The sequence below is a fragment of the Sphingomonas sp. genome, from assembly GCF_019746665.1.
Classification (GTDB): Bacteria; Pseudomonadota; Alphaproteobacteria; order Sphingomonadales; family Sphingomonadaceae; genus Sphingomonas.
In genome coordinates this window covers 52646-108711 of record NZ_JAIERS010000003.1, presented here as the reverse complement: position 1 = coordinate 108711, position 56066 = coordinate 52646, and the positions used below count along the sequence as shown (strand labels likewise).

53 protein-coding genes and 1 pseudogene (2 of these 54 running past the window's edge) are annotated in these 56066 nt (G+C 69.5%); 33 read left to right on the top strand and 21 right to left on the bottom strand.

What is annotated here, in order from left to right; translation table 11 throughout:
• Window positions 1-124 carry the beginning of a penicillin acylase family protein gene (locus tag K2X73_RS02040; protein ID WP_294108119.1) on the bottom strand. It extends 2033 nt beyond the left edge of the window, so 124 of the gene's 2157 nt are visible here — the first part of the coding sequence; the start codon lies at window positions 122-124; its stop codon lies beyond the left edge, outside the window.
• A 136-nt stretch (window positions 125-260) separates the two neighbouring features.
• Between K2X73_RS02040 and clpB the strand changes: the two genes are divergently transcribed.
• The gene (clpB, locus tag K2X73_RS02035; protein ID WP_294108116.1) at window positions 261-2840 is read left to right on the top strand and encodes an ATP-dependent chaperone ClpB; all 2580 of its coding nucleotides are present in this window, start codon (window positions 261-263) and stop codon (window positions 2838-2840) included.
• A gap of 81 nt (window positions 2841-2921) precedes the next feature.
• Here the strand turns inward: clpB and K2X73_RS02030 are convergent, their stop codons facing one another.
• Window positions 2922-5894 (bottom strand): TonB-dependent receptor, encoded by a 2973-nt coding sequence (locus K2X73_RS02030; RefSeq protein ID WP_294108114.1) that lies wholly within the window; start codon window positions 5892-5894, stop codon window positions 2922-2924.
• Between the two features lie 238 nt (window positions 5895-6132).
• Between K2X73_RS02030 and K2X73_RS02025 the strand changes: the two genes are divergently transcribed.
• On the top strand, window positions 6133-6615 hold the full coding sequence (locus tag K2X73_RS02025) for a hypothetical protein (RefSeq protein WP_294108109.1): 483 nt from the start codon (window positions 6133-6135) through the stop codon (window positions 6613-6615).
• A gap of 64 nt (window positions 6616-6679) precedes the next feature.
• On the opposite strand, the gene K2X73_RS02020 is transcribed toward K2X73_RS02025, so the two are convergent.
• The 4 genes from K2X73_RS02020 to xseA all read right to left on the bottom strand — a co-directional run bounded on the left by K2X73_RS02020 (window position 6680) and on the right by xseA (window position 12390).
• Window positions 6680-9736: a TonB-dependent receptor gene (locus K2X73_RS02020; RefSeq protein ID WP_294108106.1), complete on the bottom strand. Its 3057-nt coding sequence runs from the start codon at window positions 9734-9736 to the stop codon at window positions 6680-6682.
• A gap of 228 nt (window positions 9737-9964) precedes the next feature.
• Window positions 9965-10801, bottom strand: a complete 837-nt coding sequence (locus K2X73_RS02015; RefSeq protein ID WP_294108105.1) for a M23 family metallopeptidase — start codon at window positions 10799-10801, stop codon at window positions 9965-9967.
• 26 nt (window positions 10802-10827) lie between these two features.
• On the bottom strand, window positions 10828-11025 hold the full coding sequence (locus K2X73_RS02010; protein ID WP_294108102.1) for a DUF2093 domain-containing protein: 198 nt from the start codon (window positions 11023-11025) through the stop codon (window positions 10828-10830).
• A gap of 15 nt (window positions 11026-11040) precedes the next feature.
• Window positions 11041-12390 carry an exodeoxyribonuclease VII large subunit gene (gene xseA / locus K2X73_RS02005; RefSeq protein ID WP_294108100.1) on the bottom strand — a complete coding sequence of 450 codons (1350 nt, stop codon included), beginning with the start codon at window positions 12388-12390 and terminating at the stop codon, window positions 11041-11043.
• Between the two features lie 10 nt (window positions 12391-12400).
• Here xseA and purD point away from each other — a divergent pair, with 10 nt between their 5' ends.
• The 6 genes from purD (at window position 12401) to K2X73_RS01975 (ending at window position 19105) form a co-directional block, all read left to right on the top strand.
• Window positions 12401-13666: a phosphoribosylamine--glycine ligase gene (gene purD, locus K2X73_RS02000; RefSeq protein WP_294108214.1), complete on the top strand. Its 1266-nt coding sequence runs from the start codon at window positions 12401-12403 to the stop codon at window positions 13664-13666.
• Complete coding sequence (locus K2X73_RS01995; RefSeq protein WP_294108097.1) at window positions 13666-14205, top strand: hypothetical protein; 540 nt, start codon at window positions 13666-13668, stop codon at window positions 14203-14205. The genes purD and K2X73_RS01995 overlap by 1 nt, the downstream gene beginning before the upstream one ends.
• A gap of 91 nt (window positions 14206-14296) precedes the next feature.
• On the top strand, window positions 14297-16147 hold the full coding sequence (locus K2X73_RS01990) for an SPOR domain-containing protein (protein ID WP_294108096.1): 1851 nt from the start codon (window positions 14297-14299) through the stop codon (window positions 16145-16147).
• Window positions 16144-17304, top strand: a complete 1161-nt coding sequence (locus K2X73_RS01985) for a deoxyguanosinetriphosphate triphosphohydrolase (protein ID WP_294108094.1) — start codon at window positions 16144-16146, stop codon at window positions 17302-17304. The genes K2X73_RS01990 and K2X73_RS01985 overlap by 4 nt, the downstream gene beginning before the upstream one ends.
• A 365-nt stretch (window positions 17305-17669) precedes the next feature.
• Complete coding sequence (locus K2X73_RS01980) at window positions 17670-18032, top strand: CrcB family protein (protein ID WP_294108093.1); 363 nt, start codon at window positions 17670-17672, stop codon at window positions 18030-18032.
• Window positions 18029-19105: an RluA family pseudouridine synthase gene (locus tag K2X73_RS01975; RefSeq protein WP_294108091.1), complete on the top strand. Its 1077-nt coding sequence runs from the start codon at window positions 18029-18031 to the stop codon at window positions 19103-19105. The genes K2X73_RS01980 and K2X73_RS01975 overlap by 4 nt, the downstream gene beginning before the upstream one ends.
• A 118-nt stretch (window positions 19106-19223) precedes the next feature.
• Here the strand turns inward: K2X73_RS01975 and K2X73_RS01970 are convergent, their stop codons facing one another.
• Window positions 19224-20396, bottom strand: a complete 1173-nt coding sequence (locus K2X73_RS01970) for an MFS transporter (protein WP_294108089.1) — start codon at window positions 20394-20396, stop codon at window positions 19224-19226.
• A 9-nt stretch (window positions 20397-20405) separates the two neighbouring features.
• Window positions 20406-20831, bottom strand: a complete 426-nt coding sequence (locus tag K2X73_RS01965; RefSeq protein WP_294108087.1) for a cupin domain-containing protein — start codon at window positions 20829-20831, stop codon at window positions 20406-20408.
• Between the two features lie 233 nt (window positions 20832-21064).
• Between K2X73_RS01965 and K2X73_RS01960 the strand changes: the two genes are divergently transcribed.
• The gene (locus K2X73_RS01960) at window positions 21065-22189 is read left to right on the top strand and encodes a patatin-like phospholipase family protein (protein WP_294108085.1); all 1125 of its coding nucleotides are present in this window, start codon (window positions 21065-21067) and stop codon (window positions 22187-22189) included.
• A 74-nt stretch (window positions 22190-22263) separates the two neighbouring features.
• Here K2X73_RS01960 and K2X73_RS01955 read toward each other — a convergent pair whose 3' ends face one another.
• On the bottom strand, window positions 22264-22806 hold the full coding sequence (locus K2X73_RS01955) for a hypothetical protein (protein WP_294108083.1): 543 nt from the start codon (window positions 22804-22806) through the stop codon (window positions 22264-22266).
• A 120-nt stretch (window positions 22807-22926) separates the two neighbouring features.
• Between K2X73_RS01955 and K2X73_RS01950 the strand changes: the two genes are divergently transcribed.
• Complete coding sequence (locus K2X73_RS01950; protein WP_294108081.1) at window positions 22927-24501, top strand: DUF6311 domain-containing protein; 1575 nt, start codon at window positions 22927-22929, stop codon at window positions 24499-24501.
• A 49-nt stretch (window positions 24502-24550) separates the two neighbouring features.
• Here K2X73_RS01950 and K2X73_RS01945 read toward each other — a convergent pair whose 3' ends face one another.
• Window positions 24551-25600, bottom strand: a complete 1050-nt coding sequence (locus K2X73_RS01945; RefSeq protein WP_294108079.1) for a mannose-1-phosphate guanylyltransferase/mannose-6-phosphate isomerase — start codon at window positions 25598-25600, stop codon at window positions 24551-24553.
• Between the two features lie 127 nt (window positions 25601-25727).
• On the opposite strand from K2X73_RS01945, the gene K2X73_RS01940 reads away from it, so the two are divergent.
• From K2X73_RS01940 to K2X73_RS01920, 5 genes are all read left to right on the top strand, one after another.
• Entirely contained in the window at window positions 25728-27116 is a 1389-nt protein-coding gene (locus tag K2X73_RS01940) for a TIGR03013 family XrtA/PEP-CTERM system glycosyltransferase (RefSeq protein ID WP_294108077.1), read from the top strand.
• Complete coding sequence (prsK, locus tag K2X73_RS01935; protein ID WP_294108076.1) at window positions 27113-29131, top strand: XrtA/PEP-CTERM system histidine kinase PrsK; 2019 nt, start codon at window positions 27113-27115, stop codon at window positions 29129-29131. The genes K2X73_RS01940 and prsK overlap by 4 nt, the downstream gene beginning before the upstream one ends.
• A complete protein-coding gene (gene prsR / locus K2X73_RS01930) occupies window positions 29128-30462 on the top strand; it encodes a PEP-CTERM-box response regulator transcription factor (protein WP_294108074.1) in 1335 nt (444 codons plus the stop codon). The genes prsK and prsR overlap by 4 nt, the downstream gene beginning before the upstream one ends.
• Before the next feature lie 190 nt (window positions 30463-30652).
• Entirely contained in the window at window positions 30653-32668 is a 2016-nt protein-coding gene (locus K2X73_RS01925; RefSeq protein WP_294108073.1) for a tetratricopeptide repeat protein, read from the top strand.
• A gap of 97 nt (window positions 32669-32765) precedes the next feature.
• Complete coding sequence (locus K2X73_RS01920; protein ID WP_294108071.1) at window positions 32766-33776, top strand: sensor histidine kinase; 1011 nt, start codon at window positions 32766-32768, stop codon at window positions 33774-33776.
• A gap of 4 nt (window positions 33777-33780) precedes the next feature.
• Here K2X73_RS01920 and K2X73_RS01915 read toward each other — a convergent pair whose 3' ends face one another.
• The 3 genes from K2X73_RS01915 to K2X73_RS01905 are packed head-to-tail and all read right to left on the bottom strand — an operon-like array spanning window position 33781 to window position 36189.
• Complete coding sequence (locus K2X73_RS01915; RefSeq protein WP_294108069.1) at window positions 33781-34077, bottom strand: type II toxin-antitoxin system RelE/ParE family toxin; 297 nt, start codon at window positions 34075-34077, stop codon at window positions 33781-33783.
• Entirely contained in the window at window positions 34074-34361 is a 288-nt protein-coding gene (locus tag K2X73_RS01910) for a ribbon-helix-helix protein, CopG family (protein WP_294108068.1), read from the bottom strand. Before K2X73_RS01910 ends, K2X73_RS01915 begins: the two co-directional genes overlap by 4 nt.
• A gap of 46 nt (window positions 34362-34407) precedes the next feature.
• Window positions 34408-36189: an ABC-F family ATP-binding cassette domain-containing protein gene (locus K2X73_RS01905; protein WP_294108067.1), complete on the bottom strand. Its 1782-nt coding sequence runs from the start codon at window positions 36187-36189 to the stop codon at window positions 34408-34410.
• Window positions 36190-36273: 84 nt separating this feature from the next.
• Between K2X73_RS01905 and K2X73_RS01900 the strand changes: the two genes are divergently transcribed.
• The 4 genes from K2X73_RS01900 to K2X73_RS01885 all read left to right on the top strand — a co-directional run bounded on the left by K2X73_RS01900 (window position 36274) and on the right by K2X73_RS01885 (window position 39659).
• Window positions 36274-36576, top strand: a complete 303-nt coding sequence (locus K2X73_RS01900) for a hypothetical protein (protein ID WP_294108064.1) — start codon at window positions 36274-36276, stop codon at window positions 36574-36576.
• A gap of 19 nt (window positions 36577-36595) precedes the next feature.
• Window positions 36596-37261 carry a response regulator transcription factor gene (locus K2X73_RS01895; RefSeq protein ID WP_294108062.1) on the top strand — a complete coding sequence of 222 codons (666 nt, stop codon included), beginning with the start codon at window positions 36596-36598 and terminating at the stop codon, window positions 37259-37261.
• 88 nt (window positions 37262-37349) lie between these two features.
• Window positions 37350-38666 (top strand): ATP-binding protein, encoded by a 1317-nt coding sequence (locus K2X73_RS01890; RefSeq protein WP_294108213.1) that lies wholly within the window; start codon window positions 37350-37352, stop codon window positions 38664-38666.
• Between the two features lie 63 nt (window positions 38667-38729).
• A complete protein-coding gene (locus K2X73_RS01885) occupies window positions 38730-39659 on the top strand; it encodes a retroviral-like aspartic protease family protein (protein WP_294108061.1) in 930 nt (309 codons plus the stop codon).
• Window positions 39660-39673: 14 nt separating this feature from the next.
• On the opposite strand, the gene K2X73_RS01880 is transcribed toward K2X73_RS01885, so the two are convergent.
• Genes K2X73_RS01880 through dxs form a run of 3 tightly spaced genes read right to left on the bottom strand, consistent with a single transcriptional unit; the run spans window position 39674 to window position 44661 of the window.
• Entirely contained in the window at window positions 39674-42274 is a 2601-nt protein-coding gene (locus K2X73_RS01880) for an MMPL family transporter (protein WP_294108059.1), read from the bottom strand.
• 9 nt (window positions 42275-42283) lie between these two features.
• The gene (locus K2X73_RS01875; RefSeq protein ID WP_294108057.1) at window positions 42284-42739 is read right to left on the bottom strand and encodes a DUF2141 domain-containing protein; all 456 of its coding nucleotides are present in this window, start codon (window positions 42737-42739) and stop codon (window positions 42284-42286) included.
• Window positions 42736-44661 carry a 1-deoxy-D-xylulose-5-phosphate synthase gene (dxs, locus tag K2X73_RS01870; RefSeq protein WP_294108055.1) on the bottom strand — a complete coding sequence of 642 codons (1926 nt, stop codon included), beginning with the start codon at window positions 44659-44661 and terminating at the stop codon, window positions 42736-42738. The genes K2X73_RS01875 and dxs overlap by 4 nt, the downstream gene beginning before the upstream one ends.
• A 117-nt stretch (window positions 44662-44778) precedes the next feature.
• Between dxs and K2X73_RS01865 the strand changes: the two genes are divergently transcribed.
• Complete coding sequence (locus K2X73_RS01865) at window positions 44779-45558, top strand: 16S rRNA (uracil(1498)-N(3))-methyltransferase (protein WP_294108053.1); 780 nt, start codon at window positions 44779-44781, stop codon at window positions 45556-45558.
• 18 nt (window positions 45559-45576) lie between these two features.
• Window positions 45577-46953, top strand: a complete 1377-nt coding sequence (locus K2X73_RS01860; protein ID WP_294108051.1) for a glycosyltransferase family 39 protein — start codon at window positions 45577-45579, stop codon at window positions 46951-46953.
• On the opposite strand, the gene K2X73_RS01855 is transcribed toward K2X73_RS01860, so the two are convergent.
• The 3 genes from K2X73_RS01855 to K2X73_RS01845 are packed head-to-tail and all read right to left on the bottom strand — an operon-like array spanning window position 46948 to window position 49188.
• On the bottom strand, window positions 46948-47604 hold the full coding sequence (locus K2X73_RS01855) for a cyclase family protein (protein ID WP_294108049.1): 657 nt from the start codon (window positions 47602-47604) through the stop codon (window positions 46948-46950). The two genes, K2X73_RS01860 and K2X73_RS01855, sit on opposite strands and share 6 nt — an antisense overlap.
• 22 nt (window positions 47605-47626) lie before the next feature.
• Window positions 47627-48631, bottom strand: coding sequence for a cobaltochelatase subunit CobS (gene cobS, locus K2X73_RS01850; RefSeq protein WP_294108047.1), 1005 nt, complete (start codon window positions 48629-48631; stop codon window positions 47627-47629).
• A 56-nt stretch (window positions 48632-48687) separates the two neighbouring features.
• Complete coding sequence (locus K2X73_RS01845) at window positions 48688-49188, bottom strand: retropepsin-like aspartic protease (protein ID WP_294108046.1); 501 nt, start codon at window positions 49186-49188, stop codon at window positions 48688-48690.
• A 54-nt stretch (window positions 49189-49242) separates the two neighbouring features.
• Here K2X73_RS01845 and K2X73_RS01840 point away from each other — a divergent pair, with 54 nt between their 5' ends.
• From K2X73_RS01840 to K2X73_RS01810, 8 genes and pseudogenes are all read left to right on the top strand, one after another.
• Complete coding sequence (locus K2X73_RS01840; protein ID WP_294108045.1) at window positions 49243-49629, top strand: hypothetical protein; 387 nt, start codon at window positions 49243-49245, stop codon at window positions 49627-49629.
• A gap of 70 nt (window positions 49630-49699) precedes the next feature.
• Window positions 49700-50122, top strand: a complete 423-nt coding sequence (locus tag K2X73_RS01835; protein WP_294108043.1) for a VOC family protein — start codon at window positions 49700-49702, stop codon at window positions 50120-50122.
• A 22-nt stretch (window positions 50123-50144) separates the two neighbouring features.
• Window positions 50145-50498, top strand: coding sequence for a DUF1428 domain-containing protein (locus K2X73_RS01830; RefSeq protein ID WP_294108041.1), 354 nt, complete (start codon window positions 50145-50147; stop codon window positions 50496-50498).
• Between the two features lies 1 nt (window position 50499).
• Window positions 50500-51273 carry a VOC family protein gene (locus K2X73_RS01825; RefSeq protein WP_294108040.1) on the top strand — a complete coding sequence of 258 codons (774 nt, stop codon included), beginning with the start codon at window positions 50500-50502 and terminating at the stop codon, window positions 51271-51273.
• A pseudogene (locus K2X73_RS15490) lies at window positions 51270-51395 on the top strand (VOC family protein); the annotation flags it as partial. The gene K2X73_RS01825 and the pseudogene K2X73_RS15490, both read left to right, overlap by 4 nt.
• A gap of 103 nt (window positions 51396-51498) precedes the next feature.
• Window positions 51499-51753, top strand: coding sequence for a VOC family protein (locus K2X73_RS15485; protein ID WP_365980208.1), 255 nt, complete (start codon window positions 51499-51501; stop codon window positions 51751-51753).
• Between the two features lie 11 nt (window positions 51754-51764).
• On the top strand, window positions 51765-52454 hold the full coding sequence (locus tag K2X73_RS01815; protein WP_294108038.1) for a YafY family protein: 690 nt from the start codon (window positions 51765-51767) through the stop codon (window positions 52452-52454).
• Between the two features lie 86 nt (window positions 52455-52540).
• Window positions 52541-52912 carry a VOC family protein gene (locus tag K2X73_RS01810; RefSeq protein ID WP_294108036.1) on the top strand — a complete coding sequence of 124 codons (372 nt, stop codon included), beginning with the start codon at window positions 52541-52543 and terminating at the stop codon, window positions 52910-52912.
• A gap of 34 nt (window positions 52913-52946) precedes the next feature.
• Here the strand turns inward: K2X73_RS01810 and K2X73_RS01805 are convergent, their stop codons facing one another.
• Window positions 52947-53435, bottom strand: a complete 489-nt coding sequence (locus K2X73_RS01805; RefSeq protein WP_294108034.1) for a retropepsin-like aspartic protease — start codon at window positions 53433-53435, stop codon at window positions 52947-52949.
• A complete protein-coding gene (locus tag K2X73_RS01800; RefSeq protein WP_294108030.1) occupies window positions 53435-53965 on the bottom strand; it encodes a J domain-containing protein in 531 nt (176 codons plus the stop codon). The genes K2X73_RS01805 and K2X73_RS01800 overlap by 1 nt, the downstream gene beginning before the upstream one ends.
• Before the next feature lie 114 nt (window positions 53966-54079).
• Here K2X73_RS01800 and K2X73_RS01795 point away from each other — a divergent pair, with 114 nt between their 5' ends.
• The 4 genes from K2X73_RS01795 to K2X73_RS01780 form a co-directional block, all read left to right on the top strand.
• On the top strand, window positions 54080-54367 hold the full coding sequence (locus tag K2X73_RS01795) for a BolA family protein (protein ID WP_294108028.1): 288 nt from the start codon (window positions 54080-54082) through the stop codon (window positions 54365-54367).
• A complete protein-coding gene (locus K2X73_RS01790; RefSeq protein WP_294108026.1) occupies window positions 54367-54807 on the top strand; it encodes an NUDIX domain-containing protein in 441 nt (146 codons plus the stop codon). Before K2X73_RS01795 ends, K2X73_RS01790 begins: the two co-directional genes overlap by 1 nt.
• Window positions 54804-55700 (top strand): pirin family protein, encoded by an 897-nt coding sequence (locus K2X73_RS01785; RefSeq protein ID WP_294108024.1) that lies wholly within the window; start codon window positions 54804-54806, stop codon window positions 55698-55700. Before K2X73_RS01790 ends, K2X73_RS01785 begins: the two co-directional genes overlap by 4 nt.
• A 72-nt stretch (window positions 55701-55772) precedes the next feature.
• A protein-coding gene (locus K2X73_RS01780; RefSeq protein ID WP_294108022.1) for an MFS transporter crosses the window boundary here: on the top strand, window positions 55773-56066 show its start. Its footprint extends 960 nt past the window's final position; 294 of the gene's 1254 nt are visible here — the first part of the coding sequence; the start codon lies at window positions 55773-55775; the stop codon falls past the right edge of the window.

Genomic DNA, 56066 nt, shown 5'->3' with positions numbered 1-56066 from the left:
CATAGCGGTGCGGCGGCGGCGCGGCGGCCGGCGTCGCGGCGAGGGGTTCCCATACCGCCAGGCCCACGCCCGCCACCAGCACGATACCGCCCAGGCCGAGCCCGATCCGCCGCCAAACGCCCACGCTTCCCCCCAAATTTTCCGCGTGTTGTAGCCAACCAAAACGGTACAAGCGAGCGGATTTCGCGTCAGCGCCGGACGGTCTTGTGTTGCATAATGGCAACACTACATTGGCGGCGGACCAAGGGCTGGGAAACAGGATGAACATCGAGAAATTCACCGATCGCGCCAAGGGCTTTCTCCAATCGGCGCTCACCGTCGCGATCCGCATGAGCCACCAGCGGATCACCCCCGATCACCTGCTGAAGGCACTGCTGGAGGATGAGCAGGGCATGGCGGCGGGCCTCATCCGGGCCGCCGGCGGCGATCCCGCGCGCACCGTGAGCGAGGTCGATGCCGCGCTCGCCAAGATCCCGGCCGTCTCCGGCTCGGGCGCCCAGAGCCAGCCGGGGCTGGACAACGATTGCGTCCGCGTGCTCGACCAGGCCGAGCAGATCGCGGCCAAGGCGGGGGACAGCTACGTTACCGTGGAACGGCTGCTCGTCGCGCTCGCGCTGTCGCTCAACACCGGCGCGGGCAAGGCGATCAAGGCGAGCGGCGCGACGCCCGAGGGGATCAACGCCGCGATCAACCAGCTGCGCGGCGGCCGCACCGCCGACACCGCCGGCGCCGAGGATCGCTATGACGCGATGAAGAAATTCGCCCGCGACCTGACCCAGGCCGCGCGCGACGGCAAGCTCGATCCGGTGATCGGGCGCGACGAGGAAATCCGCCGCACCATCCAGATCCTCGCCCGGCGCACCAAGAACAACCCGGTGCTGATCGGCGAGCCCGGTGTGGGCAAGACCGCGATCGCGGAAGGGCTCGCTCTCCGCATCGCCAATGGCGACGTGCCCGATACGCTGAAGGAGCGGCGGCTGATGGCGCTCGACATGGGCTCGCTCATCGCCGGCGCCAAATATCGCGGCGAGTTCGAGGAGCGGCTGAAAGGCGTGCTCGACGAGGTGCGCGCCGCCGAGGGCGACATCATCCTGTTCATCGACGAGATGCACACGCTGATCGGCGCGGGCAAAACCGATGGCGCGATGGACGCGAGCAACCTCTTGAAGTCCGCGCTCGCGCGCGGCGAGCTGCACTGCGTCGGCGCGACCACGCTCGACGAATATCGCAAATATGTGGAGAAAGACGCAGCCCTCCAGCGCCGGTTCCAGCCGGTGTTCGTGGGCGAGCCGACCGTGCCCGACACGATCAGCATTCTGCGCGGGCTGAAGGAAAAGTACGAGCTGCACCACGGCGTGCGCATCACCGATGCGGCGATCGTCAGCGCCGCCACGCTCTCCAACCGCTACATCACCGATCGCTTCCTGCCCGACAAGGCGATCGACCTGATGGACGAGGCCGCGAGCCGCATCCGCATGGAAGTGGAATCGAAGCCCGAGGAGATCGAGGCGCTCGACCGGCGCATCATCCAGCTGAAGATCGAGCGCGAGGCGCTGAAGCGCGAGTCGGACGCCGCCTCGCGCGACCGGCTCGCGACGCTGGAAGGTGATCTCGCCAATCTGGAGGAGCAGTCCGCCGAACTCACCCAGCGCTGGCAGGCGGAGAAGGAGAAGATCGCCGGCGAGGCGCGGATCAAGGAACAGCTCGATGCCGCGCGGCTGGAGCTGGAGCAGGCCCAGCGCGCGGGCGATCTGGGGCGCGCGGGTGAGCTTTCCTATGGCGTGATCCCGCAGCTCACCCGCCAGCTGGAGGAAGCGCAAGGCGCGACCAAGGGTGCGATGCTGCGCGAGGAGGTGACCGCCGATGATATCGCGGCGGTCGTCAGCCGCTGGACCGGCATCCCGGTCGATCGGATGCTGGAGGGCGAGCGCGAAAAGCTGCTCCAGATGGAGGCGGCTTTGGGCAAGCGCGTGATCGGTCAGCGCGAGGCGGTGCGCGCCGTCTCGACCGCCGTTCGCCGCGCCCGCGCCGGGCTGCAAGACCCCAACCGCCCGCTCGGCTCGTTCCTGTTCCTGGGGCCAACCGGCGTCGGCAAGACCGAGCTGACCAAGGCGCTCGCCGAATTCCTGTTCGACGATGCGTCGGCGATGGTGCGGATCGACATGAGCGAGTTCATGGAAAAGCACGCGGTCGCGCGGCTGATCGGCGCGCCGCCGGGCTATGTCGGCTATGAGGAAGGCGGGGTGCTGACCGAGGCGGTGCGGCGCCGGCCCTATCAGGTCGTGCTGTTCGACGAGGTGGAGAAGGCGCATGGCGACGTGTTCAACGTGCTGCTCCAGGTGCTCGACGATGGCCGGCTGACCGACGGCCAGGGGCGCACGGTCGATTTCACCAACACGATCATCGTGCTGACCAGCAACCTTGGCTCGCAATATCTGGCGGCTCTGGGCGATGGCGAGGATGCCGCCGCCGCCGAACCGCAGGTGATGGAAGTGGTGCGCGCGCATTTCCGCCCCGAATTCCTCAACCGGCTCGACGAGATCGTGCTGTTCCACCGGCTGGGGCAGAGCGAGATGGCGCCGATCGTCGACATCCAGGTCGCCCGCGTCGCCAAGCTGCTCGCCGAGCGCAAGATCGGGATCGAGTTGAGCGAGGCCGCGCGCGCCTGGTTGGGGCGCGTGGGCTATGATCCGGTGTACGGCGCCCGACCGCTGAAGCGCGCGGTGCAGCGCTATCTGCAAGACCCGCTCGCCGACCTGATCCTGTCGGGTGGGGTGAAGGACGGGCAGACGATCAGCGTCGATGAAGGCGATGGCGGGCTGGTGTTGGCGGTCCACTGAGGCCGGCGCTGCCATTCCCACCAAAAGAAAAGGGCGCGGGAGACAAGCTCCCGCGCCCAATTTCTTCCGAGCAGGTGCCGCTTAGAAGCGAACCTGGGTCGAGAAGAGGAAACGCCGCCCCAGCGGATCGTAGGTCGAGGGGAAGGTGTTGCCGCTGTTGAAGCCCGTCGTACCGATCGTGTTGCCAACGTCCGGCGCGTTGTCGTCGAGCAGGTTCTCGACCAGCAGGCCCAGGCGCAGGTTCTTGTTGACGTTGATGCCCAGCGAGAAGTCCAGATAGTTGAACGCCGGGATCTGGCGATAGGCGCCAACAATGGTCGCCGGGTTGGTCGAGCCGAAGCTGCCGACCGTGCCAGCCGCCGGCGGAGTCGCCGAGGTGCGCGGTTCGTAGCGGGTCGGATCGATGTGGCGCCACAGGATCGAGAAGTCGAAGGCATCGACCGACGCCGTCGTCCGCAGGTTCCAGCTCCACTGCGGCAGCACCGGGTCGCACGACACGCTGTAGAAGCCGACGCACTCACGAATGAAGCTCGACGGATTCGCCTGGAAGCGGCTGCGATCGGTGTAGTTGCCGTTGAACGACCAGTTCATGTTCACCGCGCCGAACCGCCGCTGGTAGCTGGCGGTGAAGTCGACGCCGCGGGTCTGCAGGAAGCCGAGGTTCGACGACTGCTGGATGACGCCCTGGGTGGTGGAAGGATCACCGCTCAGGCCACCGGTCAGCGGGTTACGGCGGATCAGCGTGCAGCGCGTATCCGCCGGATTAGCCTGACCGAAGCAGCCGTTGAGAATGTCGCTCACGGTCGGCGAGGTGATCGCACCGGTGACATTGACCTCATACCAGTCGACGGTCGCGGTGAAGCCGCGGAAGATGCCGCCAAAGGCATCGCCGGGCTGAATCACGAGACCAACGGTGTAGGTCGTCGCGACTTCGGGTTGCAGATTCGGGTTGCCACCGCCGGTGACGTTGATCTGGCCGGCGATCGGTGCCGGGATCGAGCCGAGGCGCGCCGCCGGCAGGCCAGCCGCCGCGAGCTGCGCGGTGCAAAGTGCCGCGACGGTCGCGTTGGCGGTTCCATTGGCACCCTGGCAAGGATCGACCGCCAGGTTGTTCAGGCCAGTGGAGATTGGCTGGAACAATTCACCGATGTTCGGCGCACGCACGGCGCGGGTGTAAGTGCCACGGAAGGTAACTTCCTTGATCGGCGAATAGTTGCCGCCGAACTTGTACGTCCAGTTGCCGCCCGAGTTCGAATAATCGGCGTAACGGAAGCCGGCTTCGATGTTCAGGTTCTTGAAGAACGCCTTGTCGGTGATCAGCGGGAAGTTGATTTCGCCAAAACCTTCGCGCGAGAAGTAGCTGCCGTTGATGGTGGTGAAAGCGCCGCCCGACCCAAGGATCTGGCCCGGGGTGGTCGAGGGGAGGTCACCGAACTGGCCGCCGCTATAACGGCGATATTCGCCGCCGAACGCGATGCTCAGCGGCTTGTCGGTCCACGGGGTGTGGAAGCCGAAGTCGCCGGTGATCAGGCCCTGCACGTCGGCGAAGCGGGTGTTGATGAAGGTGCTGGTCGGCACGCCCAGATAGTTGAGCATCGCCGGCGTCATCGTGCCGGCCGCGCCGAAGATATTCACCGGCACACAGCCCGCTGGCGAGCCCGCCGGGCAGTTGCGCAGGCCGGCCTGGAGGCGGTCGGCCAGCGCTGTACCCGTGTTCACGTTGCGGCGATTGGCCTCGCCATACTGAACGAAGGTTTCCCAGCGCAGATTGCTGACCAGCTTGCCGCGCAACCCAATGTTGATCTGGAACAGGTTCGATTCGAAGGTTTGCACGCGCGGGCCGGTTTCGACGAAGCGACGCGCGACGATCGCGGTGATTTCCTGGCCCGCGGCGATCGCGGCCGGGCAGTTGGCGATGTTGGCGAAGGTGCAGAGCTGGGTGCGCTGCGCCGCCGTCAGGAACTGGTTGTTGAGCGGGAGCTGGAGTTGGTTGGTGAAGCTGCCCGTCGGCGCGAGGTTCTGCACGACGCGCGAGCGGGTGTAGAAGCCTTCGGTGTAGAATTCGACGTTCGGTACGAACTCATAATGCGACGCGCCGTAGATCGTCCAACGGTCGACGGGCGTCTGATACAAGTTCAGCGGATTGAAGTTATAGTCCGAAAGGCCGGGTGCGATCGTGCCACCCGCCGGATCAAACTGCGCACCCGCGGCGAACGGGCCCGTCGCCGGCAGGGGGAAGAACAGGGAGGCCGGGACGGCCGTGTTCGAGCCTTGGTTGATGCCCAGCGTCGCCGCCGCGCAACCGCCGGTGGCGGCGTTCTGCGCGGCGGTGCAGGTCGACTGGCGCGAGAACAGGCCGATGTCGCGGTCACCCTGCAGCACAGGCTTCACATTGGTATAGCTCGCCGCGAAGATGACGTTGCCCTTGCCCTCGTCGAAATTGGCGCCGGTCAGGAAGTCGATGCGGTAGGTCTGGCCATCGCCGCGCTCGGTGACGCCGTAGTTGGCGCGAACATCGACGCCTTGGAAATTCTGCTTGGTGATGAGGTTCAGCACGCCGGCGACCGCGTCTGCGCCGTAGGAGGTGACGGCACCACCGGTCAGCACGTCGCTGCGCTCAAGCAGCGCGACCGGGATGATGTTGAGGTCGACGACGTTGCCGAGCGTCGAGGGCACGATACGGCGGTTGTTGAGCAGCACCAGGTTGCGGTTCGCGCCCAGGCCACGCAGGTTGAAGGTCGCGACACCGCCCTGGCCGTTGTTCACCTGGGTGCCGATACCGGCCGACGTACCCGGCAGCTGCCGGAGCACTTGCTCGATCGACTGCGGCTGGCGCAGGCTGAGTTCCGCTTCGCTGATAACGCCGACCGGGCTCGCCTGCTGCAGGTCGGGCCGGTTGATGCGCGAACCGGTGACGACGACGTCCTGCTCCGCCTCATCGGTGGCGGGAGCGCTCTCTTGCGGCGCAGTTTGCGACCAGGCCGGTGCGGCGCTGATCAGCACGCCGAGGGCCGCGGTCGATGCCAGCAGCTGACGGCTGAGTTTGGATGCCATTGATATCAATCCCCTAGTTTGTAGTGCCTACGCCATTATTGGCCTTGCACGACGCACGATAATTTCACGGAACCCTTCGGTCCGATGCGCGTAAATGCCTTCGTGACGCTCCGGCGACAACTAAGCGCCGGCAGCCGCGTCAACATTCCCCAACAAGTGTTACCATTTTGCAACAACCGTGGTTGCTGGCTAGCGGCCGGGCCGATAAGGTCGGGCAGCGCTAGCAGGGGATAAGCCCATGATTTTCGAAATGTTGCTGTTGGGCGGCGTGGGTGCGCCGGCCGCCGAGGGGCCGCAACCGCCGCTCGCCGCACTGCAATCCTGCCGGGCGATCACCGACGATGCCGCCCGCCTCGCCTGCTTCGACAAGGCGGCAGCGGCGCTCGACTCGGCGGTGCAGGCCAAGTCGGTGGTGGTGGTCGACCGCGCGACGCTTAACAAGGCGCGCGAGCGGCAGTTCGGCATGGCCCGCCGCGACGATCCCGTCTTCACCGACGCCAAGCTGCCCGAGCCGCGCCGGCTGGAGGCGAAGCTCATTTCGGTGCAGCCGGCCGGGAACTATCTGCTGTTCGCGGTGGAGGGCGGGGGCGTGTGGCAGACGACCGAGGCTGCCTTCGCCCCGCCGCTTCCCGGCGCCAAACTGGTGATCGAGAAAGGCGCGGTGGGCGGCTATTTCATCAGCTACGGCGCGCGCAGCGTGCGCGCCCGCCGCGTCAAATAAACGGCGCAAAAAAAGGGGCGGCGCCGCGTGGCACCGCCCCCGTCAGGTTGTCGAACAGGGATCGTTACAGATTGACCTTCACGCCGGCGCGGAACTGGCGGCCGAAGATGCCGTTGCCGGCCTGCACCGGGTTGTAGAGATAGGCGCCATAGGTCACCGGGTCGATCGGCGGCAGCGCGTCCGTCAGGTTCAGGACGTTGACGTAGAAGCTGAACCGGTCGGTGATCTTCGCGGTCGCGTTCATGTCGATGGTGATATAGTTGCTCACCCGCGGACCGTTGCCCGGATAGCCCGGGAACAGGCCACCGTCGCGATAGCCGGTGCCCTGGTCCTGCGCCGACAGGTCATAGCCCGAGACATAGTTGACCGTGCCGCTGAGCGCGACCGGGCCGGTTTCGAGCGTGTTGGTCCAGTAACCACGCCAGCGGAAGGTGCCCGAGCCGGCGGTCAGGTTGAAGTTGCCGAGCGTGTCGACATATTGCTCGGTGGTGCCGTCCGGGAAAGTGGTGCTGAGTTCGAGCAGCAGGCTGGCCTGCAGGTTCGAGGTCCACTTGAACGGCCCGACATTGAACCGGCCAGTCGCCCCGAAATCAATGCCTTCCGCCTTTTGCCGGTTGGCGTTGATTAGCTGCGATTGCACGAAGGCAATACGCGGCAGCGCGTTGGGGTTGGCGACGTCCGGCGCATCGGCGATCACCGCATAACCCGCCGGGATCGGCTGGCCGGCATAGTAAGCCGCGATCGCCGGCGCGCTCGACGGCGCGGTGATGACGCCGGTTTTCTCGATGTTGAAGTAATCGACCGTCAGCGTGATGTTGCGGATCGGCTCGACCACGATGCCCAGCGTGAAGCTGCGCGAACGTTCCGGCGCAAGGTTCGGCGACGCCAGCGTGGTGAGGCCGATCGAATATTGCGTCAGATATTGCGGGCACGAGGCGCCGGCGGTCGCGTTCACCGCGCAGGCCGCGCCATATTGCGCGCGGACATTCGCGGGAATGTTGGTGACGACCTGGGTGACATAGCCGGTGGTCGGCAGCGCGTTCGCCTCGGCGAAGGCCGGGATACGGAAGCCTTCCGAATAGGTGCCTCGGATGGTCACCTGCCGGATCGGCTTGGCCTTGAACCCGAACTTCGGCGAGAACGAGCTCTGGCCCGACGAGTAGGTGTCGTAACGGCCCGAGGCGTTCAGCTCGAGCTTGTCGAACACCGGCGCGTTGACTTCGTAGAAGCCGCCGAACACGGTACGGCTACCCACCGTGCCGAACGCGTTGAGCGTGAAATAACGCTGCGTCGGGCCGCGATTGTCCGGATTCTGGCTCGGGCTGTTGACCGCTTCGTAATAGACCGTGCCGCCGACACCGACCTGGATCGGGCCGCCCGGCAGGTGGAAGAAGCCGCGGCTGAACGAGAGCTGCGCCTGATAGAGGTCCGACGAGGCGTTGGTGATGTTGTCCGGGCGGACGTAATCATTGATCCGCGCGCTGTTCGCCGCCGGGTTGAGGAAGTTGTACGAACCGTCGCCGATCACGTCGAGCAAGTTCTGGATGTACACATAGCCCCGCGCCAGGCGACGCAGATCGGTGTGCATCGCGGTCGCGTCGAAGCGGTAGTTCACATCGTCGAAGATGGTGCCGTTGACGCCGAAGGCGGCGCGGTACACGCGGTTGCGCGTCTCGCTATAGGTCGGCTCCTGGAAGCGCCCGGTGAGGCGGGCGACGAGGCCCTGCGCCGCGAACGGGTTGTTCGGGTTCAGCCGCCGGTCGGCCGCCGTATCGCAGTTCACCCGCGCCGCGCAGACGAACACCGGCAGCGCCAGCACGCCCGAGCCCGGCGCCAGATTGGCCGACTGCGCCGTCGAGGTCGAGAATTGCGGGAAGAGGATGCCCGTCGGCGCGTTGCCGCGAAGCGTCGGCGGGAAGCCGGTATAGCCCGAGCGGGTCTGCTGGAAGTTCAATTCCAGATAGGCCTGCGAGCTGCTGCCGATATTGGCGGTGAACTTCGCCGAACCGCCGAAACGTTCGATCTGCGGCGACACCACCTGATAGTCGCGGACGAAGTCATTCTGGCAGATGATGCCCGTCGGCGCCGCCGGGTTGGCCGCGAGTTCGGCGGCGTTCAGCGTCGTCGAACTGCCGCCGATGCAGGGCGCGGCGGTCAGCTTCTGGTAGCGACCCTGCGCGACGCCGCCATTCTGCACGCCGCCGGCATAGCCGACATTGGAATAGGGCCGCACATAGAAGTCATAGGGCAGCACGAAGCCGGTATAGCTGCCATCCGGGTTGCGGCCGTTGAAGATGCCGTTCGGGCCGCCGAAGCTGCTTTCGTCGGCGGTGTTGTAGGGCGCCGGCAGATCGCGGTTGTTCACCTTGTCGCTGCGGTAGTAGAAACCGCTGACATAGGCGTTGAAGCCCTTTTCGTTCAGGTCGCCGATGCCCGCGGTCAGCGTCAGGCGCTGGTTGGCGGCGATGCCGCGCTCGGCGATGCCCGCCTCGGCGCGGGCCGAGATGCCCTTGAACGTCTTCTTGGTGATGATGTTGACCACGCCCGCGATCGCGTCGGCGCCGTAGCTCGACGAGGCGCCGTCGCGCAGCACTTCGATGCGCTCGACGATATCGTCGGGGATCGTGTTCAGATCGACGAAGTTGCGCGAGCCGTCATCGGCCAGCGGATAATAAGCGGCGCGCAGGCCGTCGAACAGCACCAGCGTCGAGTTGGTCGACAGGCCGCGCAGCGAGATCGACGAGGCGCCGCCGGCGAACGCGCCGTTCGCGGTGAAAGAGTTGGTGAGCGACGGGCCGTTGTTCGACGACAGCTGCTGCAGCGCGTCCTGCACCGTGTTGATGCCGCGCGTGTCGAGATCCTGCGTGGTGAGCGTCGTCACCGGCGAGATCGTGTCGTTGCCTTTGAACAGCGTACCCGTGACGACCACTTCATCGGCGCCCGTATCCTGGGCCGCGGCCGCTTGGCCATCGGCCTGAGGGGCCTGGGTCTGCGCCTGCGCCAGCGCTGGTGTCGCCGCGAGCGCGGCGGCGAGCGCGAAGGTGCCGGCCCCGCCGCGCAGCAGCGCTCGGCCGGTGGTGGAAAATAGTGTGTTCGTAATAACCCCTTTGTCTCGACCCATCGTCGCCTATGGCGTTACGATCCGTGGCGGTGCCTTTTCGGCCTCCTACCGCGTGGGGCGAAGCTGACCTGTGTTGGGGCCTAAGTAAATATCACTGCCGCATACATGAAGAAATCACAATAATCTGGAAATTCGGGACGATGGCGATATGGTTTACTATTACGCCGGCGTAAACATTGCCATTTGATAATCAGATTAGCAAAGGCCAACAAAGTTGTGAATTGGTAATTATTGCGCGGCTGGCATCGGCCCTGCTACGAGCAGGGGATCGATCCGGGCCTCGCGCCATCTCAGGCTCCAGTGCAGATGCGGCCCGGTCGCGCGCCCGGTCTTGCCGACCGCGCCGATCAGCTGGCCACGGCTGACGCGCTGGCCGCGCTTCACGTCGATCCGCGACAAATGCAGGAACGAGCTGGATAGCCCCGCGCCGTGGTCGATCATCAGCAAATTGCCTTCCAGCGTGAACGGATGGTCGGCGGCGAGCACCACCACCCCGTCGGCCGGGGCGATCACCGGTGTGCCTTCGCCCCGGGCGATGTCGGCGCCCGAGTGATAGCTGCCCGCCTCGCCATTGGCGTAGATGCGCTGCGAGCCGAACAGGCCCGACAGTCGGCCGGTCGTGGGCCAGAGCAAGGGCTGGCGCCAGCCTTCGGCCGGGGTCGTCATGTGGCGGGCGGTATCGATCTGCGCGACCTCGGCGGGGCGCAGCGCCTCGAACTCGGCGGTCGGCTGGGCGATCTTGGGCAGGGTCGGCAGCCGCTCGATCTGCCAGCTGCGGGTCGCGATGGTGAGCGTCTGGCGCACCACCTGCCCATCGGCGAGCGTGGCGGACAAGATGAGACTCGGCGGCGAATCGCGATCGAAGGCGATCAGGAAGCGGCCGTCGCGCGCCACCGGGATGCTCTGGTCGCCCAGCTCCAGCAAGGTCGTGCCGGCGGGCGCGATGCCGGTGGCGGCACCGCCTTGCACCAGCGGACCTTCAAGGCGGAAGGGCGATGGTTCGGGCGCCTGTGCCCCGAGCGGCGCCGCCACCAGCACGAGCGCCGCGAACGCTTTCCGCATCATCCCCGCCATTTCTGTCCGTCCCCCCCTTAATCGCTCATCGCCTCCATCGCGATCTCGGCGCTCGCATAGGCTTCCTGCCGGGCGACGTTCCAATAGCGCAGCGCATCGAGCGGGATGCGCTGGCCGGTGACCGCGCACAGCACATGATCGCCCTGCGACAGCACGCGAAAGCCGTTCGCCATATAATGCAGCCGGGCGGTACGGTTGCTGTTCGAGACGAGCATGATCGGCCTTCGCGGTTAGAGCAGGCTCGGCTGCTCGGGGGTCGGCTTGACATAGGCCTTGGCCGCGCCGCGCTCAACCCGCGCGTCTACTGTTCCGTCGGCGAAATGAAGGGTTAGGGTCTGCGCCGTCCGTGCCGCCCCCGCGCTCGTTACCACCCCGCCGTCCTTGGCCGAGACGCGGACATAGCCGCGCTGGAGCAGGGCATCGGGGTTCACCGCCTCCAGCAGGCGCTCGGTGCGCTCCAGATGGGCGCGCGCGGCGGCGAGCTGGCGGGTGAGGAGCTGCGGGCGGAGCAGGGTCGCCGCGCGCTCGACCTGGGCGGCGGCGCGGGTGAGCCGCGCGTCGAGCGCCCGGTCAAGCCGCGCGCCCGCGTCGTCGAGCCGCTGGCGCTGCGCACCGAGCAGCGCGTCGCGCCGGGGCAGGAGGCGCGCGACCAGCTCCAGTCGCTCACGCCCGCGCGCTACATAGCGCCGCGCGCAGCGTTCGCTCCGCACGCCGAGCCCGTCGACCGCCGCGATCAGCTCGGCGCGCACCGGCACCGCCATTTCGGCGGCGGCGGTGGGGGTTGGCGCACGGCGATCGGCGGCGAAATCGGAGAGGCTGGTGTCGGTCTCGTGCCCCACTGCCGAGATCACGGGGATGCGACACGCGGCGATCGCGCGCACCACCACCTCCTCGTTGAACGCCCACAAATCCTCGATCGAGCCACCACCGCGCGCGACGATCAGCAGATCGGGGCGCGGCACGGGGCCGTCACCGACGAGCGCGTCGAACCCGGCGATCGCGCGCGCCACTTGCTGGGCCGCGCCCTCGCCCTGCACCAGCACCGGCCAGAGCAGCACATGGCTGGGGAAGCGATCGGCGAGGCGGTGGAGAATGTCGCGGATCACCGCCCCGGTCGGCGAGGTGACGACCCCGATCACGCGCGGCAGATAGGGCAGCGGCTTCTTGCGCGCCGGATCGAACAAGCCTTCGCCCGCGAGCTTGGCCTTCAGCCGCTCGAACAGCGCCATCAGCGCGCCTTCGCCGGCGAGTTCCAGCCGCTCGATCACGATCTGATATTTGCTGCGGCCAGGATAGGTGGTGAGCCGGCCGGTCGCGATCACTTCCAGCCCGTCCTGCGGGGCGAAGGCGATGGCGGCGAAGCTGCCCTTCCAGATCACGCCGTCGATCAGCGCGCCATCGTCCTTCAGCGCGAGATAGGCGTGGCCCGAGGCGGCGCGCTTATAGCCCGAAATCTCGCCGCGCAGCCGCACGAAGCTGAACGCGCCTTCCACCGTGCGCTTCAATTGCTGCGACAGTTCGGAAACGGTGAGGGGCGCGGCGTTGTCGCCCGGGGACGACTCGGCTACCAGCCGGGGCATGTCTGAACTCATCAACGTCCTGCTTCTGGGCGGCGGCGGGCGCGAACATGCGCTGGCATGGAAGCTCGCCCAATCGCCGATGCTGGGAACGCTCTACGCCGCGCCGGGCAATCCGGGAATAGCCGCGCATGGGCAAATCGTGCCGCTCGACACCGGCGACCACCCGGCGGTCGCGCGCTTTTGCAAGGAGCGGGACATTGGGCTGGTGGTGATCGGGCCGGAGGCGCCGCTGGTCGCGGGTCTCGCCGATGATCTGCGCGCCGCGGGCCTGGCGGTGTTCGGCCCCGGCGCGGCGGCGGCGCGGCTGGAGGGATCGAAAGGCTTCACCAAGGCGCTGTGCGCGGCGCACGGCATTCCCACCGCCGCCTTTGTCGAGGTGGCGGACCGGGCGCGCGGGCAGGCGGCGCTGGATCGCTTCGAGGTGCCGATGGTGGTGAAGGCCGATGGCCTCGCCGCCGGCAAGGGAGTGACGGTCGCGGCGACCCGTGCCGAGGCCGAAGCCGCGCTCGACGCGATCTTCGCGGCGCCCGGCGGCCGCGCCGTGATCGAGGAGTTTCTGGCGGGCGAGGAAGCGAGCCTGTTCGTCCTGGCGAACGGCACCGATTATGTGGCGTTCGGCTCGGCGCAGGATCACAAGCGGGTGGGGGAGGGCGATACCGGCCCCAACACCGGCGGCATGGGGGCGTATAGCCCGGCGCCCGTCCTCACCCCCGCGCTCGAGGCACGCGCGCTGGCGGAGATCGTCGCGCCCACGCTCGCGGCGATGGCGGCGGCGGGAACGCCCTTTTCCGGGGTGCTCTATGCCGGGCTGATGCTGACGGCGGAGGGGCCGAAGCTGATCGAATATAATGTCCGCTTCGGCGATCCCGAATGTCAGGTGCTGATGGCGCGGTTGGACAGCGACCTGCTGCCGCTGCTGCTCGCGGTCGCGCGCGGGGGGCCGATTCCGGCGCCGCGCTTCGCGAATGACAGTGCGCTGACGGTGGTTTACGCGGCCCGGGGCTACCCCGTATTGCCCGAGACCGGCGGGAGGCTGGCCGGGCTTGACGCGGCAGCGGCCTCGGGCTGCGCGGTATTGCACGCCGGCACCGCATGGTGCGACGGCGCGTTGGTCGCCAGCGGGGGGCGGGTACTCGCCGTCACCGCCCGCGCCGCGAGCCTGGGGGAGGCGCGCGCGCGGGCCTATCAGGGGGTGGAGCTTATTGATTTCCCAAGCGGTTTTTACCGTCAAGACATTGGCTGGCGGGAACTTGCGCGCCAGCCGGGAGAGGCCTGATGGAAGCACGCGACATCCCCACCCCGGCCTGGATGACGCCGGCCTTCTTCACGATGATCGCGATCGGCGCCCTGCTCGCGCTCGCGATCATCATCTGGGGAACGCTCCGCCGCCGCGCCAAGGCCTCCGAGCGCCGCCGCGCCGAGGCGCACCGCCCGCCCGAACCTTTGGCGCGGCCGGCCGAAGCCGTGGTGCCGGCGCCGCCGCCCGTGGCCGAAGTTCAACCCGCTGCCGAGCCAATTCCGCCGCCCGCCGAGGAGACGCTGACCGCACCACCGCCGCTACCCGCCGCCGAGGGGCGGCCGCTCACGCTGCTGAAAGGCCTTGGCCCCAAGGCGGCGGCGCGGCTGGGCCAGCTGGGCGTGGCGAGCGTCGAGGGGCTCGCGGCCAAGAGCGATGCGGAACTCGCCGCGCTCGACGCCGCTCTGGGGGCGCTCGCCGGGCGGATCGCGCGGGACCGCTGGGCTGAGCAGGCGCGATTGCTCGCCGCCGGCGACATCGCCGGGTTCGAGGCGCGCTTCGGCAAGCTCGGCGGGTGAGGGCGCTTATCGCCGCCAGCGCCCGCTCTGGCGCCCGCCGGCAGGCGCCCCCTTGCCGCGCGCGCCGCGACACGCTCTAGCGGCGCGCGGGATGGGCGTTCGTTTTCCGGCATATCTGCTGCTCGCCGTCGCGGCCCCGGCCGCCGCGCAGGTCGCGACGCAGCCGGGCGAGGTGGTCGCGCCGCCTGCGCCCGAGGCCGACGCGCTCGCCGCGCAGATGCGGCTGCTCGCGGTCGATCCCAATAATCTCGACGCTTTGCTGAGCGCGGGCGAGCTGGCGCTGCAGCTGGGCGATCCCACCGCCGCCGCCGGGTTTTTCGCCCGCGCCGAGTCGCTCGATCCGCGCTCGGGCCGATTGCTCGCGGGGCGCGCGCGGCTGCTGCTCCAGGCCGAGCGGCCGGGCGAGGCGCTGCGGCTGTTCGAGCAGGCGACGGGGTTCGGCTATCCCATCGACCGGCTCCGCGCCGACCGGGCGCTCGCTTATGATCTGATCGGCGAGCAGGAGCGCGCGCAGCGCGATTATCGCCTTGTCCTGAAGGCGGGCGATACACCCGAGGCGCGGCGTAACTATGCGCTTTCGCTCGGTATTTCGGGTAAGCGCGCCGAGGCGCTGGCGGCGATCGACCCGCTGGTTCGCGCGCAGGACCGCGCCGCCTGGCGGGTGCGCGCCTTCATCCTGGCGATGGCGGGCGAGCCGCAGGAGGCGGACCGGATCGCGACCGCGATGCTCCCCGCGCCCGTCGCCAACGGATTGCGCCCCTTTTTCGCGCGATTGCCGCAGCTTGGGGCGATCGACCGGGCCTTCGCCGTGCATTTCGGCGAGCTGACACCGAGCCCGACGCGCGTCGCCGATGCCCGGCTCGCGCCACGGCTGGCGCCGCTTCCGCCCGAGCCGGTCGCGGTCGCCGCCGTGCCGCCCGCGGCCCGCCCCGCGCCCGCCCAAACCCGTCCGCGACGCGGCCGGACACTCGCGGCCATTCCCAACCCCACCCCGCCGCCGGTGCCCGCCGCGCCGCCGATGCCGGCGCCGCCCACGCTGCCGACCCAGCTCGCCGCCGCCGATCCCTTGCCGGCTCCCACGCGCGGCGAAGCCCCCGTCGCGCCCCTCCCGACGCGCTCCGGGGCAACGCCAGCACCGCGCGGCGCAGCGCCAAGCCCGGCCGGCGCCCGTCCGGGCTTCACCGTGCTGCCCGGGGCAGTCCCGATTCCAGTCGCGACGCCGCCGCGCATCATCGCGCGCCGCCCGCCGGCGATCGCCTACACGATCGCCCGCCCGCCCTATGTTCCTCCAACATTGGGTGCGGTGTTGGTGCGGGTGGCGACGCCGGCGCCGTTCGTCGCCTATCGCCTCGCGACCCCGCCGCTCGTGCTCGCCGCCGCCGCGCCGCCGCCCCAGGTGCGGTTGGAAGAGGAGCGCGATAGACCGGCGCGCGCCGTCCCGCCCGCGCCGAAGCCCGCGCCACCGCTGAAGGCGCCGGCGAAGGAAGCGCCGGCCAAGCCCGATCCGTTGGAAGCGCTCGCGGGCAAGAAGCCGTCCGCCGCCGATCTCACCGCCGCGCGCAAGCTCGCCGCGAAGCTCGCCGCCGACGAGCGCAGGGACGCGGACAAGAAAGACTCCGACAAGAAGGGCGCCGACAAGAAATCCAAGGCCGATGCCGACAAGAAGGACGCCAAGCAGCCCGCGCGCTTCTGGGTGCAGGTGGCGGGCGGCGCGACCGAGGACGATCTGCCCAAGGCCTGGGCCGCGGCCAGGGCCAAGGCGCCGTTGCTGAAGGGTCGCCAAGGCTACACCACCCCGCTGCGCGCCACCAACCGGGTGCTCACCGGCCCGTTCAAGACGCGCGACGAGGCGCAGGATTTCGTCAACAAGCTGGCCGGCGGGGGCATGAGCAGCTTCGTCTTCGAAAGCGCCGCCGGGCAGAAGATCGACAAGCTGCCATGATCCTTGCCCCCTATGCGGCCGAACCGGCGCGAAGCCGCGGCCGCTTGCATCCCGAACCGAGCGCGCCGCGCGGGCCGCGCGACGCCTTCCAGCGCGACCGCGACCGCATCATCCATTCGATCAGCTTCCGCCGGCTGCGCCACAAGACGCAGGTGTTCATGGCGCCAGATGGCGACCATTTCCGCGTGCGGCTCACCCACAGCCTGGAAGTCGCGCAGATCGGCCGCACCATCGCCCGCGCGCTGGGGCTGAACGAGGATCTGACCGAGGCCTTGTGCCTGGCGCACGATATCGGCCACCCGCCCTTCGGCCATGCCGGGGAGGCGGCGCTGAAGGAGGCGCTGGCGGGCGCCGGCGGGTTCGATCACAACGGCCACACCCTGCGCGCGCTGACCTGGATCGAGCGGCCCTATCCGCGCTGGCCGGGGCTGAACCTCGGCTGGGAGACGCTCGAGGGGCTCGCCAAGCATAACGGCCCGGTCGCGCATCCCGGCTGGGCGCTGGCGGAAGCCGATGCCGGCTTCCCACTCGATCTGGCCAGCTGGCCGAGCCTGGAAGCGCAGGTCGCGGCGCTCGCCGACGATATCGCTTACGACAATCACGATATCGACGATGGCCTGCGCGCCGGGCTGCTGTGCTTCGATCAATTGTTCGAGGTGCCGCTGGTCGCCCGGCTGTGGGACGATGTTCGCGCGCGCTTCGCCGATTGCCCCGAGGATCGGCTGGTCGGCGAGCTGGTGCGCAGCCAGATCGGCGCGATGGTCGCCGATCTGCTCGCCGAATCGCGCCGGCGGATCGAGGACAGCGGGGTGGCCTCGCTCGCCGAGGTGCAGGCGGCGGGGCGCGCGCTGATCGGCTTTTCGGGTGAGATGCGCGAGGCCGAGCGCACGCTGAAGCGCTTCATGTACCGGACGCTCTATCACCATCCGCGCCAGCTGGAGGCGGCCGACGCGGCGCACCGGATCGTGCGCGGGCTGTTCGCCGCTTATGATGCCGACCCCGCGCTGATGTCGGCGCACTGGGCCGAGGCGCTGCCCGCCGACGAGCCCTGGCGCCGCCGCCACATCGCCGATTTCATCGCCGGGATGACCGACCGTTTCGCGATCCGCTGCTACCGCGCCCTGATCGGCCCGATCGACCTGCCCGAGGGATTTTGAGCGCACGTTGAATTGGGGGGCATTGGCGCGAACCTGTGATCGACAAGCGCGCGGGTTTCTCGTGAAAACGCCTTCCCCGGCGAACGCCGGGGCCCAGTATTCTCCGGGGAGCAAGGGAGGCGCGACGCTGCAAGCCGCGCGCTGCTGGGCCCCGGCGTGCGCCGGGGAAGAAGGCAGGCACGTGCCTGCAACTGTCGGCGCTCCCGCCCCCGCGTCCTTTGTCCCAGACTCCAGCACGTCTTCCCCGGCGCAGGCCGGGGTCCAGTATCCCCGCCCCCGGGCAACGGAAGCATGGCGCTGCATCCTGCCTCTCGTGAAATCGCGCCAGGGTTCCCAAGCGGCGCCCGCGCCGCTACGCCACGGGCATGAACTGGTTGCTGGTGATGCTCGGCGGTGCCCTGGGCTCGGGCGCGCGCTATGGCGTGGGGCTCGCGCTGCCGCGCGCGGGCTTCCCCTGGGCGACGCTGGCGGTGAACGTAAGCGGCGGGCTGGCGATGGGGCTGCTGATCGGCGTGCTGGCGCGCGGCGGCGGGCAGGAAGCGTGGCGCTTGTTCCTGGGCGTGGGGTTCCTCGGCGGCTTCACCACCTTCTCCAGCTTCGCGCTCGACGCGGTGACGCTCGCCGAGCGCGGGGCGGGCGGCCTGGCCGCGCTCTATGTGCTCGGCTCGCTCGCGGGCGCGATCGGCGGGGTGGCGGCGGGGCTCGCGCTCGCGAAGGGGTTCGCATGAGCGTCGTCCGCCAGTTCACCGTCGCCCCCGATGACGAGGGCATCCGGCTCGATCGCTGGTTCAAGCGGCATCTGGCCGATACCAGCTTCACCACCATCGCCAAATGGGCGCGGACCGGGCAGCTGCGCGTCGATGGCGCGCGCGCGACGCCGGGCGACCGGCTGCGCGCCGGCCAGCAGATCCGCGTGCCGCCCGCCGAGCCCAAGGCCAGCGCCGCCCCCAAGCGCGAGCGCCCGCCGCTGAGCGACGATCAGATCGATTTCATCCAGCAGCTGGTGATCCACAGCGATCCCGCCGCGATCGTCATCAACAAGCCGCCCGGCCTCGCGACCCAAGGCGGCACCAAGACGCGCGACCATGTCGACGCGCTGCTTGACGGCTTGCGGTTTGAGAGCGAGGGGCGGCCGAAGCTGGTCCACCGGCTCGACAAGGATACGTCGGGGGCGCTGCTGATCGCGCGCAATGCCCGCAGCGCCGCCTTCTTCGCCAAGTCCTTCTCCAGCCGCACCGCGCGCAAGGTCTATTGGGCGCTGGTGGTCGGCGTGCCGGCGATCGAGGACGGGATGATCGAGCTGCCGCTCGCCAAGCAGCCCGGCACCGGCGGCGAGAAGATGCATGTCGACGAGGCCGAGGGGCAGCCCGCGCGCAGCCGCTACCGGGTGATCGAGCGCGCCGGCAACCGCGCCGCCTGGGTCGAGCTGCAGCCCTTCACCGGGCGCACCCATCAGCTGCGCGTCCATATGGCGGCGATCGGCCACCCGATCGTCGGCGACGGCAAATATGGCGGGCAGGCGGCATTCCTGACCGGCGGGGTGAGCCGCAAGATGCATTTGCACGCGCGCCGGCTGCGGATCGACCATCCCGATGGCACCCCGCTCGACGTGCGCGCCGAGCTGCCCGCGCATTTCGCCGAGAGCATGGCGCTGCTGGGGTTCGATCCCGAGCTGGGAGACGCGCTGCCGCTCGAGGAACCGCGCGCGCCCGCCGCCGAGGTCAAGAAGCGCCGCGCGGCGGCCCAGGCCAAGGAACGCCGCCAGGCCCGCCGCGGCGAGCGGCGCAGCCGGGGGCGGTGAAGCCTATGTAAGCCCCTCCCCTTAAGGGGAGGGGTTGGGGTGGGGGGGTCACTAGGCGCCGCGCCCCGCCCGCCTCCCGGCCTTCTCCCCTAAGGGAAGGCGGAGACTCCAAGAATGATCACCCATCCGTCGCTGGCTTGAGTCCCGCCCCCAGCCACGCGGCGAGCCCCAGCGCGAGCGCGACCGCCGCCAGCGCCGCGTGCCAGCCGCCCGCGTCGAACAGCGCCCCCACCGCGACCGCGCCGATCAGCCCGCCCAGATAATAGCAGCACAGATAAAGCCCGCTCGCCGCCGCCTTATCGCGCGTCGCGATGCGGCCGACGCTCGCCGTCGCCAGCGCCTGGGCGAAGAAGGTGCCGATCGCGACCAGCGCCAGCCCCAGGATCAGCGCGGCGAGCGACGGCAGCGCGGCGAGCGCGAGCCCGGCGATCGCCAGCGCCAGCGACAGCGGCAGCGCGCGTGGCGTCCCCCGCCGCCGCGCGGCCTGCCCCGCGAGCGGCGTCGTCACCAGCGAGGGCGCGAAGCACAGGAACACCAGCCCCAGCGCGCGCATCGACAGCGCGAAGGGCGGCGCGGCGAGCACGAAGCCCACATAAGTGAACACGCCGATGAAGCCGAACAGGATCAGGAACCCGACGGCGAAGGCGCGGCGCAGCGCCGGCGTCTGGAGGTGGGCGGCCCAGGCGCTCCAGAAATGGTTGCAGCGCGGCTGCATCATCGGCGCCCCGCTCGCCAGCGCGAAGCGGGTGACGAGCGCGCCGACCAGGTTGAGCAGCGCGAACAGCGCGAAGCTCGCGGGCAGGCCGGCCGTGCTCGCGACGGTCGCGGCGATCAGCCGGCCGACCAGATTGCTCGCGACCACCCCGGTCACATAAGCGGCGAGCGCGGCGGTCGCTTCCTCGGGGGTGAAATGCTCGGCGACATAAGTGATGGTGAGCGTGAACGCCGTCGCCATGCACAGCCCCTGCGCGACCCGCAGCAGCGCGAAGGTCCACAGATTGGGGGCGATGGCGAGCAGCAGCGTCGGCAGCGCGAGCAGCGCCAGCGCCGCCCAGATGCCGCGCCGGCGATCGACCTCGCTCGCCAAGACGCCGGCGAGCAGGCCAGCGATCGCCATGCCGATCGTGCCGGCATTGGCGGCGACGCCGATCGTCCCCGCGCCGACCGAATAACGCGCGGCGAGCGCGGGGAGAATCGCCTGGGTCGCGAACAGATCGGCGAGCGTCAGGAAGCCGATCAGCGCGAACAGCACCCGCGCGCGGGCGCCGCGCGCCGGGGCAAGACTAGCCACTGATCAGTCTCAGCGCGGCTTCACGTCCGACGAGTAGAGCACCGCCGGCACCTTGCCGTTGTTGCGCCACCAATGCGAAATGCCATCGGCCTCGCGCGCGATGTCGCCGGCCTTGTGCTCGATCGGCACGGTGCAGCTGCTGCGATATTCGGTGATCGCGCCGCTCGCGGTCAGGATAAGCGCGGGGCGGCCCTTGTGGCTGTGGAGCGGCACGATCCCGCCCGGCTGGACCACCAGCTTGCGGGTGCGCAGATCGAACCCGTCGAGCTTCAGTTCGGCGCCGAGATCGACCGAGCCGATCAGATCATCGGTCACGCCCGCGGGAGCGGACGGCGCGCCGGCCAGGGCGTTGGCGCCCTCCTTGCCCGCGGGGCATTGCCCGGCGAAGGCGGGGGTGGCGCTGGCGATCAGCAGAAGCGCGAAGAGGCGGCGCATGGCATACTCCATCATTGCCGCGCCGGCCGACCCGCCGCGACTTCGATCTAGCCTTTAGCCGACCCGGCGTTTTGCGGCTTTTAAATTGCTGCCACTGCTAATGACGCGGGCGGCAGGCCGCGCCGTGCGCGGGATATGAAATGCTGCGGCGCAAAAATTATGGATTCTTGCGGCAAGCTCGCGCGGCGCTTTTTGCGAAAGCGCCGCGCGGCGATTTGCGACACAAGGCCCGAATGATCGATCGTGACCGATTCGGGCAGACGGTGCTCGTGCTGCAGGGGGGCGGCGCGCTCGGCGCCTATCAGACCGGCGTTTATCAGGCGTTGCACGAGGCGGGGGTGCGGATCGACTGGATCATCGGCACCTCGATCGGGGCGATCAACGCCGCGCTCATCGCGGGCACGCCGCCGGGCGAGCGGCTCGATCGGATGCGCGATTTCTGGCGCCGGATCGAAAGCGCGCCGCAACTGCCCGCTTTCTGGCCCGGCTGGCTGAGCCAATGGGCGCGCAACGCCCTCGCGATCACCAGTGGCGTCCCCAATTTCTTCGAGCCGCAGCCCGCCGCCTTCCTCAACCCGCATCTGCCGCTCGGCACCGAAGCCGCCGGCTATTATTCGGTCGCCCCGCTCGCCGCGACGCTGGGGGAGCTGGTGGACTTCGATCTGCTGAACGATGGGCCGACGCGGATCACGGTCGGCGCCTCGGCGGTGTCGAGCGCGATGATGCGCTATTTCGATTCGCGCGACATGCGGCTCGACGCGCGGCACATCATGGCCTCGGGCGCGCTGCCGCCGGCTTTCCCGCCGGTGCGGATCGATGGCGAGCTTTATTGGGATGGCGGCATCCTGTCGAACACCCCGGTCGAGGCGGTGTTCGACGATATGCCCCGGCGCAGCGGCGTGATCTTCGCGGTCCATCTCTGGAACGGTGAGGGCCGGGCACCGGAGACGATCTGGGAGGTGATGAACCGCCAGAAGGATCTGCAATATTCCAGCCGCGCGGCGAGCCACATCCACCGCCAGCGCCAGATCCACACGCTGCGCCGCGCGGTCGCCCGGCTGGCGGAGATGCTGCCCGAGCAGCTGCGCGGCACCGAGGAGGTGAAAGCGCTCGCCGCTTATGGCTGCCGCACGCGGATGCATGTCGTGCGGCTGCTCGTCCCGGCGCTCGAAAACGAGGATCACGCCAAGGACATCGACTTTTCCCCCGCCGGCATCGCAGCGCGGCGCAAGGCGGGCTATGACCACACCCGCCGCGTGCTCGATGAACGCCCCTGGGAAGCCCCGGCGGACGAGGACGAAGGCTTCGTCCTGCACGAGGCGTGCGGCGGCGAGATGCAGCCGCCGTTCACGGGTTAGGGTTTGTTTCAGCGAAGCTGAAACAAGGGCGGGCGCCGATCCAGCGAAACTGAAACAGTCTCTAAGCGGCTGCCTTACTTCTCGTCCTTGTCCTTCTCCTCCACCGGCGGCAGCTCCGGGGTATCGGCGACGGCGGCGGGATAGGGCGCGGCGACCGGGCGGCAGCCCTTGTTGAGGCCCATTCCCTTCAGATAGGCGCGGCGGACCGACCCGGCATAGACCGCCGCCTCGACCCGGCGCTGCGCCTTGTCCGCGCCGGTGATCACCCGCACCAGCCCCAGCCCCGGGATCAGCGTGTTGATCGCCGCCTTGGTCGCGGCGCTCGCGATATAGCTGCCTTCGCCCTTCTTCTTGCCCTCGACATCGACATCGTCGCCCAGCACCGCGTTCAGCCGCTGCACCTCGGCGCCGATCTGCGCGCAATTCTTGGTGTTGACCGAGCTATAGGGCGCCGACTGGGCGAGCAGCAGCACCTCGGGGATCTTGTCCTTCTGGATCTTGGTGTCGCGCAGCGGCTGGGTGGCGGCGCGGCCGACGCTGTTGTCGTCGGGCTTTTGCTGCCCGAACGCCGGAGCGGTGAGCAGCGTGGCGGCGATGAAGGGGGCAAGCAGGCGCATCCGTCAATACTCCCAAAAAGGCGCAACCGTTGAAGAGCCAAGCGCGCCGCCAGCGGTGAGGTTCCGCTGGTTCCGGTGTCTTTAACCATATTGCTAGGGCTTTCGCGCCACAAAGCGGGGATGCGCCGGCTTGGGATCGCCGCCTTGTTGTTGCTCACCTCCGGGCTGGTGTTCCTCGCCTGGATGAACCCGCATGTGCTCGATCCCCGCCGCGTGGGCTGGCTGCTCGACGGGCAGGATCGCGGCCAGGCCTGGCTTGGCTTCTACGCCTATCAGCAAGGCGGCTGGCCGGGGATGCGCCAGCATCTGCTGCTCGCCCCCGAAGGCGCGCCGCTGTTGCTGACCGATTCATTGCCGTTGGTCTCCTGGCTGCTCGCGCCGATCTTGCCGCTGGGCTGGCAATGGGCGGGATGGTGGCTGCTGCTGTGCGTGGTGCTGCAGCTGAGCTTCGCCTGGGCGCTGCTCGACCGGGCGAGCGGCCTCGTGCCGCGGCTGATCGGCACGGTGTTGCTCGGCGCGCTGCCGATGTTCTTCGCGCGCGCGCCGCATCTGTCCTTGTGCGCGCAGTGGCTGATCCTGTGGGCGCTGCTCGTCTATCGCGACCCCTATACCGCCGAGCGGCTGTCGGCCTGGCTGCCGATCCTGGGGCTCGCCGCGCTGATCCACAGCTATTTGCTGCTGATCGTCGCCAGCATCTGGGCGGGCGTGCTGCTGCGCGGGGTGGTGACCGGGCCGCGCCTGGCGACGCTCGCGCGCGGCGTGCTCGGCATCGCCTGGGTGGTGCCGCTTTTGTGGGTGCAGGGGGTGTTCGGCGCGGGGTTTGAGTCGTCGCGCACCTATGGCGCCTTTCCGCTCGCGCTCGATGCGTGGATCAACCCCGCCAATCCCGATCTCACCGCGTTGCTGCCCTCCAGCCCGAACATCATGGAAAACTGGTTCGAGGGGTTCAATTATCTGGGCGCCGGCGGGCTGGTGGTGCTGGCGCTGGGGCTGGGCGCGTGGCTGTGGCGCACGGGCCAGACGGGCGGGCTCGATCCCGAATTGCAGCGGCTCGGCTGGCTGATCCCGGGCTTCCTGGTGCTGACGGTGGTCGCGATCGGGCCGCACCCCTGGTGGCGGGGCGAGCCGGTGTTCGCCTGGCGCCTGCCGCCGCTGCTGCGCGACGCGCTCGATCCGGTGCGCGCGAGCGGGCGGCTGTTCTGGCCGGTGACCTATAGCGTGATGTATGTCGCGCTGATCGGGGCGATGCAGCTGCGCGCGGCGACGCTGGCGCTGGGGGCGGCGCTCGCGCTTCAGATCGTCGATACCGCGCCGATGCTCGCCCAGTTGCGCTACACCAGCCTGCGCGCGAGCTTCCCCGCGCGCTATCATCGCGCCCGCGATCCCCGCTGGGATGCGCTGATCGCCCGCGCGCGCCAAGTAGACCTGTGGCCGGCGGACGAGGGGCGCGGCCTGCCGGTGCAGCAGGACATCAGCGCGCGCGCCGTCGCCTTGGGCAAGCCGCTGGGGTTCAACTATGTCGCGCGGGTGCCGGTGGGCGCGCGCCGGCGCCTGGCGCGGGAGGCGGCCGCGTTCGCCGCCGGGCGGGTGCCGGCCGGGCATCTGGTGGTCCTGATCGACGGCAAGGCGCCGCGCCCCTTGCGCCGCCGTGTGCGCTATCTCGACGGGATCGCGTACATCCCGGCGCGGCCTTGAGCGGGCCGGTACCGCGAAATGCGCGACAAGCGCATTTCCAGCCAGACTCTCAGCCCTTCATCGCCTCCAGCAGGCGCTTCACTTCCTGCGATCGGCCGCGCGGCAGCACCAGCACGTCGTTGCCGCTGGCGACGATGATGAGGTCTTGCACGCCGACCGCGGCGATACGGATGCCGTCCGATCGGATCAGGCAATCGACCGTGTCGAGCGCGACCACGTCGCCCCGGCAGGCATTGCCCTGGCCGTCGCACGCGGAAATGGCGTGGAGCGCGTCCCAGCTGCCAATGTCCGACCAGCCCATGCTGACGGGCACGCAGGCGACGCGATCGGCCTTTTCCATCACCGCATAGTCGATCGAATCGGCCGGGCTCGCGGCAAAGGCGTCGGCATCGGGATAGACGCGCCTGCCCTCGGTGCGGGCGCGGTCCATCGCCTGTTGCGTGGCGACGAGCATCGCCGGCGCGTGCTGGCCGAGCGCGGCAAGGTAGAGATCGGCGCGGAACAGGAAGATGCCGCCGTTCCAATAATGGCCGCCCGCCGCCAGCATCGCCTCGGCGGCGGGGCGCGCGGGTTTCTCCACGAAGCGCTCGACCCGGTGGACGCCCGGGGCGACCTCTTCCCCGGCGGCGATATAGCCATAGCCGGTCTCGGGCCCGGTCGGCGTGATGCCGAAGGTCACCAGCCAGCCCGCCTCGACACACGGCAAGGCGCGCTCGATCGCGGCATGGAAGGCGGCGACATCCTCGATCACATGGTCGCTCGGCATCACCAGGATGGGGGTCTCGTCGGCCCCGGCGGCGACCGCGGCGAGCGCGATCGCGGGGGCGGTGTTGCGCCCCATCGGCTCCAGGATTAGCTGGGCGGCGTGCGCCTCGACCGCGCCGAGCTGCGCCTCGATCGCCTCGGCATGGAAGGCGTTGGCGACGACGATCGGCGCCCCGAACCGCGCCTGCCCCGCTGTGCGTCGCGCGGTGAGCTGGAGCATCGTCTCCTCGGCGGTGAGCGCGAGCAGCTGCTTGGGGTTTTCCGGGCGCGACATCGGCCACAGCCGGGTGCCGGCGCCGCCGGACAGGATCACGGGGACAATCCGCTTCGTCATATCGTCGGAAAAACTCCTTTGCCCCGCCGCTGTCGCCCTTAGCCGCGTAAGCACGACAAAGAAACGGCGCGGCGGCAAGAATACGTGTCGGTTTTGTTTACATCTTGGCGCTAGACCGGCGTCCGCGATGATCAGGCTCTTCAAGCATTACGTGCCCAACGCAGTGCTGCTGCTGGGGTTGCTCGACCTGGTGGTGCTGTTCACCGCCGCCGAGGCTGGCTGGGTGGTGCGCACCGGGCAGATCGGCGATCCGGTGACGCCGATCGCGACGCGCCTGCCGCAGCTCATCACCTTCGCGCTGACGCTGTGGGTGGCGATGGTCGCGCTGGGGGCCTATGGCGCCGACGCGCTGCAATCCTTGCGCGTGGCGACCGCGCGGCTGCTCGTCGCGGTGTCGCTGGGGGTGATCGGCCAGGCGGCGATCTTCTTCCTGGTGCCCGATCTGGAAATCTGGCGCTCCAAGCTCGTTTACGCGATGGGCTTCGCGATCGTCGGGCTGATCGGCTTGCGCGTGCTGCTTGGCAAGACGCTCGGCAGCCAGGCGTTCAAGCGGCGGATCGTGGTGCTGGGCGCCGGCGCCCGCGCGGAGCGGCTGAAGCAGCTCGCGCGGCGGCCGGGGGCGGGGTTCGTCGTCGTCGGCTATGTCGCGATGAGCGAGGGCAACCGCGTGATCCCCGAGGCGATCGCGCGCGACGCCATCTACAACCTCGCCGATCATGTCGTGCTCTTGAACGCGAGCGAGGTCGTGCTGGCGCTGGAGGAGCGGCGCAACTCGCTGCCGCTGAAGGACTTGCTGCGGATCAAGACCACCGGCGTCCATGTCAACGAAATCTCGACCTTCCTTGAGCGCGAGACGGGCCGCGTCGATCTCGACAGCGTCAATCCCAGTTGGCTGATCTTTTCCGACGGTTTCTCGTCCGGGCGGATGGTGTCGGGCGTGTTCAAGCGCCTGTTCGACATCGTCGCCTCGCTGCTGCTGCTGGCGTTGACGCTGCCGCTGATGCTGGTGACGGCGATCGCGATCAAGCTGGAGAGCAAAGGCCCGGTCTTCTACCGCCAGCGCCGCGTCGGGCTGTTCGGCCAGGGGTTCGACATCGTCAAATTGCGCTCGATGCGGCAGGACGCCGAAGTCGCGGGCAAGGCGGTGTGGGCCGAAAAGGACGATCCGCGCATCACCCGCGTCGGCCGCATCATCCGCAAGCTGCGCATCGACGAGCTGCCCCAGGCATGGAGCGTGCTGAAGGGCGAGATGAGCTTCGTCGGCCCGCGCCCCGAACGCCCGCAATTCGTCGAGGATCTGGAACAGCAGCTGCCTTATTATGCCGAGCGCCACATGGTGAAGCCCGGCATCACCGGCTGGGCGCAGATCAACTATCCCTATGGCGCCTCGATCGAGGATGCGCGCCAGAAGCTGGAATATGATCTTTATTACGCGAAGAATTACTCGCCCTTCCTCGATCTGCTGATCCTGTTGCAGACGATCCGCGTCGTGATCTTCCCGGAAGGCGCGCGATGATCCTGTGGGGCCACGCGCTGGCGGCGCTGTTCTTCGCGCTGCTCGCGCTCGGCCAGTGGCGCGGGGGCAGCGGCCTGCCGCGCCGCGTGCTGATCGCCGCGCAACTGCTCACCGCCCTGTGGGGACTGGCGGCCGCCGGGATCGGCACCCATGATCTCGCGACCCAGCTCGCCGAAACCGCGCGCGATCTCGCCTGGCTGGGGTTCATGTTCGCGCTGGCGCGGCGCGATCGCAGCGCGCCCGAGGCGGGGATGATCCTGATCGTTTACGGCGTCGTCGCGCTGACCGCGATCACGGGCGGGGCGCTGGCGCTGCTTGGCGCGGGCGTGCCGGCGGCGGCGCTGCCGGCGGTCGACGCCGGGCGCGCGGCGCTGGCGATGATGGTTTCGATCGGCGCGCTGCTGCTGGTGCATCACCTGCATCTGGCGATGGGTCCGGCGCAGCGCGGCGGGGTGCGGCTGGTGCCGGTCGCGCTCGCCGGGATGTGGGCGGCGGATGGCGCCGTCTATCTCGCGGCCTATGTCGGGGAGGCATGGCCGGTCGAGCTGGTCGCCGCGCGCGGCTGGCTGATCGCGCTGATCGCGCCGCTGTTCGCGCTCGCCGTCCACCGCGACGGCGCGTGGCGGCTGCGTCCCTCGCGCACGGTAACCTATCAGTCGCTCGCGCTGGTCGCGGTGCTGCTCTACGTCGTCGCGATGGTGCTGGCGACGCGCGGGCTCGCGGCGATCGGCGGCGCGCAGGCGCGCCCGATCCAGACCGCGTTCGTGTTCGGCAGCAGCGCCGCGCTGCTCGCCTTGCTCTCCACCCCCTGGCTGCGTGCCTGGCTGCGCGTGAAGCTCGCCAAGCATCTGTTCGCGCACCGCTATGATTATCGCGCCGCCTGGCTGCGCTTCACCGACACGCTCGGCCGCCCCGGCGAGGATGCCGCGCCGCTCGAGGAGCGCATCGTCCAGGCGGTCGCCAATCTGGTCGATTCGCCCGCCGGGGTGCTGCTGATGCCCGAGGGCGCGGGGCTCGGCATGGGCGCGCGCTGGCGGTGGGACGCGCCAGTGCCGCCGACCGACGAGGCGCTCCCTGCGTTTTTGGAGGCGACGGGCCATATCGTCGCCTTCGATCAGCCGGCCAGCGATCCGCGCGAAGCCGCCGCCCTGCCCGCCGCGTGGCGCGCGCTGCCCGAGGCGTGGCTGCTGGTGCCGCTGCTCCATTTCGGCAAGCTGACCGGCGCGATCCTGCTCGCGCGGCCCGCGATCGATCGCGCACCCGATTGGGAGGATTTCGATCTGCTGCGCCTCGCCGGGCGGCAGGTCGCGAGCTATCTCGCCGAGGCGCGCGCGCAGGCGGCGCTCGCCGAGGCGCAGCGGTTCGACGAGTTCAACCGCCGCTTCGCCTTCATCCTGCACGACATCAAGAATCTGGTGAGCCAGTTGACGCTGGTCGCGCGCAACGCCGAGCGCCATGCCGACAACCCCGCCTTTCGCGCCGACATGATCGCGACGCTGAACGATTCCGCCAGCCGGATGACCGAGCTGCTCGCGCGCCTCTCCCAGCATCACCGCGCGCCGCCCGAGCCGCCGGTGCCGGTGGCGGTGCGCGCGCTCGCCGAGCGGGTGGCGCTGCGCCGCCGCGCGCAGCACCCGATCGAGGTGGTGGGCGTGGACGCGCTCGCGCTCGCCGATCCGGCGGGGCTTGAGCAATTGCTCGGCCATCTGCTGCAGAACGCGGTCGAGGCGAGCCCGGCGGGCGCGCCGATCGCGGTGCGGGTGGGCATGGCATCCGGCGCCGTGTCGATCGAGGTGGTCGACCAGGGCGCGGGGATGAGCGCGGCGTTCATCCGCGACCAGCTGTTCAAGCCGTTCGTCTCGCGCAAACCCGGCGGCTTCGGCCTCGGCGCCTATGAGGCGCGCCAGCTCGCCGAGGCGATGGGCGGGCGGGTCGAGGTCGAAAGCCGCGAAGGGGCGGGCACCTGCTTTCGCGTGCTGCTGCCGCGCGCCCCGGCGCTGGAGGCGGCGGCATGAAGAAACTGCTGATCGTCGAGGATGATCTGGGGCTCCAGCGGCAATTGCGCTGGGCCTATGAGGGCTATGAGGTGCTGACCGCCGCCGACCGCGCCGGCGCGATCGAGGCTTTGCGCGCGCACGAGCCGGCGGTGGTGACGCTCGATCTCGGCCTTCCGCCCGATCCCGACGGGGTGAGCGAGGGTTTCGCGACGCTTGCCGACATCTTGCGGCTGAAGCCCGATACCAAGGTGATCGTCGCCTCCGGCCACGGCGCGCGCGACAGCGCGTTGCGCGCGATCGCCGAAGGGGCGTGGGACTTTTATCAAAAGCCGATCGACATCGACGCGCTGGGGCTGATCGTCGCGCGCGCCTTCCACGTCCATGCGCTGGAGGCCGAGAATCACCGCCTCGCGACCAGCGCGCCGGCCGGCGTGGGTGGGATCATCACCGCGAGCGAGGCGATGCAGAAGGTGCTGCGCACCGTCGAGCGCGTCGCCGCCGCCGATGTCTCGGTGATGCTGCTCGGCGCGAGCGGCACCGGCAAGGAACTGCTCGCCCGCGCGCTGCACGACGGCAGCCGCCGCAAGGGCGCGTTCGTCGCCATCAACTGCGCCGCGATCCCCGAGACGCTGCTCGAATCCGAGCTGTTCGGGCACGAAAAAGGCGCCTTCACCGGCGCGGTGAAGACCACCGAGGGCAAGATCGAGGCGGCGCAGGGCGGCACCCTGTTCCTGGACGAAGTGGGCGACATTCCGCTGCCCTTGCAAGTGAAGCTGCTGCGCTTCCTGCAGGAGCGCGTGATCGAGCGGATCGGTGGGCGCAAGGCGATCCCGGTCGATACCCGCATCGTCTGCGCGACCCACCGCAATCTGGAGGCGATGGTCGCCGCCGAAACCTTCCGCGAGGATCTTTATTACCGCCTCGCCGAGATCGTGGTGCGCATCCCCGCGCTCGCCGAGCGGCCGGGCGACGCGTTGCTGCTCGCGCGGCACTTCATCGCCAAATATGCCAAGACCATGAGCTCGGCGGTGACCGGGCTCGCGCCCGATGCGGCGGCGGCGATCGCGGCGTGGCGCTGGCCGGGCAATGTCCGCGAGCTGGAGAACCGGGTGAAGCGCGCGGTGATCATGGCCGAGGGCAAGAAGGTGACCGCCGCCGATCTCGACCTCGCCGCGCCCGACGCCGCCGAGCCGCTCAACCTGAAGGCGGTGCGCGAGGCGGCGGATCGTGCCGCGATCACCCAGGCGCTCGCGCGGGCGAGCGGCAACATCAGTAACACCGCCAAGCTGCTCGGGATCAGCCGCCCGACGCTCTATGACCTGCTGAAGAGCTATGACATCCATGCCTAGCGCCACGCCACATGGTGGGCATGACGCCCCGTCGCCAGACCTGTCGTCACCCCGGCCCCCGAGCCGGGGTCCCGCTCCCTTGCGACGGTCGCGAAGAAGCGGGACCCCGGGTCAAGCCCCGGGTGACGGCGGCATCTGGGGCCATGTTTTTTCGAGAAGGCGTGCTTTCGCGCTGCTGGCGTTCGCGGGCGTGGTCGCGCTCGCCCTGGCCGCGCTGTTGCTTCTGCCGCGGACCGCCGAGGCCGATCCCGCGCTCGCCCGCCGCCAGCTCGCCAAGGCGCTCATGCTGTTCGGTCGCGGCGAGGCGACCGCCGCGCGCAGCTGGGCGCTGAAAGCGACGCGCTCCGATCCGAGCTGGGGGCTGGCGCAAGCCGTGCTCGCCCGCGCCTATCTCGCGCTGGGCGAGGGCGCGGCGGCCGAAGCCGCGCTCGATCGCGCCAAGGGGGCGGGGTTCGATCCCGCCAAGCTCCATCAGCTCCGCGCCGAGGCGCTGCTGCTCCAGGGCAGCCCCGATCGCGCGCTGAAGGAGGCGGCGAAGGCGCCCGACACCTATGGCGCCTATGCGCTGCGCGTCGCCGCGCGCGCGCTCGCCGCCAAGGGCGCGCTCCCCCAGGCGCAGGCGCTGCTCGCCGAGGTGCTGGAGGCCGCCGATGGCAAGGATGCGCGCGGCTGGACCGATCTCGGCCGGGTGCGGCTCCAGACCGGCGATGTCGGTGGCGCCATCACCGCCACGGCCCGCGCGCTGGCGCTCGCCCCGCGTGATCCCGATGCGCTCGCGATCAAGGCGGAGCTGGTGCGCGGCCAATATGGCCTGATCGCCGCGCTCCCCTGGTACGAAGCGGCGCTGAAGGTCGATCCGTGGCGGCACGACATCCTGATCGACTATGCGGCGACGCTGGGCGATGCCGGACGCTACCAGGCGATGCTCGCCGCCACGCGCCGCGCGCTGGAGGCGCGCCCGGGCAGTCCGCGCGCGCTCTACCTGCAAGCGGTGCTCGCCGCGCGCGCGGGCAATAACGAACTGGCGCGCGCGCTGCTGCAAAAGAGCGGCGGCGGGCTCGATGGCCAGCCGGGGCCGCTGCTGCTCGCCGGCATTCTCGATTTCGCCGATGGCGCGACCCAGCAGGCGATCGAGAAATGGCGCGCGGTCGTCGGCATGGCGCCGATGAACCTGCCCGCGCGCCGGCTGCTCGGCGCGGCGCTGCTCGACAGCGGCGACACGCAGGGCGCGCTCGCCACGTTGCGCCCGCTCGCGCTGCGCGCCGATGCCGACAGCTACAGCCTGATGCTCGTCGCGCGCGCGTTCGAGGCGCAGGGCGAGCGCGACTGGGCGGCGACCTATCTCGATCGCGCCGCGCTGCCGGTGAGCGCCCCGGCGCTGCAATTCGGCACCGACGACCCGCTCGCGACGCTGCGCCAGGCCGCCGAGCGCGCGCCGGGCGATCCGGTGGTGCAGGTGGAGGCGCTGCGCGGCGAATTGTTCAAGGGTGACAAGGCCGCCGCGCTCACCAAGGCGCGCGATCTCGCCACGCGCTACCCCGGGGTGCCGCAGGCGCATCTGCTGGTCGGCGACGTGCTGATGAGCCTCGGCAAGCCCGCCGATGCCGCCACCGCTTATGCCCGTGCCGCCAGCCTGCGCTTCGACGAGCCGACGATGCTGCGCTCGGTCGAAGCGCTGGTCGCGATGCGCGCGGCGGACAAGGCCGCGACCGTCGCCGCGCTGTTCCTGGCGCAGCATCCGGGCAACATCGCCGCGCGCCGGCTGGTCGCGCACTGGCAGCTCGCCGCCGAGGATTGGGATGCCGCGATCGACAGCCTGGAGGGGTTGCGCGACGAGCTTGGCAACCGCGACGCGGCGCTGCTCGCTGAACTCGCGCTCGCTTATGCCGGCGACGATCAGGACGATGTCGCCGAGCTCTATGCCGCCGCCGCCTACCGCCTGCAGCCGATGAACCCGGCGGTGGCCGATGCCTATGGCTGGGTGCTGTTCCAGGGCGAGGCGCTGCCGCAGGCGACCGAGCTGCTGCGCAAGGCGGCCGCGCTCGCGCCGGGCGAGACCGGCATCGCCTGGCACCTCGCCCAGGCGGAGGCGGCGAGCGGCGCGCGGGCCGAGGCGAGCAAGCGGATCGCGGCGCTGCTCGCCAAGCCCGGCTTCGCCGATCGCGCCGGGGCCGCCGCGCTGCTCGCGACGCTACGGCGCGGCTGAGCGGCGACTGGCCGCGAAACCAGGCCAACGAGGCTCAAAACACCCCAACGCGATTTGACAAAGTCGCGACCGTAACGCGGTGATGCTACAAGGGAGCATGGGCCGCATCATCGAAACCGATCTTGCCGCGACGTTCGCGCCGTGGCTGCCGCGCTGGCTCGGCGCGATCGGGGTCGGCTTGATCTGCGCGGGGATCGCCGGGCTGGTGCGGATCGCGCTCGATCTTGCCTTGCCGGGGGTGGTGCCGTTCGCGCTGATCCCGCCGGCGGTGATGGTCGCGACGCTGGCCGGGGGCGGGCTGGCGGGGCTGGTGACTCTGGTCGTCGCGACCTGCTTCACCTGGCTGGTGCTGGTGCCGCGTTATTCCACGCTGCTGCTGCCCGATCCGCATTGGGGCGCGACGATGATCGTGGTCGTGCTTTCGGGCCTGGTGACCTTGGCGCTCGCCGACGTTTTCCGCCGCGCGGTGCGCGCCGCCGCGCGGGAGCGCGACCGCCAGATCGCCGAGCGCGACCTGTTCCTCGCCGAGTTCGAGCACCGGGTGAAGAACAACTTCGCCGTGGTCGCGAGCCTGCTGGAACTGCAGAAGCGCGGCGCCGATCCGGCCACGGCGGCGGCGCTTTCGGCGGCGCTCGCGCGGGTGGAAAGCATCGCCCGCGCTCACCGCCACCTCTATCGCGGCACGCCGGGGGTGGAGGCGGTGCAGATCGCCGATTATCTGAACGAACTCTGCCAGGCGCTGGGCCGCGCGCTGGTGCTGGGGGACCGCATCCGCATCAGCTGTTCGGCGGACGCGGCGCAGCTGCCGCGCGACCGGGCGGTATCGATCGGGTTGATCGTCAACGAACTCGTCACCAACGCGGCGAAGCACGCCTTCGAGGGGCGCGACCACGGCGAGATCATGGTCGGCTTCTCCACCGTCTCTGGCGGCTGGCTCCTGAGCGTCGCGGATAACGGCACCGGCTTCGCCCCGCGCGACCCCGAGGAGCGGCGCGAGGGCGGGCTCGGCACGCGGCTGGTCGAAGCCTTCGCCCGCCAGGCACGCGGCACGGTGCAGGTGGAAACCGGCGCCCAGGGCACCCGGACGGTGATCGCGATGGAGGCGTGAGGGATCAGCTGAAGCTGTCGTCCAGCCGCCGGATATCACGCGCGCCGTGCAACACGCGGACCACCTCGATCACGTCATCGATGATCCGGTAGTAAACGACGTAGACGCCGACATTGACACCGCGAATGTTGATGCCGGCGTCGGGGCGAAGGGCGCCGCTTGCAGGAAAATCGGCAACCCTATCGAGCGCCTTGGCGATACGCTCCACCATCCGGTCGGCGGCTGGCAAATTGTCTTGCGCAATGAAGGCAAAGATCGCGTCGACGTCCGCGATCGCTTCGGGCAGGCGCCTGATCTTCATTGTTCGGCGGCGCGAAGCTCTGCCAGTTTGGCGCGACCGCGCCGCTTGATGTCCTCGACGTCGAAGTTGCCCTCGACTGCCGGCCCGCTATCCAGCCCCTCCTGGATCAACCGGCGGAGTTCGGCGATCTCGTCGTCGCGCAAGCGGCGCTGGCGCTGCCATTGGTTCAGCGCCTCGCGCACGATCTCGCCCGTCGTCGGGTAATCGCCGCGCTCGACCGCGGCATCGAGCGCGGCGGCGAGCTCTTCGCTCAAGGCGACGGTGATCTTGCGGAAACCGGTCATCCCAAGGCTCCTTCGACGGTATCGGTAGCAGCGCCGCCCGGGCGCGTCACGCCCCTTCCACCAACTCCGCCAGTTCCAGCCAGCGCAGTTCCGCTGCTTCCTTCTCCGCGCGGGCGGCGGCGATGGCGTCGGTCAGCGCCGCGAACTTCTTCGGATCGCGCGCGTAGAGCGCGGGGTCGGCGAGCGCCGCCTCGTCGCGGGCGATGGCGGCGTCGAGCGCCTCGATCCGCGCCGGCAGCAGATCATAATCGCGCTGATCCTTGTAGCTCAGCTTCACCCGCGCCGGCGGGGGTGGCGGCGGCGCGGCGGGCGCTGCCTTGGGCGACGCCCGCTTGGCGGCGGGGGCGGCGCGGCGTTTCGCCTCCCAATCGGCATAGCCGCCGGCGATCACATCGACATGGCCCGAGCCATCCAAGCCCAGCGTCACCGTCACCGTGCGGTCGAGGAAATCGCGGTCGTGGCTGACGATCAGCACCGTGCCTTCATAATCCGCGATCACTTCCTGGAGCAGATCGAGCGTTTCCAGATCGAGATCGTTGGTCGGTTCGTCGAGCACCAGCAGGTTCGATCGCCGGGCGAATTCGCGCGCGAGCAACAGCCGCGAGCGCTCGCCGCCCGACAGCGTGCCGACCTTCGCGTCGGCCAGGTTCGGATCGAACAGGAATTCCTTCAGATAGCCGGCGACATGCTTCTTGGTGCCCAGCACCTCGATCCAGTCGCCGCCGTCCGCCAGCACGTCGCGCACGCGCTTTTCGGGCGCCATCAGCGTGCGTTGCTGGTCGATCACCACCCCGCTCAGCGTCTTGGCGAGGCCCACTCGTCCTTCATCGGGGGCGAGTTCGCCGGTGAGCAGGCGGAGCAGCGTCGTCTTGCCCGCGCCGTTCCTACCGACAATGCCGATCCGGTCGCCGCGCTGCACCCGCAGCGAAAAGTCGCGGATGATGGTGCGCTCGCCGAACCGCTTGGTGACATGCTCGGCGTCGATCACGGTCTTGGTCTTCACGTCATCGGCGGCGGTGGTGAGCGCGGCGGCGCCTTGCGGCCCCAGCATCGCCGCGCGCGCAGCGCGCATTTCCTTCAGCTTCGCCAGCCGGCCCTGGTTGCGCCGCCGCCGCCCGGTAACGCCGCGCAGCAGCCAATGCTCCTCGATCTTCAGCTTCGCGTCGAGCCGCTCGGCGGCGCGGATTTCCTCGGCGTACACCTGCTCGGTCCACGCCTCGAACCCGCCGAAACCGATCTCGCTGCGCCGCAACGCCCCGCGATCGAGCCACAAGGTCTGCCGGGTGAGGTTGGTGAGGAACGCGCGGTCGTGGCTGATGGTGATGAACGCCCCGGTGAAGCGCCCCAGCCAGCCTTCGAGCCAATCGATCGCGCCGATATCGAGATGGTTGGTCGGCTCGTCGAGCAGCAGCACATCGGGCTCCTGCGCCAGCGCGCGCACGATCGCCGCGCGCCGCCGCTCGCCGCCCGAGGCGGTGGCGGCATCACGGGCAAGATCGATGCCGAGCTGATCGGCGATCGCCTCCGCCTCGTGCCGGGCGGGCGCATCGGCGCCGCCGAGCACGAAATCGAGCAGCGTGGCGCACCCGGCGACGCTGGGGTCCTGCTCGAGCAGTACCACGCGCACCCCCGGCTGGATGGTCCGCCGCCCTTCATCGGCCTCGATCCGCCCGGCGATGAGCTTGAGGAGCGTCGTCTTGCCCGCGCCGTTGCGCCCGATCAGCGCGAGCCGATCGCGCGCGCCGATATGCAGATCGAGACCGCGGAACAGCCACCCCGCGTCCTGGACGAGGCCGAGATTTTCATAGGAAAGAACAGGAGCCGCCATGCCCGCCCGGTTAGGGGGCCGCCGACGCGGCGGCAAGGGCACCATTCATTGGCTATTCAATGCGCCCCCGCTACAGCAGCGTGAATGAGGTATCGCTTGATCCTGGCCATCGCGACCGCGCTTGCCGGCATGAATGCCCCCGCGCGCGCCGATCTTCAGCGCGGCGAGCGGCAGGAGGTGTTCAGCCAGATGCGCGCCGGCCGGCTGCTTCCGTTGCGCGACATCGAGCGGCGGGTGGTGCCCACCATGTCGGGCGCGCAATATCTGGGCTTTGATTTCGACGCGGGCAGCGGGATTTACACGCTCAAATTCCTGCGCAATGGAAATGTGATCTGGGTCGAGGTCGATGGCCATTCCGGCAACATCCTCGGCCGTAGCGGCGAATGACCAGGGCGGGGGAGCGGCGATGCGCGTGCTGATCGTGGAAGACGAACCGAGCCTGGGCCAGCAGTTGAAGAACACGCTGGAGGGCGCGGGTTATGCCGTCGACCTCGCGACCGATGGCGAGGAGGGGCATTTCCTCGGCACGACCGAAAGCTATGACGCGGTGGTGCTCGATCTTGGCCTGCCCGAGATTGACGGGCTGACCGTGCTCGATCGCTGGCGGCGCGAGGGGCGGGTGATGCCGGTGCTGGTGCTCACCGCGCGGGACAGCTGGTCGGACAAGGTGGCGGGGCTCGACGCGGGCGCCGACGATTATGTCGCCAAACCCTTCCAGTCGGAGGAATTGATCGCCCGGCTGCGCGCGCTGATCCGCCGCGCCTCGGGCAATGCCTCGTCCGAGCTGACCGCGGGCGATGTCCGGCTCGATACCCGTTCGGGCAAGGTCACCAAGGCGGGCGAGCCGGTGAAGCTCACCGCGCAGGAATATAAGCTCTTGAGCTATCTGCTCCATCACAAGGGCAAGGTGGTGAGCCGTACCGAGCTGATCGAGCATATCTACGACCAGGATTTCGATCGCGATTCGAACACGATCGAAGTGTTCGTCACCCGCATCCGCAAGAAATTGGGGCAGGATGTCATCACCACGATCCGCGGGCTCGGCTACAGCCTAGAGGAGCCGCATGGCTGACGCGCCCGCCCCGGCCGAACGCACCGCCGGGGGGGACGCGCGGGCACCGGCGCCGCCGCGACTGGGCACCGGCTCGCTCAGCCGGCGGATGATCCTGATCGCGGGCGTCTGGATTTCGCTGCTGCTGGCGGGCGGTGGGTGGGCGCTCGACCGGGTGCTGACCAACGCGGTCGTCCAGAATTTCGACAGCCAGCTCGAATATGTCCTTAACTCGGCGCTGATCGTGTCGGCCGAGATCGATTCGGACGGGCAGGTGCTGTTCACCCGCGAACCCGCCGACCAGCGCTTCCTGGAGCCCTATTCGGGACTCTATTGGCAGGTGAGCGCGCCGGGGCATGAAGCGTTCCCCTCGCGCTCGCTCTGGGATCGCCGGCTCGCTTATGGCGACAAGCACAACGACCTGGGCGTCCATTTCTATTTCAGCGACCAGTTCCCGAATGAACCGCTGCGCATCGTCGAGCGCGACGTCAAGCTGCCGGGGTCGCCGGTGCGCTGGCGCTTCCAGGTGGCGCAAAGCCGCGAGGGGCTCGACGCGCAGGTCAATGCGATCCGCCGTATCCTGGGGGCGAGTTTCGCGTTGCTCGGGCTGGGGCTGATCGTGCTCGCCGCGCTCCAGACCGTCTATGGCCTGCGTCCCTTGCGCCGGGTGCGCGAGGAGATCGCCCGGCTGCGCGCGGGCGCCGGCCAGCGGATCGACGCGGCGATGCCGCGCGAGGTGATGCCGCTGGTCGAGGAACTGAACGGCCTGATCGAGCATAACGAGCGCCAGGCCGAGGAAGCCCGGCGCCACGCCGGCAACCTGGCGCACGCGCTCAAGACCCCGCTCACCGTGATCATGAACGCGGCGACGGCGCACGCCGACGATCTGGCGCCGACCGTGATCCGCGAGGCGACGACGATGCGCCGCCAGGTCGATCACCACCTCGCCCGCGCCCGCGCGGTCGGGCGGCGGGGCCATGCGCACAGCCGGGCGGCGGTGTGGCCAAGCCTGGAATCGGTCGAGCGCGCGGTGTCGCGGCTCTATCCGCAGGTTCGCTTCGATACCGATGGCGCGAAGGATTTGTGGGTGCATGTCGAGCGGCAGGACTTGGACGAACTGCTCGGCAACCTGATCGAGAACGCCGCCAAATATGGCGGTGGCAGCGTGTTCGTGACGGTGCGCGCGGTGGACCGCTTCGTCGAAATCCTGGTCGAGGATGACGGGCCGGGCATCCCGCCGGCCGAGCGCGGCCGGCTGTTCGATCGCGGCGCGCGGCTCGATACCGGCAAGCCCGGCACCGGCCTCGGCCTCGCGATCGTGCGCGACGTGGCGGAAATCTATGAGGGCGCGGTGACGCTCGACGAGAGCGAGGATCTGGGCGGGCTGTGCGCGCGGCTGCTGCTGCCGGCGGCGAGCGCGGGATGAGCGCCAGCGCCGGGTCGCTGCGCCGATCTTGCCGCGACTGATTTGCGGGCGTAAAACGCAATGATGCGCTGGCTTGCAGCCCTGCTGGTCCTTCTGCCCCTGCCGGCGAGCGGGCAAGACCCCGGCGCGCCGCCGGGCACCGAGCCGGCGAGCGCCCAACCCCCGGCGCCAACCGCCGATGAGGTGCTCGCGCTCGGCCAGGACGCGCCCGGACGGATGACGGTGCCGGTCAAGATCGGCAGCCAAGGCCCCTATCCCTTCACCATCGACACCGGCGCCGAGCGGACCGTGATCTCGCGCGAGCTCGCCAGCCTGCTCGCGCTACCGCCGGGGCGGCGGGTGCGGCTGACGGCGATGGTCGGCACCAGCGATGTCGACACCGTGCGCATCCCCAAGCTCACCATGAGCAGCGTCAGCGGCGAACAGATCGAGGCGCCCTCGCTGGAAGGGCGCGATTTGGGCGCGCCCGGGCTGCTCGGGCTCGATTCGCTGAAGGGCCACGCGGTCTCGATCGATTTCGAGCGCGGCCAGATGAGCGTGCGCCCATCGCGCAAGCGCTTCCGCCAATATGATGCCGAGCCGGGCGAGATCGTCGTCCAGGCCAAGAGCCTGCTCGGCCAGCTGATCGTGACCGATGCGAGCTATCGCGGGCACACGGTGCGGGTGGTGCTCGATACCGGATCGGCGCTGTCGATGGGCAATTCGGCGCTGCGTGCGCGCGCGCTCAAGCGCCGCGAGACGCTCACCCCGGTCACGGTGACGGCGGTGACGGGGGCGACGCTCAAGGCCGATTATACCCAGATCGGCGCGGTGCGGTTCGGGACGGTGACGTTCGAGAATCTGCCGGTCGCGTTCGCCGATGCGGCGCCGTTCAAGCGGCTGGGGCTGGACGACAAGCCCGCCTTGCTGCTCGGCATGGACGCGCTTCGGCTATTTCGGCGGGTCGATATCGACTTCTCAAACCGCGAAGTGCGGCTGCTGCTGCCGCGCTGAGCGTGCCGCGCGGTTCAGCCCTGCTTGCGCCCGCGCGGCGGGCCGAGCAGCGCGGGCTCGAAGATCAGCGCGCATACCAATGTCCAGGCGAGCGAGATCATCAGGATCTTGCCCATGCTCGCCGTGCCCGGATGGCGCGAGAGCCATAGCGCGCCGAACGCGCTGCCGGTCGCGAGCGCGGAGAACAGCACCGCGCGCGCGAGGCTCGATTGCAGCAGGTCGGTCGCGCCGCCGCGCCACGCCATCACGAAATAGATGTGGAAGGCGACGCCCACCCCGAACAGCAGCGGGAAGGCGATGATGTTGGCGAAGTTGATCGGCTGCCCGATCAGCACGCAGGTGCCGAGCGTCAGGAAGCCCGAGAGCACCACCGGCGCGAGCGTGAACGCCACTTCGCGCCAATCGCGCAGCACCAGCCACAACAGGCAGCTGACCAGCGCCAACGCGATGATCCCGGCCTGGACGAAAGCGCGCGCCACCGTCTTGGCGGCTTCCTGGGTCGAAACGGGCAGGCCGGTGAGGTGCGGGGCGATCTCGCGCATCGCGACGACGAAATCAGCGAGCACGCGGTTGTCGTTGCTGTCGCCCTTGGGGAACACCTGCACTTGCGCGGTGCCATCGGCCGCGACCCAATCCTCGGCGATTTCGCGCGGCAGCGTGTCGCGGGTCACCGGCTCGGCCCGCAGCACCGCGCGCGCTTGATCGAGCATCACCGTGAGCGGCGGGATAATCGCCGCGCTCGCCCGGTCGCGCGCGGCGATCGGCGCGGCGGCGAGGCGGGCGAGCGTCTGGCCGAGCGCGGCGGCATGGGCGTTGGCCGACCCCGGCTTGCCGGCGGCGGCCTGGGTGAGCGCGAGCGCCGCCGCCTTCAGCGCGGCGACGGTTTCGCCGTCATCGGGCGGCGGGGCGCTGTCGAACGGGTTGAGCGTCAGGTCGAGCAGCAGCGCCGCGTCCTCGATCAGCGCGAGCTTGGCGCCCTGCTCGGCGGGCACGAAGCTGTCGATCGATACCGCTTGCGCGACCTGGGGCAGCTTTTCGGCGCGCTGCGCCCAGCGGGCGGCGTCGTCGGCGTCTTTCGCCAGCACATAGATGGTATTGGGGGTGCGCAGCGGATCGCGCATCAAGTCGGCGAGTGCGTGCATCGCCGGCCCCTTGGGATCGCGCAGGTGGATCGGGTTGAAATCGAACACCACCAGCGGCAGCAGCGCGATGCTGGCGAGCATCGACAGCGCGAACGCCCACAGCACCTGGCGGCGGTTGCTTGCGAGCCAGCGATCGAGCGGCGCGGCCTCCGCGAAGCCCACTTCGCGGCGCGGGCGCCCCGGGTGCATCAGCACCAGCAGCGCGGGCAGCAGCGTGACCGCGAGCACCAGCGCGACGATCATCCCCATGCCGGCGATCGTGCCCAGTTCGGCGATGCCGACATAATAGGTCGGCAGGAACGCGCCGAAGCCGAGGAAGATCGCCCCCGCGGCGAGCGCGAGTGGCGCGCCGAGCGCGCACGCCGCTTCCTTCAGCGCATCGTCGACGCGTCGGCCCGCGAGCCGCTCCTCGTTGAATCGCACGCTCAGCTGGATGCCGAAATCGACGCCGAGCCCCACGAACAACGGGATGAACGCGACCGAGATCAGGTTGAACTGGCCGACCGTGAACAGGCCAAGCCCGGTGGTGATGACGAGCCCCGCGAGTGTCGTCACCACGATCGCGGCGGTGGTCTTCACCGAGCGCGTGGCGAACCACAAGGTGACGAGCATGGCGAGCGCCATCACCAGCCCGACAAAGCCGATATTTTCCTCCAGCGTCGAGAATTCCTCGTCGCTCAACGCCACTTCGCCGGTCACCTGCACGCGGACGCCATGCGCCGCGTCGAGCTGGAGCGCGCGCGCCGCCGCCTCGATCGCCTCGGTCGCGGCGCGGCCGGGCTTCAGATCGGTATAATCGAGCACCGGCCGGGTCAGGATCAGCCGGCGCAGCGGCGGGGTCGGGCCGCCGCCGCTCGCGAACAGGCGCTGCCATGAGAAATAGGCGGGCTTGCCGGCGATGGCGGCGCGCAGCGACTGGTCGAGCGCGACGATCGCGGGATCGGCGTCGTCGAACCGCGCCGCGCCGTTCGACACCCCGGTCGCGACCGTGCCGAGCGCCTGCGCCACCCCGCGCAGCGAGGGATCGGCGGCGAGCGGCCCGAGCAGCGGCTGCGCCTTGATCAGCCCCTGGGTCGTTTCGCGGACTTCGGGAACAGAGCCGAACAACACGCCCTGGCGATCGAACCAGGGGCCGCCATCGGGGCGCTTGACGTTGCGAAAATGCGCCTTGTCGGTCGCCAGCCGCTCGGCGAGCCGCGCGGCGCCGCGCTCGGCGAGTTCGGGGGTCGCGCCGTCGACCAGCACCAGCAGCGATTGCGTCAGCTGCGGAAAGGCACGGTCGACCGCCGCTTCATCGCGGCGCCACTGCACCTTGCTGGAGATGAGCGCGCCGGTATCGGTCGTCATCTCGAAATGGGTCGCGGCGAACCAGGCGCTGAGCGCGGTCAGCAGACCGATCAGCGCGACCAGCATCCAGGGGCGTCCGGCGCTGAACGCGACCGCGCGATAGATGAACTGCTGCGCCGAGCGCACCGTGGCCCCTCAGCTCTGCGCGCCGGTGAAGTAGCGCAGCTTCAGCGCGATGCTCTTGTCATCGTGCAGCTCGAACATCGCCTCTTTCCAGCGCGGCGGGGCGAGCCGGATCGGGGCGTCGTTCGAAAAGCCGACGCCTTCCTTGGGGATGCCGAACAGGCCGCGATCGACGCGGCCGTTGTGATTTTCGTCGAGCGTCGCCTGCACCGCATAGATGCCGGGCTTCAGCCCGTGCAGCACCAGCACCGTGCGCCCTTTCACGGCGGGCACCTCGGATACGATCGGGCAGTCCTTGAGAAACTCTTCCTCGCGGCACAGGTCGATATGGACGACGCCCTTGGCGACGCGGACATTGTCCACCGCCACGGTGAGCGTCAGCCCCCGATCCCCCTCACCGCCGCGCGCACCAAGTGCGGGCGCCGCGAGTGCGACCGCCCCCACGGTCGCCCATGTGAAAAACTTCACGCCCGCGCTTCCTCCTCCACCGCGCCCTCGTTCCACCGCAGCGCCTTCAGCACCTGGTCGACGATGGCATCGGCATCTAGCCCGGCTTCCTTATACTGCAATTCGGGCTTGTCCTGATCCTGGAAGCGATCGGGTAAACGCAGCGTGCGCAGTTTCAGGCCCGCGTCGATCAAGCCGGCGTCGCTCGCATAGGTCAGGACATGCGCGCCGAGCCCGCCGACCGCGCCTTCCTCGATCGTCATCGCCACCTCGTGGCTGGTGAGCAGGCGACGGATCAGCTCCTCGTCGAGCGGCTTGGCGAAGCGAAGATCGGCGACGGTGGTCGACAGCCCGCGCGCCTCGAGCACGTCGGCGGCGCGCAGCGCTTCGGCCAGGCGCGTGCCGAGCGAGAGGATCGCGACCTTCTTGCCCTCGCGCACGATGCGGCCCTTGCCGATCTCCAGCTTCTGCGGAACCTCGGGCAGCGGCACGCCGACGCCATTGCCGCGCGGATAGCGCAGCGCGATCGGGCCATCGTCATACTCGGCCGCGGTGTAGGTCATGTGGACCAGCTCGGCCTCGTCGGCGGCGGCCATCACCACCATGTTGGGCAGGGTGGCGAGGTAGGTGATGTCGAAGCTGCCGGCATGGGTGCAGCCATCGGCGCCGACCAGCCCGGCGCGGTCGATCGCGAAGCGCACCGGCAGGTTCTGGATCGCCACGTCGTGCACCACCTGGTCATAGGCGCGCTGCAGGAAAGTGGAGTAGATCGCGCAGAACGGCCGCATCCCCTGCGCGGCGAGCCCGGCGGCGAAGGTGACCGCGTGCTGCTCGGCGATGCCCACGTCGAACGAGCGGGTGGGGTGCGCCTTGGCGAACTTGTCGACCCCGGTGCCCGAGGGCATCGCGGCGGTGATCGCGACGATGCGCGGATCGCTGTTGGCGAGCGTCGCCAGCGTTTCGCCGAACACATTCTGGTAAGCGGGCGGTCCCGGCGGACCCTTTTGCTGGGCGCCGGTGATCACGTCGAACTTCTGGACGCCGTGATATTTGTCCGCCGCGGCCTCGGCAGGGGCATAGCCCTTGCCCTTCTGGGTCACGACATGGACCAGGATCGGCCCTTCCTCGGCATCGCGCACATTTTCGAGCACGCGGACGAGCTGATCGAGATTATGCCCGTCGATCGGGCCGACATAATAGAAGCCCAGCTCCTCGAACAACGTGCCGCCCATCGCCATGCCGCGGGCGAATTCGTCGGTCTTCTTCAGCCCTTCCGCCAGCGGGCGCGGCAGGCGCTTGGCGACCTTCTTGGCGAAATCGCGGAAGCCCAGGAATTCGCGGCTGGAGACGATGCGCGACAGATAGGCCGACAGGCCGCCGACCGGCGGGGCGATCGACATGTCGTTGTCGTTCAGGATCACGACCAGGCGGTTGCCCGCGTCGGTCGCGTTGTTCATCGCCTCATAGGCCATGCCGGCGGACATCGCGCCGTCGCCGATCACGGCGATGCCCTTGCCGGGCTTGTCATTGAGCTTGTTGGCGATCGCGAAGCCAAGCGCCGCCGAGATCGAGGTCGAGCTGTGCGCCGCGCCGAACGGATCATATTCGCTTTCGGCGCGCTTGGTGAAGCCCGACAGGCCGCCGCCCATGCGCAGCGTGCGGATGCGGTCGCGCCGGCCGGTGATTACCTTGTGCGGATAGCATTGGTGGCCCACGTCCCACACCAGCCGATCCTCGGGGGTGTTGAACACATAATGGATCGCCACCGTCAGCTCGACCACGCCGAGCCCGGAGCCGAGATGGCCCCCGGTGACGCCCACCGCCGAGATCACTTCCTGGCGCAGCTCGTCGGCGAGCTGGGGCAGTTGCTCGGGCGAAAGCTTCCGCAAGTCAGCGGGATAACGCACCTGATCGAGCAACGGAGTCTTAGGTTCAACCGACATTCGCCATCAATTCCCAAAGTTCAAGTGGCGCGCTTTAGCGGATTGGGCACCAAAGGGAAACAGCGTGATGTCCCGCAAGGGGCTGGCGTGGCCGGTTTACAACACTAAGCTGGGGCGATGCCCGCAACCCCCGCCTGGCCGCCGCAATCAACGCCCCGGCTGTTCGTTACGCCCCCGCTCGGCCCGGGTGCCTACACGCTGGAGGGGGCGCAGGCGCATTATCTGGCGCAGGTGATGCGGCTGAAGCCCGGCGCGCCGGTGAAGCTGTTCGACGGGGTGAGCGGCGAATGGCTCGCGGTGGCCGAAAGCATCGGCAAGCGCGCGCTGACGCTCGACGTGCGCGAGCGGTTGCGCGCGGTGGAGGCGGTGCCCGATCTCTGGCTGTGCGTCGCGCCGCTGAAGAAGGGGCGGATCGACTGGGTGGCGGAGAAAGCGAGCGAACTCGGCGTCGCGCGGCTGGTGCCGGTGGTGACGCAGCGTACCGTGGTCGATCGGCTGAACGGCGAGCGGCTTTACGCGCACATGGTCGAGGCCGCCGAGCAGTGCGGTCGCACCGCCGTGCCGGAACTCGCCGAGGCGGTGAAGCTCGCCGCGCTGCTGCGCGATTGGCCGGAGGGGCGTGCGCTGTTCTTCGCCGACGAGACCGGCGGCGCGGCGGCGGCGGCGGCGATGGCCGCGCGCGCCGGGCCGGCGGCGATCCTGATCGGGCCGGAAGGGGGCTTCACCCCCGACGAGCGCGACGCGATCCGGGCGCTGCCGCAGGCGGTGGGGATCGGGCTGGGGCCGCGGATTTTGCGCGCCGATACGGCGGCGGCGGCGGCGACGGCGTTGTGGATGGCGAGTGCTGGGGATTGGGGCGCGGAGAGCCCCGTGCCGATTATTGATTTTTCCCAATAATCGAGTCAGAAGCCGCGCATGGTCGCGGTGCCCTTTTCGCGCGAAGGACAATTGCTCACACTGCTGCTGGGCGGCATCGCCGTCGCGGCGAGCGCGGTCGCGGTTGTTGCCGCCGCGCGCGCGCCGCTCTGGACCGTGGGCGGGACGGCGTTGTGGCTCGCATTGCTGTCGCTGATCGCCGCGCCCGGGCGCCTTGGGTTGACGCGGGGGCGAGCGGCGGTGATCGTCATTGTCGCTGCGCTCGCGATGCGGGTGGCGTCGGTCTATTTCGTCACCGGCGTCGCGCTCGGCGCGGACCCGATGAATTATTCCAACCTCGCCCAGGCGCTGCGCGACGGGCGCGGACTGATCACCGACGATTGGCGCTATGGCCGCGATCTGCGGGCGTTCTTTCCGCCGCTCTATCCGCTGCTGCTCGCCGGCTGGTGGACGCTGTTCGGATCGAGCGCCTGGGCGACGCTGGCGATGACGACGCTGACCGACGCGCTCGCCGCGCGGCTGCTCGCGGGGTTGGGGGAGCGTCTGACCGGGCCGTTGGGGCGCGCCGCCGGGCTGCTCTATTTCGCTTATCCCAGCTTCGCGCTGGCGGCGGCGATCCCGCACAAGGAAGCGCTCACGCTGCTGCTCGGCATCGCGCTGCTTCGCGTGGCGGTGGCGTGGGTGGCGGCGCCGGACGACCGGCTGGCGGCGCTGGGGGGCGCGCTCTGGGGGCTGCTCGCGCTCACCCAGCCGTCGCTCGCGCTGGTGCCGTTCGCGCTCGCGCTGGTGTTGATCGCCGAGCGTGGCTGGCGGGCTACCGTGCGGCTGGGGCTGGTCGCGGGCATCGCGCTCGCGCTGGTGATGAGTCCCTGGTGGCTGCGCAACTGGCTGGTGTTCGATCGCTTCGTGCCGTTCACCACCGCGTCGGGCTTCATGACCAATGTCGCGCTCGGCCGGCTGGGGCTGCCGATCGACCCGGCGCTGTTCGCGCTCGGCGAGCCCGATCGGGCCGCGGCGATGGGACGCGCGGCGCTCGCGCGGATCGCCGAACAGCCGATCGGCTTCCTGCGCGAAAGCGGGCGCGCGCTCGCGGTGGGCTTCGCCTATGAGGAAGCGACGCTCGCGCGCTATCGCCACACCAGCCCGCCCATCGCCCCGGCGCTGCACACGCCGCTGACGGCGCTGTTGCAGATCACCTATCTCACGCTGCTTATCCCGGCGCTTCGGGGAGCCGGGCGCGGCGGGCGGCTGCTGCGGCGGCTGACGCTCGCGCTGCTGATCGCGATTCCGGCGGCCGGGCTCTGGTTCGAATTTGGCGAGCGCCACCGCTATCTGCTGACGCCGCTGGTGATGATCCTGGCGGTCGGCGCGGCGGCATCCGCGCGCCGCCCGGCGGGAAGCATCGGTGCGCTATAGCAGCGCGTGCGCGCGGACCGGGAACGTGCCCATGCCACGAATCTTGGGGGGCACGGCGAAGAAGCGGAAATCCCGGTCGGGCAGTTGCTCAAGCCCGGTCAGATGCTCGCAGATCGGGATGCCCGCGCCGAGCAGGATCGTATGGACCGGGCGGGTGCGGGCGCCCGTGTTGTCGATATTATAGCTATCTATACCAACCAGCGCCGCGCCGCGCTGGGCGAGCAGGCGCGCGGTTTCGGCTTCGAGATAGGGGTGGCCTATGGGATAGCGGTCGGTGCGCCAATGCGCGTCCCAGCCGGTTTGGAACAGCACCGCGTGCCCCGCCACGTCGCGCCCTTCCACCACCGCCGGCCCGATCGCCGCCACGCCCGACGGCATCCGGATCACCAGCCCCGGCAGATCGGCGAGACGATCGAGCGACAAATCAGCCAGGTCGGCCCCATCGGCGAAGCGGTGGAAGGGCGCATCGACATAAGTGCCGGTATTGGCGACCATGTCGATGCGTCCGATCTGGAAGCTGGCGCCGTCGTCGTAATTCTCGGCCGATGCTTCGCGCGTCCAGAAATCGCAGATATGCGGCCCCGGCAGCCCGGCATAGGTGATCATGCCATCTTCGATCAGGTGGCTGAGATCGACAATCCGCCGGGTCATCGCGCCACCCCCAATCCCCGGCTCAGGCCTTCGCCGCCACGCTCTCCGGCAGATCCTCGCCGAACACGCGCTGATAATATTCGGCGATCAGCGAGCGCTCGGCCTCGTCGCACTTGTTCAGGAACGACAGGCGGAAGGCGAAGCCCACGCTGCCGAAGATCAGCGCATTCTGCGCCCAGCTGATCACCGTGCGCGGGCTCATCACGGTCGAGATGTCGCCGTTGATGAAGCCGCGCCGCGTCAGGTCCGCCACGCGGACCATGTTCTCGACCACCTGTTTACCCTGCGGCTGATCATATTCGCCCGATTTGGCGAGCACGATCTGCGCTTCGGTCGCCGCCGGCAGATAGTTGAGCGTCACGACCACGTTCCAGCGGTCCATCTGGCCCTGATTGATCTGCTGGGTGCCGTGGTAGAGCCCGCTGGTGTCGCCCAGGCCCACCGTGTTGGCGGTGGCGAACAGGCGGAACCAGGGGTTGGGGCGGATCACCCGGTTCTGATCGAGCAGCGTCAGCTTGCCCTCGGTTTCCAGCACGCGCTGGATCACGAACATCACGTCGGGGCGGCCGGCGTCATATTCGTCGAACACCAAGGCGGTCGGCGTCTGCAGCGCCCAGGGGAGCAGGCCCTCGCGGAATTCGGTGACCTGCTGCCCATCCTTCAGCACGATCGCGTCGCGCCCGATCAGATCGATCCGGCTGATATGCGCGTCGAGGTTGATGCGGATGCACGGCCAGTTCAGCCGCGCCGCCACCTGCTCGATATGGGTCGATTTGCCGGTGCCATGATAGCCCTGCACCATCACCCGCCGGTTGTGCGCGAAGCCCGCCAGGATCGCGAGCGTCGTGTCCGGATCGAACACATAAGCGGGATCGAGATCGGGCACGCGCTCGTCCGCCTCGCTGAAGGCGGGGACCATCATGTCGCTGTCGATCCCGAACAGCTCGCGCACGCCGAGCTTGCGATCGGGGGCGGCGAGCAGCGTCGTCGAGCGGCTATCGGGTTGGGTGTTGGGGAGGTCGGTCATCATCGGGCCTTTCGCGCGCCTCCCTAACGCGGGCGTCGCGCGAAAGTCGAGACCGTTCACGCAGGCGTGGGCGCGAGCCACAAAGTGTTGGTGGCGTAATCGATCACCGCGCGCCAGCGCTTCAGCACGTTGGTGCCGATCACCACTTGCGGCGGCGTGACGCCGGCCGCGCGCAACTGGCCGATCACCGAGCCAAGGTCGATCGCGACCACCGCCGCTCCGGGCAGCGCGACGCCCCCCACGCTGAGCTGCGCATTGTCGACGCGTGCCGCGGTGAGCGCCGCCCCACCGACGCCGCCGGCGGTCTGGCTGAGCGGCACGAGCGGCAGTTTCTGCGCATCCGCCCAGGTGCGATCGACCACGGTTGCCGAAGCGCCGGTATCGATGATGATTTCAACCGGCTGGCCATTCAGCGTGCCGCTCGCGTGGAAATGCCCCGCCGCCGAGGGTCGCAGCGCGATCGGGCGGAAGCCCGTGGTCTGTGGCGCGGCGGGCGATTCGGCCTGGGTTGGCGCCGGGGCTTGCAGCGCAGGCGGGGGGAGCGCATCAACGATCATATTACACCTCCATGTGAGTCGTGTAATATGTAATTTCGATACGAAAGATTGGCAATGGGTGATTTACCCCAGCATGTCACCGAGGCACTGGAGAAATTGGGCGTCGATCCCGCGCTGCTCGCCGGGGAGGGCGGGACTCGGGTCGTGGTAGTGCAGGCGGGGCTCGAACAGGCGCGGCAGGCGCTGCGCGAGCACAGCCGCGACCAGGTGGTGATGGCGCGGGTCGATCAGGCGACGGCGGCGCAGCTCGATCGATGGGTCGCGGCGGGCGTCGCCAAGAGCCGCTCGGAGGCCGCCGCGCTGTTCATCGGGGAAGGGCTGCGGCTGCGCGCGGGCGATCTCGAGCGGCTGTCGAGCGCGATCGAGGCGCTGGAGGCGGCGAAGGCGCGGTTGCAGCAAGAGGCCGAATCGATTTTCGGCGCTCGTCCTAACGAGGATTAGCCCGCGTCGCCGCCGCGCGGTGCTATGATCGTGTCCGACTCGGGCAACAACCCGGGCGAGGGAGGACGCGATGACCGAGGCACCCCAAGGACCGACCGGCGGGCTGACGCCCCACCTCCAGATCGGCGATAATCGCGCCGCGGAGGCGATCGATTTCTACACCAAGGCGTTCGGCGCCACCGAACAGCGGCGGATGGTGGAGGATGGCGGCACGCGGCTGATGCACGCGCATCTCCACATCAACGGCGCATCGCTGATGCTGCACGACGAATTTCCCGAATATGTCGCGCCCGAGGAGCGCGACGGCGGCCCTCCGCGCGGGCAGACGCTGCATTTGCAGGTCGACGATGTCGATGCGTGGTACGCGCGCGCCGTGGCGGCGGGCGCCCAGGCAACCATGCCGCCCGCCGATATGTTCTGGGGGGATCGCTATGGCCAGCTGGTCGACCCGTTCGGCTTTCGTTGGTCGATCGGGGCACCGCTGAAGGGTTGAACCACGCGCGAGGAGCAGCGCCATGAGCTATATCGACGGTTTCGTGATCCCGGTCGCGCAAGATCAGCGCGCGGCCTTTATCGAGCATGCCGAGAAGGTCGATGCCTATTTCCTGGAGCTTGGCGCGCTGCGCGTGGTCGAATGCTGGCAGGAAGATGTGCCGACCGGCAAGCAGACCGACCTGTTCCGCGCGGTCGATGCCCAGCCGGGCGAGGCGGTGGCCTTTTCGTGGATCGAATGGCCCGACAAGGCGACGCGCGACGCGGCCTATGCCAAGTTCAGCGAAAACACCGAGCTGATGGGGATTCCAATGCCGTTCGACGGCAAGCGGATGATCTTCGGCGGCTTCACCCCCGTCGTGACGCTGGAGGCCTGAGATGACCGATTCCGCCGGCAGCTTCATCTGGTACGAGCTGATGGCGCCCGATCCGCACGCCGCCAAGGCGTTCTACGAGCGGGTGTTCGACTGGACGATCGAGGCCGAACCTTCGGGGGCGATCGACTATCGGATGATCACCGCGACGCTCGGCAATGTCGGCGGGGTGCTGACCTTGACGCCCGAGATGATCGCCGGCGGCGCGCGCGCGGGGTGGGTGGGCTATGTTTGCGTCGATGATGTCGATGCGGCGCTGACGGCGCTGGAAGCGGCGGGCGGGCGGACGCTGATGCCCGCGCATGACATGCCGGGGATCGGTCGCTTCGCCTTCGCCGCCGATCCGCAGGGCGCGCCCTTCTACCTGATGCGCCCCGCCCCCAATGAAGGCGCGCCGCCCAGCCCCGTCTTCGCGCCGGGCGAGGCGGGGCATGTCGCCTGGAACGAGCTGTCGACCAGCGACCAGGCGGGAGCGATCCAATTCTATAGCGGCCTGCTCGGCTGGAGCTTCGACGAGCGGCTGAGCATGGGGCCGATGGGCGATTATGTGTTCATCCATCATGGCGCGACGCGGCTGGGCGGGGTGATGCAGCAAGACGCGGTGCCGACCGCCTGGTGCTTCTACACCCAGGTCGCCGACATCGCCGCCGCCGCCGAGGCGGTGCGCGCGGGCGGCGGGCAGGTGATCATGGGGCCGGCGCCCACGCCCGAGGGTGGCCAGGTGATCGTCGCGCGCGATCCGCAAGGCGCGGTGTTCGGCGCGGTGCAGGGCGGATGAGCGGGCTCACCACCTGCCTGTGGTTCGATAAGCGCGCGGAAGAGGCGGCGCGCTGCTACGGGCAGGTGTTTGGCGATGCGTTCCAGCTCGGTCGCATCGCCCACGCGCCGATCGATTACCCGGCGGGCCGCGCGGGGGATGTGCTGACGGTGGAATTCACGCTGTTCGGCCAGGCCTTCCTTCCTGGCGCTGAACGGCGGGCCGTACACAAGTTTCACCGACGCGGTGTCGCTGCAGGTGGGCACCGAGGATCAGGCCGAGACCGACCGGCTGTGGGAGGCGCTTACCGCGGACGGTGGCACGCCGGTCGCCTGCGGTTGGCTGAAGGACAAGTTCGGCCTCAGCTGGCAGATCACCCCGCGCCGCCTGACCGAGCTGCTCGCCGATCCCGACCCCGGCGTCGCCGCGCGGGTGATGGCGGCGATGATGGACATGGTGAAGATCGACATCGCGACGCTGGACGCGGCGGCGGCGGGGTAGCGGGCACCGCCGTGTCGCGCGCGCAACGCCTGCTCGATCTGATCCAGTTGCTGCGGCGCCATCGGCGGCCGGTGGCGGGGGCAGTGCTCGCGCTTGAACTCGGCGTTTCGCTCCGTACGCTCTACCGCGACATCGAAAGCCTGAAGGCGCAAGGCGCGCCGATCGACGGCGAGGCTGGCATCGGCTTCGTGCTGCGGCCCGGCTTCCTGCTGCCACCCTTGATGTTCTCGGAGGAAGAGATCGAGGCGTTGGTGCTGGGATCGCGCTGGGTGTCGGAGCGGGCCGATGGCGCGCTCGGCCAGGCGGCGCGCAACGTGCTGGCGAAGGTGGGCGCGGTGCTGCCCGAGGATTTGAAGCAGGGGATCGAGGCATCCGGGCTGCTGATCGGCCCCGGCGCGCCGATCGCGGCGGGCGACGCCGAACTGCCCGCGATCCGTGCCGCGATCCGCGCCGAGCGCAAGCTGCGGATCGGCTATGCCGACGAACTGGGCAAGGCGACCGAGCGCACCATCTGGCCGGTCGCGCTCGCCTTTTTCGATCGGGTGCGCGTGGTCGTCGCCTGGTGCGAGTTGCGCGACGGCTATCGCCACTTCCGCTGCGATCGCATCGCCGCGCTCGAGCCGCTGGCCGATCGTTTCCCGCGCCGCCGGGCCGCGCTGTTCAAACAGTGGCGCGAGCTGCAGGGCGTGGCCGAGCAATGACTGCTGACAAAAACTGACAGTATGATTGCGTATCCCGCCTTTCGCCGGCGCTCGATCAGCGGGCCGCCGGGCGAGGGAGAAACGCCATGGCCGAGTTCAATTTCATCCTGCTCTATGTGCAAGATCACCGCGCGAGCGCGGCGCATTACGCCGCGCTGCTCGGGCTGCCGGTGGTCGATCAGAAGGACGACATCTCGATCCTGCCGCTGCGCGACGGCGTGATGCGGGGGCTATGGGCGCGCGATCATGTCGCGCCGGCGAGCGCCAGCGCCCCGGGGGCGCACGAGATCGCGGTCGCGGTGCCGGACGCGGCGACGGTCGAGGGGCTTCATGCCGATTGGAGCGCGCGTGGGGTCGGTATCGCCCAGCCGCCGACGGCGATGAGCTTCGGCACCACCTTCGTCGCGCTCGATCCCGATGGGCACCGGCTGCGGGTGTACGCCCCCAACCCGGCGTGATGCGCGGCGCGGGCTGGTCGATGCGGCCGGCCCGCTACCGCTGTGGCGCCAGCCAGAGCGTGGCGGTGGGATAGTCGATCACCGCGCTCCACGCCTTCAGCACATCGCCGCCCAGCACCAGATCGGGCGGCTCCACCCCTTGCTGCCTGAGCGCCGCGCGCACTTCGCGCAGGTCGATCGCGAGGACGGGAATGCGGAACAGGCGGATGCCGCCGATCGACAGTTCCGCGCCTTCCACCAGCGCGAGATCCAGCGCCACGCTGCCCGCGCCCGCACCCTTGATGCCGAGCGGGCGCAGCGTGAAGCCCGCGCTCGTCGCCCATTCGCGATCGGCGACGGTGCTGGCGGCGCCGGTATCGAGCAGCACCCGCACCGGCTTGCCGCCCACCGCGCCCATCACTTCCAGATGCCCGGTGCTGAGCAGGGTGAGCGGGATGCGGCGATAGCCGCGCGCGGCGAGCGCCTTCAGATGCGGCGGCAGCGCGGGCGCGGCGGGTGCCTGGGCGATCACGGGGATCGGCATCAGGCGAAGGCCGGCGCGGATTTGAGCTGCTGATAGGCGGCGATCACCGCCTGCAGCCGCGCTTCGTGGCTGCGGTCGCCGCCGTTGCGATCGGGATGATAGCGCCGGGCAAGCTCGGCATAGCGCTGGCGAAGCGCGCGGCGATCGGCGTCGATGCCGAGCCCGAGCACGTGGAGCGCGCGGCGGTCCGCCTCCGACAGCGGCTTGCCGTCCTGCCGCCCGGCGCTCGCCGCGCGGCGTTCCCGAAAGCGCCCGGCGATCGCGTCGAGCGGATCGCTGAAATCGCCCCAGCTCGGCGGCCGGTCAGCACCGACATGGGCGAAGGCGCGCGTCTCGCGCTCCCACCCGGCATAGGGGCGCTGCGCGGCGCTGATCTCGTCGGGGCTCATCCCGGCGAAGAAGTTATAGCGCGCGTTGAATTCGCGGACATGCTCCAGGCAGAACCAGCGATAGCGCGGCGGCCCCTCGGGCGGGGTGCCGGCTTCGGGGGGCGCGCGGAATTCGCCCGGCTGGTCGCAGCCCGGCGCCATGCAATTCTGCCCCGTTCCTTCAATCCGGCCATGAAAGCGCGTGGCCCGATCCTTTCTGTCATTTGTCCGCGCCACCGCGCTCCCCGAGGTCGCAAAGCCGTGTATATAGGGCCGATGACCGCAATCGCCACCGGCCCCATCGCCCAGGAAATCACCGATCGTCTCTCGGCCGCGCTCGCCCCGTCCCGGCTGGAGGTGGTGAACGACAGCGCCAAGCACCGCGGCCATGCGGGCGACGACGGCACGGGGGAGTCGCATTTTTCGGTGCTGGTCGAAAGCGCGGCCTTTGTCGGGCTCGGCCGGCTGGCGCGGCAGCGGCTGGTGAACGAGGCGCTGCGCGGGCTGGCGGGGGAGCGGGTCCACGCGCTCGCGATCCGGGCGCTCGCGCCGGGCGAGGCGTGATGCGCGCCAAGCGCCCCGCCGCGCGCATCCTGCTGGTGGATGGCGCGGGGCGGGTGCTGCTGTTCCGCTTCACGCCCGATGATCGCCCGCCCTTCTGGTGCACTCCCGGCGGCGCGCTCGATCCCGGCGAGAGCTATGCGGCGGCGGCGCGGCGCGAATTGCTGGAGGAAACCGGGATCGACACCGATCCGGGGCCGGAGATCGCGCGGCGGCAGGTGAGCTTCACCACGATCGAAGGCGTGCCGGTGGACGCGGACGAGCGCTATTTCCTGGTACGCGTGGGCGACACCGTGATCGACACCGCCCGCCACACCGCGCTCGAACAGCGCGTGATGACGCGCTGGCGCTGGTTCACGCTCGCCGAACTCGCCGCGCATGACGAGCCCTATTTCCCCGAGGATCTGGCCGAGATCCTGGCACAAACGGAGGCCCGCGCATGACCGATCCCTTCCTGCATCTGATCGAGCCGACCAGCCATGATCTGGGCGGTTTCAAGGTCCATCGCACCTTGCCGTCGCGGCCCCGCACGATGGTGGGGCCGTTCATCTTCTTCGATCAGATGGGGCCTGCGCACTTCCCCCAGGGCGGGGGGATCGACGTGCGCCCGCACCCGCACATCAACCTCGCGACGGTCACTTATCTGTTCGCCGGCGCGATCGAGCATCGCGATTCGATCGGCAGCCATGTCGTGATCGAGCCCGGCGCGGTGAACCTGATGACGGCGGGGCACGGCATCTCCCATAGCGAGCGTTCGCCCGCGAGCGAGCGCGCGGTCGGCCCCGAACTCTCGGGCATCCAGACCTGGCTCGCCCTGCCCGAGGCCGATGAGGAGCGCGATCCCGCCTTCGAGCAGGTGACCCGCGACCGCCTGCCGGTGGTGGAGGCGAGCGGCGCGCGCGCGCGGATCATCATGGGCACGCTCTGGGGGGCGACCGCGCCGACGAGCATTTATGCCGAGACGATCTATGCCGATATCGACCTGGCGCCCGGCGGCGCGGTGCCGATCGACGCCGAGGCCGATGAGCGCGCCCTCTATGTCGCTTATGGCGAGGCCCGGCTCGACGATCAGCCGCTGGTGCCGCAGACGCTTTACATCCTGAAGCCCGGCGTGACGGGCACGCTGCGCTCGGACGCGGGCGGGCGGGTGATGCTGTGCGGCGGCGAGGCGTTCCGCACCCCGCGCTATGTCTGGTGGAACTTCGTCAGCTCCAGCCGCGATCGGATCGAGACGGCGAAGGCGGCATGGAAGGCCGGTGACTGGGCCAAGGTGCCGGGCGACGACAAGGAATATATCCCCATCCCCGAGGTGCCGCGCACCGTCAGCCATCCCTGATCGTTATGTGGGAGTAATGACTTGACGGTGTGATCGCCTGCCCTAGCCTGACGGTTCCTTGGGGGAGGGCGCATGGCGGGCATCGTGCAGGCACGGCGGGTGAGCAACCATGCGCGGTGGCTCGTGCTGCTGCTCGGCGCGGCGGTGTTCATCAATTATGTCGATCGCGGCAATCTCGCGACCGCCGGACCGCTGCTCAAGACCGAACTCGGGCTGAGCAACACCGCTTTCGGGCTGCTGATCTCGGCGTTCTTCTGGGTTTACGCACCGTCGCAGCTGCTGGCAGGCTGGGCGGCGCAGCGTTTCTGCGCCTACCGCGTGCTCGCCGCCGGGATCGCGCTATGGGCGGTGGCGACGGTCGCGACG

Coding starts and splice junctions, on each gene's coding strand:
- K2X73_RS01865 (WP_294108053.1), top strand. CDS start 44,779: ATGCCCGCAACCCCCGCCTGGCCGCCGCAATCAACGCCCCGGCTGTTC.
- cobS (WP_294108047.1), bottom strand. CDS start 48,631: ATGACCGACCTCCCCAACACCCAACCCGATAGCCGCTCGACGACGCTG.
- K2X73_RS01960 (WP_294108085.1), top strand. CDS start 21,065: ATGATCGATCGTGACCGATTCGGGCAGACGGTGCTCGTGCTGCAGGGG.
- K2X73_RS01910 (WP_294108068.1), bottom strand. CDS start 34,361: ATGACCGGTTTCCGCAAGATCACCGTCGCCTTGAGCGAAGAGCTCGCC.
- K2X73_RS01995 (WP_294108097.1), top strand. CDS start 13,666: ATGGAAGCACGCGACATCCCCACCCCGGCCTGGATGACGCCGGCCTTC.
- xseA (WP_294108100.1), bottom strand. CDS start 12,390: ATGCCCCGGCTGGTAGCCGAGTCGTCCCCGGGCGACAACGCCGCGCCC.
- K2X73_RS01905 (WP_294108067.1), bottom strand. CDS start 36,189: ATGGCGGCTCCTGTTCTTTCCTATGAAAATCTCGGCCTCGTCCAGGAC.
- K2X73_RS01795 (WP_294108028.1), top strand. CDS start 54,080: ATGACCGCAATCGCCACCGGCCCCATCGCCCAGGAAATCACCGATCGT.
- K2X73_RS01915 (WP_294108069.1), bottom strand. CDS start 34,077: ATGAAGATCAGGCGCCTGCCCGAAGCGATCGCGGACGTCGACGCGATC.
- K2X73_RS01975 (WP_294108091.1), top strand. CDS start 18,029: ATGAGCGTCGTCCGCCAGTTCACCGTCGCCCCCGATGACGAGGGCATC.
- K2X73_RS02010 (WP_294108102.1), bottom strand. CDS start 11,025: ATGCTCGTCTCGAACAGCAACCGTACCGCCCGGCTGCATTATATGGCG.
- prsK (WP_294108076.1), top strand. CDS start 27,113: ATGATCCTGTGGGGCCACGCGCTGGCGGCGCTGTTCTTCGCGCTGCTC.
- K2X73_RS01845 (WP_294108046.1), bottom strand. CDS start 49,188: ATGATCGTTGATGCGCTCCCCCCGCCTGCGCTGCAAGCCCCGGCGCCA.
- K2X73_RS01810 (WP_294108036.1), top strand. CDS start 52,541: ATGGCCGAGTTCAATTTCATCCTGCTCTATGTGCAAGATCACCGCGCG.
- K2X73_RS01830 (WP_294108041.1), top strand. CDS start 50,145: ATGAGCTATATCGACGGTTTCGTGATCCCGGTCGCGCAAGATCAGCGC.
- K2X73_RS01900 (WP_294108064.1), top strand. CDS start 36,274: ATGAGGTATCGCTTGATCCTGGCCATCGCGACCGCGCTTGCCGGCATG.
- K2X73_RS01955 (WP_294108083.1), bottom strand. CDS start 22,806: ATGCGCCTGCTTGCCCCCTTCATCGCCGCCACGCTGCTCACCGCTCCG.
- K2X73_RS01895 (WP_294108062.1), top strand. CDS start 36,596: ATGCGCGTGCTGATCGTGGAAGACGAACCGAGCCTGGGCCAGCAGTTG.
- K2X73_RS01840 (WP_294108045.1), top strand. CDS start 49,243: ATGGGTGATTTACCCCAGCATGTCACCGAGGCACTGGAGAAATTGGGC.
- K2X73_RS01885 (WP_294108061.1), top strand. CDS start 38,730: ATGCGCTGGCTTGCAGCCCTGCTGGTCCTTCTGCCCCTGCCGGCGAGC.
- dxs (WP_294108055.1), bottom strand. CDS start 44,661: ATGTCGGTTGAACCTAAGACTCCGTTGCTCGATCAGGTGCGTTATCCC.
- K2X73_RS01980 (WP_294108093.1), top strand. CDS start 17,670: ATGAACTGGTTGCTGGTGATGCTCGGCGGTGCCCTGGGCTCGGGCGCG.
- K2X73_RS01920 (WP_294108071.1), top strand. CDS start 32,766: ATGGGCCGCATCATCGAAACCGATCTTGCCGCGACGTTCGCGCCGTGG.
- K2X73_RS01985 (WP_294108094.1), top strand. CDS start 16,144: ATGATCCTTGCCCCCTATGCGGCCGAACCGGCGCGAAGCCGCGGCCGC.
- K2X73_RS02025 (WP_294108109.1), top strand. CDS start 6,133: ATGATTTTCGAAATGTTGCTGTTGGGCGGCGTGGGTGCGCCGGCCGCC.
- K2X73_RS01945 (WP_294108079.1), bottom strand. CDS start 25,600: ATGACGAAGCGGATTGTCCCCGTGATCCTGTCCGGCGGCGCCGGCACC.
- K2X73_RS01785 (WP_294108024.1), top strand. CDS start 54,804: ATGACCGATCCCTTCCTGCATCTGATCGAGCCGACCAGCCATGATCTG.
- K2X73_RS01940 (WP_294108077.1), top strand. CDS start 25,728: ATGATCAGGCTCTTCAAGCATTACGTGCCCAACGCAGTGCTGCTGCTG.
- K2X73_RS01890 (WP_294108213.1), top strand. CDS start 37,350: ATGATCCTGATCGCGGGCGTCTGGATTTCGCTGCTGCTGGCGGGCGGT.
- K2X73_RS02015 (WP_294108105.1), bottom strand. CDS start 10,801: ATGATGCGGAAAGCGTTCGCGGCGCTCGTGCTGGTGGCGGCGCCGCTC.
- prsR (WP_294108074.1), top strand. CDS start 29,128: ATGAAGAAACTGCTGATCGTCGAGGATGATCTGGGGCTCCAGCGGCAA.
- K2X73_RS01950 (WP_294108081.1), top strand. CDS start 22,927: ATGCGCCGGCTTGGGATCGCCGCCTTGTTGTTGCTCACCTCCGGGCTG.
- K2X73_RS01855 (WP_294108049.1), bottom strand. CDS start 47,604: ATGACCCGGCGGATTGTCGATCTCAGCCACCTGATCGAAGATGGCATG.
- K2X73_RS01990 (WP_294108096.1), top strand. CDS start 14,297: ATGGGCGTTCGTTTTCCGGCATATCTGCTGCTCGCCGTCGCGGCCCCG.
- clpB (WP_294108116.1), top strand. CDS start 261: ATGAACATCGAGAAATTCACCGATCGCGCCAAGGGCTTTCTCCAATCG.
- K2X73_RS01835 (WP_294108043.1), top strand. CDS start 49,700: ATGACCGAGGCACCCCAAGGACCGACCGGCGGGCTGACGCCCCACCTC.
- K2X73_RS01965 (WP_294108087.1), bottom strand. CDS start 20,831: ATGCGCCGCCTCTTCGCGCTTCTGCTGATCGCCAGCGCCACCCCCGCC.
- K2X73_RS01790 (WP_294108026.1), top strand. CDS start 54,367: ATGCGCGCCAAGCGCCCCGCCGCGCGCATCCTGCTGGTGGATGGCGCG.
- K2X73_RS01800 (WP_294108030.1), bottom strand. CDS start 53,965: ATGGCGCCGGGCTGCGACCAGCCGGGCGAATTCCGCGCGCCCCCCGAA.
- K2X73_RS02030 (WP_294108114.1), bottom strand. CDS start 5,894: ATGGCATCCAAACTCAGCCGTCAGCTGCTGGCATCGACCGCGGCCCTC.
- K2X73_RS01860 (WP_294108051.1), top strand. CDS start 45,577: ATGGTCGCGGTGCCCTTTTCGCGCGAAGGACAATTGCTCACACTGCTG.
- K2X73_RS01825 (WP_294108040.1), top strand. CDS start 50,500: ATGACCGATTCCGCCGGCAGCTTCATCTGGTACGAGCTGATGGCGCCC.
- K2X73_RS02020 (WP_294108106.1), bottom strand. CDS start 9,736: ATGGGTCGAGACAAAGGGGTTATTACGAACACACTATTTTCCACCACC.
- K2X73_RS01805 (WP_294108034.1), bottom strand. CDS start 53,435: ATGCCGATCCCCGTGATCGCCCAGGCACCCGCCGCGCCCGCGCTGCCG.